The organism is Mycobacterium sp. 050134 (assembly GCF_036409085.1).
Taxonomy (GTDB): Bacteria; Actinomycetota; Actinomycetes; order Mycobacteriales; family Mycobacteriaceae; genus Mycobacterium.
In genome coordinates, this window is the sequence record NZ_JAZGLV010000017.1 from 1 (window position 1) to 55,393 (window position 55,393).

Consider the following 55,393-nt stretch of genomic DNA (forward strand, 5'->3'; position numbering starts at 1 on the left):
CCACCGAGCCACACTGACCGCCAACCGAGCATCCACCGCCGCCAACACCTGCGGGTCCTCGATCAAATCCGTGCGATACACGATCGTTGCGAACAACCGGAAATCGATATCCCCCGCAGCGAACACCGCCCCCACCTTCGGCAACCGCTCCACCATCGCCCGCGCATACCGCAGCCGGCTCACCGCCAACCGCTGCGAGATCCGCAACACCGCAGCCACCTCCGCCCCGACCGCCTCCATCGCGTCGATCACCCACAGCTCCGACTGCGCCGACCAGCGCACCGCGAACAATTCCCCCATCGCCACCAGCTGATCGGCCGCCGCCCGATTCTCCTCGCGCGCCGACACCGACAACCGCTCCAACAACACAGCCGGCCGCGACAACTTCTCATCGAACATGTGTTCGATTGTGTCACGCGGGTCCGACAAGTCGACTGTGATGTCTCGGGACATCGGTGATAGTTCTGCATCAGGACATTGGTGACAGTTGGTGTGTCAGGACTTCGGTGAGGGTTGCGGAGTTTTGGGTTGGGGGCCGCGTGGCCGGCCGTTGCCGACGTATTTGATGCCCGGTGCGGGTCGGGTGTGCTCGGCGAGGACCTCGCCCAGTAGATCAGTGACGATGATCTTGTCGCCGTCGCTGACAACGAGGACCCGCTGGAAGGCGCGTTGCGCATCGACCCGGTAGATGACGGAGTCCAGCCCAATGGTCCCGCCCGTGGTGACCGTTCGGACAACGGTGTTGGCGGGCAGATCGGTAGGTGGCGTGGCTCGCGGGAACTGGTAGCGGCCGGGTAGGGGCTCGCGGTAGGCCGGCCGGTCGGGTTTCGGGCGGGGCGGATCGGCTTTGGGTGTGGCTTCCCACGCGGTCAGCGGGGTGACCCGTGCCGGGCAACCCTTGGTGGGGGCGTTCGGTGTTGTAGATGTGGTCGAAGGCGTCGATCTGGGCTTGGAGTTCGCGCGAGTGATTCCGCGATCGGCTCTTGTCGAGGTAGCGGAACAGGGTTTGGTGGAAGCGTTCGTTCTTGCCCTGGGTGGTCGGCTTGTAGGGCTTGCCGGTGATCGCCTCCACGCCCAGGGCGCCACCGTGGTCGACGAGTTGGCCGAGGTAGCCGCGCCGGAAAGGGTTCAACGCGAGCCCGTTGTCGGACAACAGTCGTTGGGGCACCCCGTGGACGGCGATGGCCTTGTCCACCACCGTGATTGCGTCCTTGGCGGTCTCGCTGGAGGCGACGTGGGACGCGACTGCATAGCGGGAGTGGTCGTCGATGAGCTGGAAGATCACACACCGGCGTCCACCGCTGAGCACGTACTCGGTCGCATCGAGTTGCCAGCACGCATTCGGGGCCGGATAGACGAACCGCCGCCATGCCGAGCGAGGCTTCTTCTTCGGCTCACGACGAGCCACGCCAGCCTCACGGAAGATGCGTGCCAAAGATGCCGTGGACGGGACCGGCTCCAAACCCATCGCGCGCATCTTCTCGTGCACACTGATCGGCCCGTGGTCCAGACCGGAGGACTCCAGAGCGGCCCGCACTGCCACAGCCTGTTCTTTGACCTCATCGCTCAACTTCGACGGGCTCGACTTCGGTCGCCGGGTCCGGGGTTCGAGCACCGCGGCCGGACCGTCGGTCTTCGTACGTTTGCGCAATTCGTAGAACGACTTGCGGGAGATGCCGTGCTCAGCCACAGAACGTCAAGACCGCCCCGCGGGGCGCATCGTCGGGCCACTGCGAGATCGCCAGGCGGACGCGAGGATCGATGGGTTCATTGACAGCCACCACCGAAGCCTTGGGGCAGAAGTGTCACCACCAAGAGCACCCGGACCGCCACCAATGTCCTGATACAGAACTGTCACCGATGTCTTGGGAGATGACAGCCGACAAGCCCGCCTACGGAACGCGCGTGCGGTGCCGCTTGTCGTGCGGGGGCACGCCGTTGACGCCGCCGAGGGACTCCGCGTAAGTGCCGACGGCGAACGCCACCCCGGAACCCATGAGCCCCAGCGTTTCCCGGCTCACGTTGTCGAGGGTGTCCCGGGCGCTCCGATAATTGGGGTCGAACGGGGCCCCCGCCTGACCACCCCACAACCGGGCCTGCACGGTGGTCTTCATCTGCGAGCCACCGGAGGTCATGCCGCCGACCGGCACGCCGGCGACCAGGAACGGGTGGTAGTCGGCCCGAGTGTCCAGCGGCATGTCGGCGGGCCGCTTGCCGGCGAGGTTCAAGAATCCCGCCAGGGTGCGCTCGATGCCGGCCGAGCCGTCGGGGACGTCTCCGAAAGACACCCCGGGGCTGGCCGGACCGGACTGATCGCCGTCGTCGGTGAAGAAGCCCGCGTTCGTCGACCCCAGCATGGTGAAGTTCAGGTACAGCGCGACGTCGTTGAGCTGGCCGGCATCCATACCAAAGACGTAGTCCATCGGCCCACCGAGGCCGGCCCCCCAGAACGCGAACCGAACCGCGTTGTTCACCGGGGCCAGCGGGCCGAGCTGCAGCGCGGTCTCCAGCACCGCGGCCGCCCCGGAACCGTTGTCGTTGATGCCCGGCCCCCCGGGCGGCGCGTCGAGGTGCGCACCGACCACGACCACCTCGTGGGGCGAGCCGGTCTTGGTCTGCGCCAGCACGTTTCGCGACGTGACCACGGCGTTGCGGGCGTCCAGCAGGAGGCGGATCGGGGCGGTCGCACGCACCAGCGCGCTCGCGGCGGACCCACCGGCGACAGCGACGGGCACGGTCAGCTGCTTGAAGTAACCGGGGTTGAACAGCGTCGAGGGCGCCCCCTGGGCCCCGGAGCTGCTGAGCACGATCACTGCCGCGGCACCCTTGGCGATGGCGCTGTTCTGCTTGTCCACCACCGAGCAGCGGGCGTCGTCGACGACGGCGATGGCGCCCTTGGGCAGGGCCGGGTAGTCGGCGGCCGAGCAGCCGGACGGCTGCGCGGGGCGAACGGGCTGACCGGTCAGCCCGCCCGGCGGGGTCTGCACCAGCAGCGATGCCTGGTCGACCTGATAGCCAAGGCCGCCGACGGTCACCGCCGGCTTCCCGGGCGACTCGGCGTAGAGCCGGTCGAACTGCGGGGTGGCCACGTCGAATCCCCTGTCGCGCAACGCCTTCGCGACGTAGTCGACGCTGGCGTCGTAGCCGGGGGTGCCCTCGGCCCGGCTGCCTTTGTTGGCGTTGGCGATGTCCTGTAGCGCGCGCAAGTGGGCGAGCATGCGGTCCGCGCTCATCTTTGCGGCCAAGCCGTGACCGAGATCGGGCGCCGTGGCCGGCGCCGCCACGCGTGAGCCCGACGAGCATCCCGACAGCAAACCGGCCAGCAGGAGCATCGTCGCGCCGAGCCGGCGGATCATGACTTCGTGAGCACGTGTCGCGTGCGGTCCTCCATGACCGGTACCCCGTTGTGCCCGCCCAGGTCCTGCGCATACAGGCCGATGGCGTAGGCGACGCCGCCGCCGTTGATGCCCAGGGCGGTCCGGTCGATGTGGTCGAGCGTGTCGGTCTTCTGGTGGTAGTTGGGGTCGAAGGGCTGGTCGGGCGTGCCGCCCCAGAGCTTGGCCTGGTCGGCGGACATCTTGGCCTCGGCCCCGGAGAACAGCCCGCCGGCCGGGACGCCGGCGAGGGTGAAGCCGTCGTAGTCGGAACGCCCGTCGAACGACGTGTCCTGCGCGGTCTTTCCGGCCGACTTCAGGTAGGCGACCAGCGTGCGCTCGATGCCGGCCGAGCCTTCGGGGACGACGGGCCGGCCGCGGGCGTCCAACGGCAGCGATTGGTCTCCGTCATAGGTGAAGTAACCGGGGTTCGGCGACGCTAGCATGTCGAAGTTCAGATACAGGGCAAGGTCTTTGAGTCCGTTGAGGTCCAGCGACTCGACGTAGTTGCGCGACCCGATGAGCCCGAGTTCCTCCGCGCCCCAGAAGCCGAACCGCACCGCGTTGCGCACCTGCGGCGAGCTGCCGAGCTGGATGGCGGTCTGCAGGATCGCGGCAACACCAGACCCGTTGTCGTTGATGCCCGGCCCCTCCGGAACGCTGTCGAGGTGCGCACCGGCCATCACCACGTCGTGGGACGAGCCGGTCTTGGTCTGCGCGATCACGTTGCGGGCCTTGAAGTTCTGCACGCTCGCGGTCAGCTTGATGGTGGCCGGCCCCGGCTGCGCGCGCAGCTGGACTCCGACCGACCTGGTGACGCTGACCACCGGGATCTTCACCTCGGTGTCCGGCCCCAGGGTGCCGCCCATCTGTTGCTCGTCGACGTTGTCGGCGACGATCATCCCGACGGCGCCGCGCTTGGCCGCGATGTCCTCCTTCTGCGAGAACGGGCAACTGCCCCGGTCGACCAGCACCACCGAACCCTGCACCGGCAGCCCGTCGTAGTCGGTCGCCGCGCACCCGGGGCTGTCGCCCGTGGGCGCGGCGACCAGCGGGCCGCTCACCCCGTCCGGCGGGGTGCCGAGGCTGAAGTCCAACGCGCGCGCCTCGACGGGCCTGCCGCCGACGGTCACCGCCGGCTTGTCGCCGTGGAAGACGCGCGCGGAGAACTCCGGCGTTTGCACGTCAAAACCGCTGTGACGCAAGGTATCCACCACATAGTCGACGCTGGCTTCGTAGCCGGGGGTGCCCACCGCGCGGGTGCCGTTGTTGGCGTTGGCGATGTCCTGCAGCTTGGAGAGGTGCACCATCATCGCGTCGGCGGTGACCTTGCCGCGCAGGGTGTCGGCGAACTCGGCCGCTGCGGGGTTGGGCGCTCCGGCCGAGGGATTAGCCGACTTGTGGAAGCAACCGGCCGCGACCGCGGTCAGGGCGACCGTGACGAGCACCGCCAAGACCGTCGACGATTTGTTCAGCATTGAGCCCCAGGTTAGACCGCGGTGCGTGGGTCGCGCCGATCGACACGTTCAGACATGCAGCGCGCTGAACGGGACGAAGGGGAGGTTTCGCACGACGAACCAGATCACCACAAGGCCCAGCACCACGGCTGCGGACCAGCGCTGGTGCTGCCAGCCCCGTATCCGCCTGCCGGTGACCCGGCCGTAGGTCCACGCCAGGTACGCCCAGACCAACAGCACCAGCGCCGCCAGACCGAGCGCATTGAATCTGGCGGCCGCAGCCAGGTTGCCGTGCATGAGCGAATACAGCATGCGCATGCTGCCGCAGCCGGGGCAGTCGATGCCCAGCAGGGCCTTGGTGGGGCAGACCGGCAGCGGGCCGTTCGGGGTGGTCGGATCGCCCACCCAGACGGCCGCGCAGACCAGCGTGGTCGACGCGGCCACCGCCAGGGGCGCAGCCAAACTCAGCCGCGCGAAGCCCTGGCGGGTGACCGTCACGACGCCGACTTTAGAACATCGCGGCAAGCATCGCCGCGTTCGTGTTGTCTCCGTTGTAGGCACCCGTCGCCGCCAGGATCACGTTGATGACGATCACGATCAGGCCGACGATGACCGACCACATCACCCACTTCTTGGCGCTGTCCGCCGACGCCTGCGCCTCGGCGTAACGGCCCTGCGCCCAAAGCCCGTTGACCTGACTGGACTTGACGATCGCCACGATCCCGAAGGGCAGACAGCAGAAGAGGGTCACCAGAATGGACCACACCAGGTAGTTATTCGGCGCCTGCCCGGCCGGCTGCTGCGGCGGATATCCCGGGGGCGGAGGGGGCGGCTGCGTCATGGATTCTCCAGATCACGAGAAGTTAGCTGGCGTGAAGCGTGCTTACCATACCCGAGCGGCGTCGCGCCGTCATCACCAAACAACAAATCCAGTTCCGGCCGAACCGTAAACGGCACCGCGCGGCGTGGGGAAAATCGGGCGCACACCCGAAAATGGTTGCACGGCACGGAAATTATGTGCCGACGCCAAATTCGTGCCCTAACAGACAATATCCGGCGGAATGTGTTTGCACGGCACCCGAATACCCCTACGATCGGTATTCAGCGACCACCGCCAAGGAGTCAAGGGATGCCTCATCACACCACCGCACGGATGGCGGCGGCGGCCGCCGCGCTCGCGGGCACGCTCACCGCCGCCCCGGCAAGCGCTGATCCCCCGGACACCGGTAACCCGTCGGACGTCAACGCGCTTGCCGCCTCGTTGTCGAAGGGCTACGACCTGAAGAACTGCAGCCCACAGACCATCACGGGCGGCGAACTCGCCTCGCTTCAGTGCGGACAGAGCCCCGACCCGAACGGGCCCGCCCAGGCGAGGTATCTGCTGTTCGGCAACGGCACCGACTTGGCCGGCTCGTTCACCAAGAGCATCAAGGAGGATGTCCTGACCGGCTGCGGGGGCACCTCCTCCTCGCCCACCACCTGGCACCAGGGTTCCGCCGCGGTGGCGGGGCAGGTGGCGTGCGGGACTTATCAGAATGCCGCAGAGATCATCTGGACCACCGAGGCCAAGAACGTGTTGAGTTATATCCGCGGCGCCAACGGCGACGCCGCGGCGCTCTACGAGTGGTGGAAGGCCAACGGTTGACGGTGCCGTTTGGCCGTAAAATATTGCGTTCAGAGAAAGTCGATCGACTCCTTGGGTATCGTGCGGCGCGGCGCTGCGGTGTTTGCTCAGGTGTTCACATTTTCGTTTTGCTGAAACTACCGACTGCGGCCTAATGTCGAAATACACTCACGCAGATCAGTGCGGCCGCACCTCGGTGCAACGACATAAGGAGTTCAGCATGTCCCCTCTGAGCAAGGCGCTGCGGACGGCGACCATCGCGGCACTGCTGGGCGGTTTCGCCGTAGCCGGGACGGCCACGGCTGCCGCCGATCCCGGCAACACGGGCAACCCGAACGACCTGAACACCCTGGCGGGCAACGTGTCGAAGGGCTACGGCCTGAACAACTGCAAACCGCAGACGTTGACGGAGACCGGTGAGCTGGCCGAGCTCCTTTGCGGTCAGAGCCCCGACTCGAACGGGCCGGCCGCCGGCCTCTACGCCCTCTTCGACAACGGCACGAACCTGGCCGCGGCGTTCAGCTCCACGATCAAGGACGTGTCCATGGCGGCCTGCGGGGACGCGGGTCAGTCGCCGACCACCTGGCACCAGGGCAGCTCGGCGAGCGCCGGCCAGGTGGCCTGCGGCACCTACAAGAACTCCGCGACCATCACCTGGACCACCGACGCCAAGAACGTGCTGGGCCACGTCACCTCGAACAACAACGACGTCAACGGCCTCTACCAGTGGTGGCGCGCGAACGGCTGACGTTCACGTTCATAGCTGTGCCGCAATAAGTTTCGCCACCCCCGCATCCCGGGGCCGGCGGCCATCGAACTACCCAGCGCGACATGACGTTTCATGGTGGTGTTAGCGCGGCGGGGAGGATGCCTGGGCCCAGAACCGCTTGGGGATGCGGCCAGCGCGGCGGGCCAGGTGGCCGGCGGTGATGGCCGCGGCCATCGCCGCGGCCATCGCCGCCGGATCGGCGGCCCGCGTCACCGCGCTCGCCAACAGCACGGCGTCGCAACCCAATTCCATCGCCAGCGCGGCGTCGCTGGCCGTCCCGATGCCCGCGTCGAGCACCACCGGGACACCCGCCCCCGCGACGATCATCTCGATGTTGTGCGGGTTGGTGATGCCCAGGCCGGTACCGATCGGCGAGCCCAGCGGCATGACGGCGGCGCACCCGGCGTCCTCGAGCCGGCGGGCCAGCACCGGGTCGTCGTTGGTGTACGGCAACACGACGAACCCGTCGTCGACCAATTGCTCGGCCGCCTTGAGTAATTCGACGGCATCGGGCAGCAGTGTGCGCTCGTCGGCGATCACCTCGAGCTTGACCCAGTCGGTGTTCAGCGCCTCGCGGGCGAGCCGGGCGGTGAGCACCGCCTCGGCCGCGCTGCGGCACCCGGCCGTGTTGGGCAGCGGCATGATGCTCAACTTGTTGAGCAGGTCCAGCAATCCGGTCCCGCCCTCGGCGTCGACCCGGCGGATCGCCACGGTGGTCAGTTCGGTGCCGGACGCGATCAGCGCCTCCTCGAGCACGGCAAGGTTGGTCGCTCCCCCGGTGCCCATGATGAGCCGCGACGCGAAGCTGCGGTCGGCGATGGTGAGGGTCGAGTCAGCCACCTTGCACCGCCGTCACAACCTCGAGGCGCGCACCGTCGCTTAGCGTGGTGCCCCATTGCGACCGCGGCAGCACCGACAGGTCGATGGCCACCGCGACGCCCCGGTCGGGGTAGCCCAGCGAGTCCAGCAATGCGGCGACGGTGGTCTGCTCGTCGACCTCGACCGGCTGTTCGTTGACCATGACGATCATGACGGCGCTCCGACCGGGACCAGTTGACAGACAATTTGTTCCGCGGTCCACGGCGCCAGCAGAAACCCGGACCGGCCGTGGCCGGCGGCCACCAGGGTTCGCCCGTCGAGGCGCTGCACGATGGGCAGGTTGTCGGGCGTCATCGGGCGCAGCCCGGCGGCGCACTCGGCCAACTCGTACTCGCCGAGCGCCGGCAGCACCGCGCAGGCGTCGTCCAGCAGGTCCCGCACCCCGGAAACGACCGGAGCGGTGTCGCGCCCGTGCTCGTACTGGGTGGCACCGACCACCACCCCGTCGGCGCGCGGCACCAGGTACACCTGCCGGCCGTGCACGCGGGCCCGAATCACCCGCTGCGGCAGCGGCGTACACCCCTTCCGCCAGCGCAGGCGCAGCACCTCACCCTTCACGGGGCGCACCGGCAGGCCGGGCCACAGCCTGGGCGCGTCGATGCCGTTGGCGATTACCACCGCGTCGCCCTCGACGCGGGACAACTCATCGACGGGCCCGCCCCACCGAACGCCGAGGCGCTCGCAGTCCGCGGCCAGCGCATCGACCACCGCGCGATTGTCGACCGCCAACTCCGTCGGCGCCCGAAAACCATGCCGGATGCCCTGCGCGAGCTGCGGTTCGACGTCGCGCGCGGCCGACTCCCAGATCACCGGGTGGCCCTGCTCCGACAGCCACTCCGCGACCGTGCGCAGGTCCGCGACGTCGGCCCGGTCGACGGCCACCACCAATGATTCGCGGGCGGTGACCACCTCCGGCGGCAACCCGTCGAGGAACCCGCCCTCGCGCCACAGCCGCAACGACTCCAGCCCCAGGTGCAGCAGGCGCTCCTCGCCCGGCCAGCCCTCGCTGTGCGGTGCCAGCATGCCGCCGGCGACCCAGGAGGCGCCGCGTTGACCCGTGCTGTGCACCTGCACCGTCCATCCGGCCTGCGCGGCACGCCGCGCCACCGACAACCCGATGACGCCGCCTCCGATGACGGCCAAAGAACCCGTGGGCATTCCCTGTCCTCCCTTCGCCGGCATGATCCGGATCAGGTGTGACGGTAAGGGCAGGTCCAGTCGCACTGGCTGTGCCCACTCTCAGCCCCGCAGGTGGTGCTCCCCGGGACTCCCGTGTCTAGTAATTCTGCCGTCTACGCTAGCGCGCTAGCGTCGCAGTGTGCATCCACGTCTCACCCGGCTCGCCTCAGCGCGCCTTTATCTGTGTACCGACGCGCGCCGCGAACGCGGCGACCTGGCCCAGTTCGCCGACGCCGCGCTGGCCGGCGGGGTGGACATCATCCAGCTGCGCGACAAAGGATCGCCGGGCGAAGAGCGGTTCGGACCGCTCGAGGCGCGCGAGGAGCTGGCGGCGTGCGAGATCCTGGCCGACGCCGCGCGCCGGCACGGCGCGCTGTTCGCGGTCAACGACCGGGCCGACATCGCCCGCGCGGCGGGTGCCGACGTCCTGCACCTCGGCCAGGGCGACCTGCCCCAGGCCGTTGCGCGCGAATTCGTCGGCCCCCACACCGTGATCGGCCTGTCCAGCCACGACGCCGACCAGGCACGTTCCGCCGCGGCCGGCGGCGCCGACTACTTCTGCGTCGGCCCGTGCTGGCCCACGCCGACCAAGCCGGGTCGCGAGGCGCCGGGCCTGTCGCTCGTGCGGGCCGCCGCCCTGCTGACGGGCGCCAAGCCGTGGTTCGCCATCGGCGGCATCGACGCGCGGCGCCTGCCCGAGGTGCTTGACGCCGGTGCGCGCCGGATCGTGGTGGTCCGGGCCATCACCGCGGCCGAGGACCCCCGGGCCGCCGCGCGGGAGCTCAGCTCGGCGCTTGCAGCAGCGAGCTGATCCGGTGACTCAGGTGCGACGGGGCCTCGTCGGCCCGAAGCGGGTCGCCCGGCATGCACCAGACGAACACCCCCGCGTCCAGCTCGACCGTGCGCGGCAGGTGCCGCCGGCGCTCGTCGCCGTGGCCGAGCGGCACCCGCGCCGGCGCGGTGCGCAGGCGGTGCCAGCTGGCGGCGAAACCGGGATGCAGCGGCAGGGCCGCCACCTCGTCCTCGGGCACCCAGCGCATCTCGGCGCTTTCTCCGTTGGGCACGGTGTCGAGCAACTCGCCCGCGTCGGCGACGACGGTCGTGTAGGTCCAGCGGGCGCCGCCGATTCCGGGGATCTCGGCCGTGACCACCGCCGCGCGGACGGCCACCAGCGCGGTGACGAGGCCGGCCTCCTCGTACGCCTCGCGGACCGCCGTCTCCTCGGGGGTCTCGTGGCTATCCCGGGCGCCGCCCGGCAGGCCCCACGTCCCGCCCTGGTGACTCCACACCGCGCGGTGCTGCAGCAGGACCGCGGGAGTGCCGTCGGTAAGCGGCGCGCGCAGCAGGAGACCGGCCGCGCCGTACCGGCCCCAATAGTGGGCGCCGCGCTCGGATATCACCCATCCGTCACCGTCGCCCTGCACGAGATCAAGGATATGCGCGCCCGCAACCTTGCAGCCGGGTATCAATTGCGTCGGCCTCCCCCCATCCGCCGCAAATCCTCTTAAGATTCGCTTATAGAGGTCGGTGCAGCGAAATCGAGTGGCCGAAAGATGAGGGCTGATCAGACGTGACGGTTGAGCTGGCGCATCCGTCGACCGAGCCCCCGGGTTTGCGGTCGCCCGCCGAACCGGCGCACCCGCGCTGGTGGTTCATCTCCACGACCCCCGGGCGCATCCTGACCATCGGGATCATCCTCGCGGCCCTCGGCGCCGCCACCGCCTTCGCCACGTCGACGACCATCAACCACCGGCAGCAGGTGCTGACCACGGTGCTCAACCACACCGAGCCGCTGTCGTTCGCCGCCGGGCGGCTATACACGACGCTGTCGGTGGCCGACGCCGCGGCGGCGACCGCGTTCATCGCCGAGGCCGAGCCGCGTCCGGTCCGGGAGCGCTACGAGCAGGCGATCACCGACGCGTCGGTCGCGGTGACCAGGGCGTCCAGCGGTCTGACGGACGAGCCGCTGGTGGAGTTACTGGGCCGGATCAACGCCGAGCTGGCCGTCTACACCGGGCTCATCGAAATCGCGCGCACCAACAACCGCGAGGGCAACCCCGTCGGGTCGTCGTACCTGTCGGAGGCGTCCGGGCTGATGCAGTCGACGATCCTGCCCGACGCGGCGCGGCTCTACTCCGAGACGTCCAAGCGGGTGGACAGCGAGACCACCGCGTCCACCCAGATCCCGCTGCCGGTGATCCTGGTCGTCGTCACCACCGCGCTGTTCGGTGCGTTCGCGCACCGCTGGTTGGCCCAGCGCACCCGGCGCCGCATCAACCCGGGGCTGGTCGTCGGCGGCCTGGCTATTCTCGTGATGGTGGTATGGGTCGGGACCGCATTGACCATCTCTACGACGGCGAGTCGTAGTGCGAAGGACACCGCCGCGGAGTCCCTCAAGACCGTCACGAACGTGGCGATCACCGCGCAGCAGGCCCGGGCCGACGAGACGTTGTCGCTGATCCGCCGCGGTGACGAGGAGCGGCGCAAGCAGTCGTTCTACCGGCGCATCGACTCGATGCACTCTCAGCTCGACCAGTACATGGCGCGCAGCGACGCCGTCGACAAGCCCGACCTGGAGGGCGCGGATCAGCTGTTGCTGCGCTGGCGGCAGGCCAACGACCGGATCAACTCCTACATCTCGGTGGGCAACTACCGGGCGGCCACCCAGGTCGCCCTGGGCAGCGGCGAAGACGACTCCACCCCGGCGTTCGACAAGCTCGAGGACCAGCTGGTCAAGGCCATGGACCAGAGCCGCACGCACCTGCGCAACGACGTCCTCAACGCGCGCAGCGGGCTGTCCGGCGCGCAGGTCGGGGGCGTGGTGCTCAGCCTCGGCGCGGCGATCGCCGTCGCCCTAGGGCTGTGGCCGCGGCTGAAGGAATACCGGTGATGAAACGCCTCGCCGCCGGGCTCGCCACGCTGAGCGTGCTGGCCGGCTGCGCCCACCCGGAATCGCTGACGGTCGCGACGGTGCCGACCTTGCCGCCGCCCACACCGGTCGGCATGGAGCAGATGGCGCCGGAGCCGCCGCTGCCCGCGGACGACGGCTCCCAGGACTGCGACCTCACCGCCAGCCTGCGACCCTTTCAGACCAAGGCGGAGGCGGACGCGGCCGTCGCCGACATCCGCGCGCGGGGCCGGCTGATCGTCGGGCTGGACATCGGCAGCAACCTGTTCAGCTTCCGCGACCCGATCACCGGGGAGATCACGGGGTTCGACGTCGACGTCGCCGGCGAGATCGCGCGCGACATCTTCGGGGCCCCGTCGCACGTGGAGTACCGCATCCTGTCGTCCGACGAGCGGGTCACCGCGCTGCAGCGCTCGGAGGTCGACGTCGTCGTCAAGACCATGACCATCACCTGCGAACGGCGCAAGCAGGTGAACTTCTCGACCGTCTACCTCGACGCCAACCAGCGCATCCTCGCGCCGCGCGACTCGCCGATCGTCAAGGTGGGAGACCTGTCCGGCAAGCGGGTGTGCGTGGCGAAGGGCACCACCTCGCTGCACCGGATCCGCCAGATCGACCCGGCCCCGGTGATCGTGTCGGTGGTGAACTGGGCCGACTGCCTGGTGGCCATGCAGCAGCGCGAGATCGACGCCGTGAGCACCGACGACTCGATCCTGGCCGGCCTGGTCGAGGAGGACCCCTACTTGCACATCGTCGGGCCGAACATGGCCACGCAGCCGTACGGCATCGGCGTCAACCTGAACAACACCGGGCTGGTCCGCTTCGTCAACGGCACGCTCGAACGCATCCGCCGCGACGGCACGTGGAACACGTTGTACCGCAAGTGGTTGACGGTCCTCGGGCCCGCGCCCGCCCCGCCCGCGCCGAGGTATCTGGACTGATGGCCGAGCCCAGGAAGTCCGACGAGGCGGAGGAGGGGGTGCCCGGCGCCCAGCCCGCCCCGGAGACTCAGGAGGCGTCGGACGCGTCGGAGGGGCGGCCGCAGGCCACGCAGGCCCTGTTCCGGCCCGACTTCGACGACGATGACGACGATTTCCCGCTCCTCTCGGTCAGCGGCCCGGACTCCGAACCACTGGAGCGGGTGACGGTCGCGACGAGGAGGCTGCCCCCGGTCCGGCACCTCGGCGGTGGACTGGTCCAGATTCCCCGCGTGCGGGACATCGACCCGCTCGAGGCCCTGATGACCAATCCGGTGGTGCCGGAGTCCAAGCGGTTCTGCTGGAACTGCGGGAAGCCGGTCGGCCGGTCCAACTCCGAGGAGAAGGGCGCGTCGGAGGGCTGGTGCCCGGCATGTGGGAGCGCGTACTCGTTTCTGCCGCAACTGAATCCGGGCGACACCGTCGCCGGTCAGTACGAGGTGAAGGGCTGCATCGCGCACGGCGGCCTGGGCTGGGTTTATCTGGCCGTCGACCACAACGTCAACGACCGCCCGGTGGTGCTCAAGGGCCTGGTGCACTCCGGGGACGCCGAGGCGCAGGCCATCGCGATGGCCGAGCGTCAGTTCCTCGCCGAGGTTGTGCACCCGCAGATCGTGCAGATCTTCAACTTCGTCGAGCACACCGACCGGCACGGCAACCCCGTCGGCTACATCGTCATGGAGTACATCGGCGGCCAGTCGCTCAGGCGGGGCTCCAAGGATGAGAAGCTGCCGGTCGCCGAGGCCATCGCCTACCTGCTGGAAATCCTTCCCGCCCTGGGGTATTTGCATTCCATCGGCCTGGTCTACAACGACCTCAAGCCCGAGAACATCATGCTCACCGAAGAGCAGCTGAAGCTGATCGACCTGGGCGCGGTGTCTCGGATCAATTCGTTCGGCTACCTGTACGGCACGCCGGGCTTCCAGGCGCACGAGATCGTGCGGACCGGACCGACGGTGGCCACCGACATCTATACGGTCGGGCGCACGCTCGCGGCGCTCACCTTGAACATGCCCACGCGCAACGGGCGCTACGTCGACGGGCTGCCCGAAGACGATCCGGTGCTGAAGACCTACGACTCGTTCCGGCGGTTGCTGCGCCGCGCCACCGACCCCGACCCGCGGCGCCGGTTTGCGAGCACCGACGAGATGTCGGCCCAGTTGATGGGCGTGCTGCGGGAGGTCGTCGCCCACGACACCGGGGTGCCGCGGGGCGGGCTGTCGAACGTCTTCAGCCCCAGCCGGTCGACGTTCGGGGTGGACCTGCTGGTCGCGCACACCGACGTGTACCTGGATGGCCAGGTGCACTCGGAGAAGTTGACCGCCCGCGAGATCGTCACCGCGCTGTCGGTGCCGCTGGTGAACCAGGCCGACGTCGCCGCCCCGGTGCTGCAGGCGACGGTGCTGTCCCAGCCGGTGCAGACGCTGGACTCGCTGCGCGCGGCCCGCCACGGCACCCTCGACGCCGACGGGGTGGAGCTGTCCGAGTCGGTGGAGCTGCCGCTGATGGAGGTGCGCGCGCTGCTCGACCTGGGCGACGTCGCCAAGGCCACCCGCAAGCTCGACGACCTCGCCGAGCGGGTCGGCTGGCAGTGGCGGCTGGTCTGGTATCGCGCCGTCGGCGAGCTGCTCACCGGTGACTACGACTCCGCCACCGAACATTTCACCGAAGTGCTGGACACCTTCCCGGGCGAACTGGCGCCCAAGCTGGCCCTGGCCGCGACGGCCGAGCTCGCCGGCAACACCGACGAACACAACTTTTACCAGACGGTGTGGCGGACCAACGACGGGGTGATCTCGGCGGCGTTCGGCCTGGCCAGATCGCTGTCGGCGCAGGGCGATCGGGCCGGCGCGGTGCGCACGCTCGACGAAGTGCCGCCCACGTCAAGGCATTTCACCACGGCGAGGCTGACGAGTGCGGTGACCTTGCTCTCGGGCCGGTCGTCCAGCGAGATCACCGAGGAGCAGATCCGCGACGCCGCCCGCCGCGTGGAGGCGCTGCCGCCCACCGAGCCGCGGGTGCTGCAGATCCGCGCGCTGGTGCTCGGCGCCGCGATGGACTGGCTCGACAACAACGAGGCGAGCACCAACCACATCCTCGGTTTCCCGTTCACCGAACACGGGCTGCGGCTCGGCGTCGAGGCGTCACTGCGCAACCTGGCCCGCGTCGCACCCACGCAACGGCATCGCTATGCGCTGGTGGACATGGCTAACCGGGTGCGGCCGACGAGCACTTTCTAACGCCTTGTGCGTCTGGTGTGAGACCCGACGACATCGACTGTGCAACCAGAGCGTCGACTGTGCAACCGGAGCGCGCAAACCGGCGAAAACCCCGCCTCCAGTTCACAATCAACGCCTTGGTTGCACACTCGACCGCCGAATAGCCAACGCCTCCCGCACCCGGCGGACGATATCGACGGGGTGATCCTCGGCGACGACGCGGACGATCAGCCAGCCCATCCGCTCGAGCGTCTCGGCACGCCGAACGTCCTTGACGTACTGGCGGCGGTCCGTCCGATGATGGTCGCCGTCGCACTCGACGGCGACCATGGTTTCCGCCCAGCCCAGGTCGAGGTACGCGATCGGGAGCCCGTCGACGCCGAGCACGGGTATCTGCGTCTGGGGGCGCGGCAGGCCCGCGTCGATCAGCAGCAGACGCAGGTAGCTCTCCCTGGGTGACTGGGATCCGGGGTCGACGAGCTCCAGCGCGGTCTCCAGTCGCCGCAGTCCCGGCGACCGCGGGTGGGCCTTGGCGATCGCCAACACGTCGTCGGCCTTGAAACCCGTTGCCCGCGCCAGCGCATCGAGCCTCACCACGGACGACCGGATGGCCCCGCGCCGGCCGATGTCGAAGGCGGTGCGCTCGGGCGTGGTGACGGCCAGCCCACCGAGCTGCTGAGTCTCCCCATCCGACAGCGCGTAGCGCCGCGTGAGGACGCCGCACGGCGGGTGCGAGTTGGCGCACACCAGCTCGATCGGGATGCCGTCGGGAATCCACCGCGAGCCGTGCAGAGCCGCGGCGGCCGCCCCGACGATCGTCGCCGTCCGCCTCGACCACAACCACGCCGCGGCGATGCGCAGTTCGAGCGAGGGCTCGACGCCCCTGGCGAGGTAGACGTTTGGCAGCACGGCGCGATAGCGCGTTCTCAGCTGGTGCGTCGTCACCGCCCCGGCCGCCAGGGCCTCGCTGCCGATGAACGGATCTCCCATGCGGGAAACGCTCGCACGTGACCGGCACACCGAGTGTGCGCCCATCCACAGCGAAAACATAGCCAGATGCCGCACAGTTGTCCCATGCCTGGCCAGTCCGCCACCTGGGTCGCCACCGCCGGTGCGCTGCGGCGCGCCGGGTTCGGCGCCACCGGACCCGAGGTCGACGCGGCCGTCACCCGCGGCTGGCCGGCCCAGGTCGACGTCATCCTGGCCGCGAAGGCCGCTACCGACCCGGGAGCCGTCGCCACCCCGATGCCCGCGTTGGATGCGCCGCCGCAGCCGGGCAAGGGTGCCACGCCCGCCGCCCGCAAGCAGTACAACCAGCAGGTTTCCGAGCAGCAGGACCTGCTCTCCGACTGGTGGCTGCGCCGCATGGCCGCGGTGGAACAGCCGGTGCACGAGAAACTGACGTTGTTGTGGCACAACCACTTCGCTACCTCGGCGCAGAAAGTCCGGGTCGCCGCGCACATGGCCACCCAGAACGAAAAGCTCCGCACCGGCGCGCTGGGCGACTTTCGCGCCTTGGCGTACGCGATGCTCACCGACGCCGCGATGCTGCGCTGGCTGGACGGGCAGAGCAGCACCGCCAAGGCACCCAACGAGAACCTGGCGCGCGAGTTCATGGAGCTGTTCGCCCTCGGCCACGGCAACGGCTACACCGAGGACGACGTCCGCGCCGGTGCCCGGGCACTCACCGGATGGGTGATCGGCGCCGACGGCCGCACCTCGCTGGCCGCCAAACGCCACGACGCGGGCGCCAAGACGCTGTTCGGCCGGACCGCCAACTTCGACGCAGCCGGGTTCTGCGACGCGGTGCTGGCCCAGCCGAAGTCCCCCGAATACGTCGCGGGCCGCCTTTGGCAACAATTGGCTTCCGATGACCCGCCGTCACCGGCGGCGCTGCCCCGGCTGGTCGCCGCGTACGGACCGGACCGCGACCTGCGGGCGCTGACCCGCGCGATCCTCACCGACGACGAGTTCATCCGCCCGGACGGGGCCGCCGCCGCGGGCAGGGTGAACACGCCGGTCGAATGGCTGGTCGGCGTCGTCCGCGCGCTGCGGGTGCCGCTGCGCCGGCCCGCGGACCGCAAGTTCGCCGACGCGACACTGCACGCGCTCGGGCAGCGTCCGTTCTACCCGCCAAGCGTCGGCGGGTGGCCCCGTGGGCCGGTGTGGCTGTCCACCGCCAGCGCCGGGGCGCGGCTGCGGGCCGCGACCCGCCTGGCGCATCTCGGCGACCTGTCCGACATCGAGGGCACCGCCCCGGGCGACCGGGTCGACGCGGTGGGCTACGTGATCGGTGTCGGCGCCTGGACGGACCGCAGCGCGCAAGCCCTGCGGCCCCTGGTGGGCACGCCGCCGCTGCTGGTCGCCGCCGCTGTCAACACTCCCGAATACCTGACGTCCTGAGCGAGAATTCCCATGCCCCAACTCAATCGCCGCCGCTTCCTGATCGCCAGCGCGGGCGTCGGCGCGGCCGGCCTACTGTCGACGGCCGTGGCGGTCGACTGGCACGACCTGATCCGCGCCGCCTCGGAGAATCCGCTGCCCGAGGGCGCCGGGGTCCTGGTGCTCGTCACGCTCTACGGCGGCAACGACGGGATCAACACCGTGATTCCTTACGCGGACAACGCCTATCACGACGCCCGGCCCGAGCTCGCGTACGCCCCGGGCGATGTCATCCACCTCGACCAGCAGCTGGGCCTCAACCCCGCCCTCAAGGGCCTGGGCCAGCTGTGGAACGACCGGCACCTCGCGGTGGTGCGAGGGGTGGGCTATCCGCGCCCCGACCACAGCCACTTTCGGTCCATGGACATCTGGCAGACGGCCTCGCCGGCCGAGCCCGTCCCGACGGGCTGGATTGGCCGCTGGCTCGACGCCACGGGCGACGACCCCCTGCGCGCGGTGAACGTCGGCCCCGTCCTGCCGCCCCTCGCTGTCGGCGAAAAACAAACCGGGGCAGCCCTTTCCACCAACGGGGCGCCGGACGGTCAGGCGGCCCGGCTCGACGCCATCATGGCGACTCTGGGCGCCGACGACCCCGACGACACCCCGGCCATGGCCGCGGTCTGCAAGGCCTACCGCGCCGCGCGCACTGCCGATAACGCGTTCAAGACGGTGAAACCCGCTGCCGGTGCGCATAATCCGCTCGCAGCCCAGCTCGGCCTGGTGGCCAGTGCGGTGAAGGCCCGCGTCCCCACCCGGGTGTACACCGTGCAGCTCGGCGGTTTCGACACCCACGCGGACGAGCGCGGCACCCAGCAGCGCCTGCTGCAGACGTTCGACGCGGCGGTGACGCCGTTCCTGCGGGACATGGCGGGTGATCGCTTCGGGCGCAACGTCGTCCTGATGGCCTACTCGGAGTTCGGCCGCCGGGTTCGGGCCAACGCCTCGCAGGGAACCGATCACGGCACGGCTGGCCCGGTGTTCGTCGCGGGCGCGCCGGTCAAGGGCGGCTTTTACGGTGCCGAACCCAGCCTGACCGACCTGGACAACGGAGATCTCAAGTACACCACCGACTTCCGTGACGTCTATGCCGAGCTGCTCACCCACACCGTCGGGACGGACCCGACGCCGTCCGTCGGCACCGGCCGCACCGCCCTGGGCTTCTTATGAGCCCGCCAGCAGGGCCGCGCAGTCGCGGGCGATGGCCAGCTCCTCGTCCGTCGGGATGACGAGCACGGCGATCGGCGAGTCGTCGGCGGATATGCGCCGCGCCCCGCCGCCCTCGGCGAGGTTGCGGCCCTCGTCCAGCACGATGCCCAGCCCCTCCAGGCCGGCCAGGGCGTCGCGGCGCACCGCCGGATCGTTCTCGCCAATGCCCGCGGTGAAGGTGATGGCGTCGGCGCGCCCCAGCACCGCCAGATAGGCGCCGACGTACTTGCGCAGCCGGTGGACAAACACGTCGTACGCCAAGCGCGCTGACTCGTCGCCCGATTCGATCATCGCGCGCAGCCGGCGGAAGTCGCGTTCGCCGGCCAGACCCCAGACGCCCGACTCGTTGTTGAGCATCGACTCGATCTTGTCGACGCTCATGTTCGCGCTCCGCCAAAGGTAGCTGATGACCCCGGGGTCGATGTCACCGCTCCGCGTGCCCATCACCAGCCCCTCCAGCGGGGTCAGGCCCATCGAGGTGTCGACCGGCCGGCCAGCGGCGATGGCCGAGGCCGAGGCGCCGTTGCCCAGGTGCAGCACGATCTGCCGCAGGTCGCCCGGCGGCCGGCCCAGGAAGTCGGCGGCCTGCTCGCTGACGTACTGGTGCGAGGTGCCGTGAAACCCGTAGCGGCGGATCTTCCACCGCTCGGCCAGCTCCCGGTTCATCGCGTACGTCGCGGCCGCGGCCGGCAGGTCGTGGAAGAAGGCGGTGTCGAACACGGCGATGTGCGCGACGTCCGGCAGCAGCTTGCGTGCCACCTTGATGCCCTGCACCGCGGGCGGATTGTGCAGCGGCGCAAGCGCGGACAGCGTCTCGAGTTTGGCGATCCGGGCGTCGTCCAACAACGTCGGGCGGTAAAAGTCCCTGCCCCCGTGCACCACCCGGTGCCCGACAGCCAGCAGCCCGCACGACTGAAGATCCACCCCCGCCTCGCACAGCTGCGCGAACGCCAGTCGCAGCGCCTCCTCGTGGTCGGCGACCCGTGACGACGGCTCGCCGATCTGCTGGATGCCGCCACCCGCCCGCGCCGTGCCGGACTGCACGTCGATCAGCTGATATTTCAGGGACGACGAGCCCGAATTGATCACCAGCACCGGCGGAGTCATGACTGCGCCGGCTGCTGCGCCTGGATCGCGGTGATGGCGATCGTGTTGACGATGTCGTCGACCAGCGCGCCGCGCGACAGATCGTTCACCGGCCGGCGCAGCCCCTGCAGCACCGGTCCGATGGCGATCGCGCCGGCGCTGCGCTGGACCGCCTTGTAGGTGTTGTTGCCGGTGTTGAGGTCGGGGAAGATCAGCACGGTGGCGCGGCCGGCCACCGGCGAGTCGCGCAGTTTGGTGGCCGCGACGGACGGCTCGATCGCGGCGTCGTATTGGATCGGGCCTTCGACCAGCAGTTGGGGGTCGCGCTGGCGCACCAATTCCGTTGCCCTCCTGACCTTGTCGACATCCGCGCCGGTGCCGGAATCTCCGGTCGAGTACGACAGCATGGCCACCCGCGGCTCGATCCCGAATCGCGCCGCGGTGCGCGCCGAGCTGATCGCGATGTCGGCGAGCTGTTCCGGCGTCGGGTTGGGGATGATCGCGCAGTCACCGTACGCCAGCACCCGGTCGGGCAGGCACATCAAGAAGATGCTCGAGACGGTGGAGACGTCGGGAACCGTCTTGATGATCTCGAACGCCGGCCGCACGGTGTGCGCGGTGGTGTGCGCGGCGCCGGACACCATGCCGTCGACCATGTCGTTATACACCAGCATTGTGCCGAAATACGTTGCATCTCGCATGATCTCGCGAGCATGCTCGACGGTGACGCCCTTCGCCTTGCGTAGTTCGGCGTATTGCTCGGCGAACCGCCCCCGCAGCTCGCTGGCGAGCGGGTCGATGAGCCTCGCGCCTTGCAGGTCCACACCGAGTTCCCCGCAGCGCTGCCGGATTCGGGCCTCGTCGCCCAGGATCGTCAGGTCGGCGACGCGGCGCTGCAGCACGCGCCCGGCCGACTTGAGGATGCGGTCGTCGTCCCCCTCGGGCAGGACGATGCGCTTGCGGTCCGATCGGGCCTGCAGCGTCAGCCGGTGGATGAACATCTGCGGCGTGGTCACCGAGGGAATCGGAATCGCGAGCTGCGCCAACAACTCCGAGACGTCGACATGGTGGTCCATCAGCGCGAGCGCGGTGTCGATCTTGCGTTGCGACGTCGCGGTCACGCGGCCGCGGGCCGCGGCGGCCGCACCGGCGGTGTCGTAGGTGCCCAGCGCGGTCGCGACTATCGGCAGCCGCAGGCGCAGGCCGGCCACCAGGGCCGCAATGGACGGGTGCAGCTCGAAGCCCCCGTTCAGCACGAGGCATGACAACGACGGAAAGCCTTCGGCCGCATGGGCGCTCGCGACCGCCAGCACCACGTCGGAGCGATCTCCGGGTGTGATGACCGCCATGCCGTCGGCCAGCCGCTCCAGAACGTGGTCGGCGGTCATCCCGGCGACCAGTATCCCGGTGACCTCCCGCTCGCGCAGCGACGCCTCGCCGCTGACCGGCGTGCCCTGCAGCGCCCGCTCCAGTTCGGCGACCGTCGGCGCCGAGAGTAGCGGCTCCTCGGGCAGCACGTACCTGCGTTGCGGAAGCCCGCTCAGCGCCTCGGCCAGCTCTTTGCGGATGTCGTCCAGATCGCCGGGCGCGCACCGGTTGGCCACCACTGCCGCGGTATGGGCCCGCTGGGCGGATATCTCGGCGAGACACACTTCGACGACGCGGGCGACCTCCTCCGGCGTGCGACCCTTCCCGCTGACCGTGAGCAGCACCGGCGCGCCGAGGTTGACCGCGATGCGGGCGTTGACCGAGAGCTCCGCCGGCCGGGCGACGTCGGTGTAGTCGCTGCCGACGATCACCACGACGTCGCAGGCGTCCGCCATCGCGTGGTAGGAGTCGACGATGCTGGCGATCGCGGCGTCACTGTCGGCGTACAGCTGCTGGTAGGTGACACCGAGGCACTGCTCGTAGGGCAGGCCCGCGGTTGTGTGGCCCAGCAGCAGCTCCAGGATGTAATCGCGCTCGCCTGCACGGGCGGCACGCGTAATGGGCCGGAACACACCGACTTTGGCGACGGTCGCGGTCAGCTTGTGCAAGAGGCCGAGCGCGATCGTCGACTTGCCGGTCTCCGCCTCGGGGGCGGCAATGTAGATCGCCGTCGCGGAACCGGGGGCCACTCGTGCGCCTCTCAGGCCAGCCGCCGCAGCCGCGGCGCCAGGTCCTTTTCAAAGAGCTCCAGGAACCGGCGCTGATCGTGGCCGGGCGCGTGGAACACCAGGTGGTTGAGGCCCCAGTCGACGTAGTCCTTGACCTTCTCGACCGCCTCGTCGGGGTCCGAGGCCACGATCCAACGCTTGGCCACCTGCTCGATCGGCAGCTCGTCGGCCGCCTTCTCCATTTCGAGCGGGTCGTGAATGCTGGTCTTCTGTTCGGCGGTCAACGACAGCGGCGCCCAGAAGCGGGTGTTCTCCAGCGCCAGCTCCGGGTCGGTGTCGTAGGAGATCTTGATCTCGATCATCCGGTCGATGTCTTCCGCGTTCTTGCCCGCCGCCTCCGCGCCCTCCTTCATGGCGGGGATGAGCTTGTCCTTGTAGAGCTCCTCGCCCTTGCCGGAGGTGCAGATGAATCCGTCACCCGCGCGGCCGGCGTACTTGGCGACCTGCGGTCCCCCGGCGGCAATGTAGATCGGGATGCCACCCTCGGGCACGTCGTAGATCGAGGCGCCCTTGGTGTGGTAGTACTCGCCCTCGAAATCCACCCGGTCGCCCAGCCACAGCTCGCGCATCAGTCGCACCGATTCGCGCAGGCGGGCGTAGCGCTCTTTGAACTCCGGCCATTCGCCCTCGTAGCCCGTGGCGATCTCGTTGAGCGACTCCCCGGTGCCCACGCCCAGGAAGATCCGGCCCGGATACAGGCACCCCATGGTCGCGAACGCCTGCGCGATGACGGCGGGGTTGTACCGGAACGTCGGAGTCAGCACGGACGTGCCCAGCTGCAACCGCCGCGTGCGCTCGCCGACGGCGGTCATCCACGCCAGCGAGAAGGGCGCGTGCCCGCCCTCGTGCCGCCAGGGCTGGAAATGGTCGCTGACGGTGGCGCTGTCCATTCCGTGTCCCTCGGCGGCAACGGCCAGCTCAACGAGTTCACGCGGCGCGAATTGTTCGGCGGACGCTTTGTATCCCAGTTTCAACTCAGCCACGAGTTATTTCTACTCCTCCGGCCGGAGCCCTACACTCGCGGTCGCGACCCGCCGCGATCGCTCCCCACCTCACCGTCGCGACCCGCCACGCCCGGCTCCGCCGCGCTCGCGATCGCTCCTACACTCGCGGGCATGGGACCCACCCCGACCCTCATCCAGGTCACCGACGCGGTGCACCTCGCCGTAGGCCACGCCGTCAACTGGACGCTGGTCGCCGACGACACCGGCGTCATGCTGATCGACGCCGGCTACCCCGGCGACCGCGAGGACGTCCTGGACTCGCTGAGGAAACTCGGCTACCAGCCCAGCGACGTCCGCGCCATCCTGCTGACGCACGCACACATCGACCACCTAGGCTCGGCGATCTGGTTCGCCCGCGAGCACGGCACCGACGTCTACTGCCACGCCGACGAAGTCGGTCACGCCAAGCGCGAGTATCTGGAGCAGGTCTCGCCCGTCGGTGTGGCGCTGCGCGTTTGGCGTCCGCGCTGGGCGGTGTGGACCGTGCACGTCGCGCGCAGCGGCGGCCTGATCCGCGACGGCATCCCCACCACGCGGCCGCTGACCGCCGAGATCGCCGCCGGCCTGCCCGGCCGGCCCATGGCCGTGCCCACGCCTGGGCACACCGGCGGGCACTGCTCGTACGTGGTCGACGGTGTGCTGGTCAGCGGCGACGCGCTGATCACCGGTCACCCGCTGCTGCGCCGCGGCGGCCCCCAGCTGCTGCCCGCGATGTTCAGCCACAGCCAGCAGGCCTGCCTGCGCAGCCTGAACGCGCTGGCCCTCCTGGACACCGAGGTCTTGTTGCCCGGCCACGGCGACGTCTGGCGCGGCCCGATCCGCGAGGCAACGGAGGCCGCCATCGCGCTGGCCGGGTGCGCGTGACGCGGACGCCCGTCGGCGGCCCCCTCGATCGAAAACGCCGATGACCGTTGCCAAGTCAATCGCGTTATTCGCGCTGGCGGCGGTCCTCGAGATCGGCGGGGCGTGGCTGGTGTGGCAGGGCGTCCGCGAACACCGCGGCTGGGTGTGGGTGGGGCCGGGGATCGTCGCGCTGGGCGCCTACGGCTTCGTCGCCACCCTGCAGCCCGACGCACACTTCGGGCGGATCCTCGCCGCCTACGGCGGCGCGTTCGTCGCGGGCTCGTTGCTATGGGGGGTGGTTTTCGACGGCTTCCGGCCCGATCGCTGGGACGTCCTCGGGGCCGCGGTCTGCCTGCTGGGGGTGGCGGTGATCATGTACGCCCCACGCGGTCACTGAGGCTTTGACGCCAGCCACTTTTCGAACGCGATCGGCCGGAACGGGCCCCAGTCGGGGATCGGATCGGCGGGCACGCGGGTGTATCCGGTCGCGTCGTATAGCGCCGCAGCCTCCGGTTGGCGGTTGCCGGTGATCAGATACAGCCTGCGGTATCCGCGCGCGGCGGCCTCGGCCTCGAGCGCGGCCAGCAGCGCCCTGGCGTACCCGCGGCGGCGATGCGCGCGGTCGGTCCAGATCCGCTTGAGTTCCGCGGTTTCGGCGTCATAGCGCAGGAAAGCGCCACCGGTCACCGGCACGTCCGCCACGACGCCGATCAGCAGCCCGCCGCCAGGCGGCGCCAATTCCGCCCTGGACACCGGAAGCCAGGCCAGGTGAGCGCTCGCGGTGCCGCCGTATCGCTCGGCGTACTCGATGGCCAGCTCGGCCAGCAACGGCTGCGCCAGCGGATCGTCATGGGTGGCCGACATGAAGCGCAGCCGGTCAAGGGTCACGCCACGATTCAACGCCCGCGGCGCCGGCGCATTCCGGCAAGGGCGCCCAACCCGCCTCCCCGGCGGCCATCCGCCGGTGCAGTCGCGCCAGAGGTCGCGGCGCCCACCAGTTCAGCGCGCCGAAGAGATGCATGAAGGCCGGCACCAGCAGCATCCGCACGAGCGTGGCGTCCGCCAGCACCGCGAGGGTCAGGCCCACCCCGAACATCCGCATGAACGACACCCCGGCGGACAGCAGGGCAGCGAACGAGATCGACATCAACAACGCCGCCGCGGTGATCACCCGCCCCGTGCGCGCCAGGCCCAGCGCGATGCTCTCGTCGTTGTCGCTCCCCGTCGCGGCTTCCAGCCAGTATTCGCGGATCCGGGCGAGTAGGAAGACCTCGTAGTCCATCGACAGCCCGAACGCGATGCAGAACATCAGCACCGGGATGTTGATGACCAAAGTGCCGTTGGGCGTGGTGCCCAGCGCCCCGAGATGCCCGTCCTGGAAGATCCACACCAGCGCGCCGAACGCCGCCGTTAGCGACAGGATGTTGAGCAGCACCGCCTTGATAGGCAGGATCACGCTGCCGGTCAGGGAGAACAACAACACCAGCGTGACCGTCACGATGCAGCCGAAGACCAGCGGCAACCGAGACACGATCCCGTTGATGCAGTCGCGGTTCGTCTGGGCCAGCCCTGTCATCAGGACGCGCTGGCCGCCGGGCGGCGGGATCGCGTGCAGGCGGGCCAACTGATCCTCGGACGCCCGGGAGTACAGCGGCGCCGTGCTGTCCACCGTCAGATAAGCGCTGCCGTCGGCCATTCCGGCGGGCGCCGACGGCGGCCCCAGGCGTTGCCCCGCGACGAAATTCCCGGTCGGCGACGACACCGCCGTCACGCCGGGCACTCGAGACAACCGCGCCGCGTAGTCGCCGAGGTCCGCCGCCGCCATTTCGCCGATGCGCGGAACGACGATCGTCACCCTGGTCTGTGAGTCTTTCGCGAAGTCGGAGCGGACCCGCTCGCTCACCGCTCGCGCCGACGTGGATGCCGGCAATACCCTGTCGTCGGGGTTGCCCCACCGCACGCCGAGGAACGGCGCCCCCAGCAGCAAGAGCAGTCCGACGACGGCCAGGCCCGTCGGGATGGCGTGGCGCATGGCCAGCCTCGCAATGCGGTACCAGAAGGTGTGCTCGACGCCGGGCGGCCGCACGGGACGGCGGCGGAGGCGCCGCACGTGCAGCGCGTCCAGCCGGTCGCCCAGGATCGCGATCATGGCCGGTGCGAGCACCACGGCGGCGAGCGCGGCAAAACCCACCACAGCGACCCCGGCGTAGGCGAAGGACCTTAGGAAGGGCATCGGGAACAACACCAGTCCGGACAGGGAAAGCGCGACCGTCAGCGCCGAAAACAGCACGGTGCGTCCGGCTTTCGTCATCGTCGCCACGAGAGCATCGGCACCGCACCGGCCGCCGCCCAACTCCTCGCGATAGCGGTTGATGATCAACAGCGTGTAGTCGATCGCCAGCGCCAATCCCAACGCGGCGGCCACATTCAACGCGAACACGGACACGTTCGTGACATACGAGAGCGCGCGCAACAGGGCGAGCGAGCCCAGGATCGCGAATCCGCCGACGGCCATGGGCACCGCCGCGGCGAGCATCCCGCCGAAAACCCACACCAGCGCAGCGAAACTCACCGGTACCGCGATGGCTTCCATTCGCACCAGGTCTTTTTCGGTCTGGTGGTTGATGTCCGCATAGAGCATGGCGGTGCCGCCCGCCCGCACGGTGACGCCGTCGCGGTCCCGTGCGAGCCGGTCGGCCAGCGCCTGCGCATGCCTGGGGGCGTCGTTCTCGCCGCCGTTGAGCGCGGCGACGATTATCGACGACTTCCGATTTGCACTCACCAGACCCGGATCGGGCTGCGGGGAGTCCCACGGGGACACCACCAGCGCCACGGACGGCGACTGTCGCAGTTCTCGAACGATGTCGGTGCCCACCGATCGCGCCGCCTCGCCGCTATCCGAGCTCACCAGGAACACCAGGTCCAGGCCGCCCTGATGGAACTTGTCCGCGAGAAGCGCAGAGGCCTGGGCGGACTCGGACGTTGGATCCAGGAAACCGCCCCCCGAGAGACTCTGGACGGCGGGGATGCCGAACACGGCGGCGGCGCCCATGACGAGGATCGCGGCGGCGATGACCCGCCTCGGCGTGGCGAGCGCCATCCGGGCCAACGCAGCCAGCATGAGCGGTCCTCCGAGATGGCACCCAGGTAATTCAGTAAATTAAACATTAACTTACTGAAGTTACTCGCGCTACACCTTCACCGCGGTGACATAACCGGGGACGACCGCCAGCTCGTCGGGGCCGCCCCGCCACAACCCGGGTACACCCATCTCGGTGAGCAGATCGACGACGTTCCGCTCGGCCGTCTCCCAGCCGCGGGACGCGAGATCGTCCGGCACGTAGCGGTATTCACCGGGGTAAGTCAGGCTGGCCAGGTCGACGTCGAGCCCGTGGCGGCGCCAGGCGTCGACGAAGGCCCGCCCCGCGTCCAGCTGCCTGGGGGTCCAGGTGGGCATGTGGTCGGCGGCGAATCGGCTGCCGGAGCAGCTCGACTCGCTCACCGCTCTCACCAGCCGGTTTTGCGCGTCCGGCGGCAGGTAACCCACGAGCAGCTGTTCGGCGACCCACGCCGTGGGTTGGGCGGCATCGAACCCGACCCGCCGCAGCGCCGCCGGCCAATCCCGGCGAAGGTCGACCCCGACCGCGCACCGGTTCGCCGCCGGCGTCGCCCCCAGTTGACGGAGCCACTCCGACTTGAAATCCAGCACCTGGGGCCGGTCGATCTCGTACACCGTCGTCCCCGGCGGCCACCACAACCGGTGCGGCCGGGTGTCCAGGCCGGACGCCAGGATCACCACCTGACGAATGCCCGCCCGCGCGGCGTCGGCCAGGAAGCCGTCCAGGTAGCGGGTGTACGCGGCGAGGATGTCCATGAGCCCGGCCGTGACCGGGTTGGCGGGTTCGCCCGCTTCGCCCCGCCGGTCCTCGATGAGCCCGGCGAAGTACGGCACCCCGGCGGCGCGTACCAACGGTTCGGCGAACGGATCGTCCAGCAACCCCTTGTCGGTGGCCACGGCCCTGGCCGCCGCGCCGAACGTGGCGGTCACACCGACCCCGGTGGCGGGGTCCCAGCTGCCGCCGGCCGGTGCCATCGCTCGTCAGGAACCGGCCCGGCGGCGCAGGGCCAGGCCGGCGAGCGCCCGCCAGCCCAGCAGCAACACCGCGGTCACCGACGCCGCCACGACCACGAAACTGGCCGCCACGCCCGCCGAACTCGCTTTGCGTAGCAGCATGCCTACCACCACGGTGCACAGCCAGACCACCACCCCGGTGGGCGCCACCGCGGTGGGCCGCTGCCAGGCGCGGGACGCCAGCCATCCCACGACGGTCCCGGACAGGAACGGCCACGCCGTCGCCGCGACGCCCGGCACGCTGAGCCCTTCGGCGTGGCTGCGGCGGCCGACCGCGCAGAACACCAGCACACAGACGACGTCCACGGCGAGCCAGGCCGGCCTCGGGTGCCTCCGCATGCAGCGAGAGTACCGGCCGGGTCGGCCGGTTGACCCCGCCGCGGCGGTGAACCTAGATGCGTCGGCAACGAACGACCATTCACGGGGCAGGGTCGCCGGGGTCACCGGGGCGGGATCGGGGATCGGCAGGGCGATCGCGCTGGGGTTCGCCGACAGGGGAGTCGAGGAGGTCGCCGCCCCGGTGCTGGTCCTCGCCTCCGACGCCGCGTCGTTCATCACCGGTCAGGTGATCAGCGTGAGCGGCGGCCTCACGATGGCCGGTTAGTGGCAGGCTGGCAGCCATGAGCACTGACGCACCCCCCGCCTTCGACCGCAACGACCCCCTGGGCCTCGACGCGTCGCTCTCGGACGACGAACGCGCGGTGCGGGACACCGTTCGGAAGTTCTGCGCCGAGCACGTCACCCCGTACGTCGCCGAGTGGTTCGAGATCGGCGACCTGCCGGTCCGCGAGCTCGCCAAGCAGTTCGGGCAACTGGGCCTGCTCGGCATGCACCTGCACGGCTACGGCTGCGGCGGGGCGTCGGCCGTGCACTACGGCCTGGCCTGCACCGAGCTGGAGGCCGCCGACTCCGGCGTGCGGTCGATGGTCTCGGTGCAGGGATCGCTGGCGATGTTCGCCATCTGGCGGTTCGGTTCCGAGGAACAGAAGCAGCGGTGGCTGCCCGGCATGGCCGCGGGCGAGCTGCTCGGCTGTTTCGGCCTGACCGAACCCGACGCCGGCTCCGACCCCGCCGCGATGAAAACCCGTGCCCGGCGCGACGGCTCGGACTGGGTGATCACCGGCCGCAAGATGTGGATCACCAACGGATCGGTCGCCGACGTCGCGGTCGTGTGGGCGGCCACCGACGACGGCATCCGCGGCTTCGTCGTGCCCACCGACGCCACGGGGTTCACCGCCAACACCATCCACCACAAGCTCTCCCTGCGGGCGTCGATCACCAGCGAGCTGGTGCTCGACGACGTGCGGCTGCCCGGCGACGCGATGCTGCCGGACGCGAAGGGCCTCCGGGGGCCGCTCTCCTGCCTGTCGGAGGCGCGGTACGGCATCATCTGGGGCTCGATGGGCGCGGCACGCTCGGCCTGGCAGGCCGCGCTCGACTACGCCACCCAGCGCACGCAATTCGGCCGGCCGATCGCCGGATTCCAGCTGACCCAGGCCAAGCTCGTCGACATGGCCGTCGAGCTGCACAAAGGGCAACTGCTGGCGCTGCACCTCGGTCGCCTCAAGGACGGCCCGGGCCTGCGTCCCGAACAGGTGAGCTTCGGCAAGCTCAACAACACCCGCGAGGCGCTCGAGATCTGCCGCACCGCCCGAACCATCTTGGGCGGCAACGGGATATCGCTGGAGTACCCGGTGATCCGGCACATGGTAAACCTGGAATCCGTGCTGACCTATGAGGGCACCCCCGAGATGCACCAGCTCGTCCTCGGCCAGGCGATCACCGGTAGCGACGCCTTCCGCTGAGGAGTCCGAAGTGGCCTTGCGACTGGAATACACCGCCGAGCGTGACGGCCGGTGGGACCGCGCGCGGTGATCGAGGTCGGCGTCGCCGGCGGGGCGTTCCGCGACGTCGACGTGGACGCCACGATGTTCGACATCGTGCTGCTCGCCCACGGGTGGGCACTCAAGCACTGGCATTTCGTCGGCGCACACCGTCGACGATTACGTCGCGCTGCAGACCCGCTACGTGCTCAATTCGCTGGTTGCCGACGGCCATCGCGCCGGGTATGCATACCTGCTGGGAGGTAGACCATGAGATCAGTGAGATCAGTGAGATCCGCCGCGCACCGCGTCGTCGTTCTCGTGGCCGTTCTGGTCGCCGGGGCCACCGTGGCGATCCCCGCCGCGGGCGCCGACCCCGTCACGTTGCCCGCGATGACGACTGGCGCCGGCGGCCCGATCATCGGCGGCGGCAACAACTCCGGCATCGCCCAGCAGCTGACCGGCCTGGGCAGAGCCGACGTGCAGGAGGTGGACGGCTCCGACGCCGCGCAATTCATCACGGCCGCCGCGGCGGTGGCCAACCCGCAGCTGGCCGCGCCGTTCGGGTTGCTCAAGCGGGCGCTGGCGTGCCAGACCAACAACGCCGGTTTCGGTGCGCGCGCCTACCGCCGCAACGATGGGTTGTGGGGCGGCGCGATGCTGGTCGCGGCCAAGACCGCCACCCCGAACGTCGACGCCTTGGCCGGCTGCGCCAGGACCAACTGGCGCAGGCCCAGCGCAGGCTCGGACACCGCGATGTGCAACAGCGGCTGGACCACCCCCAACTCGTACTCCAGTCGTCAGGGCGGCGAGGCCTACTACATCCTGCTCGCCGGCACCGCCGACGACTTCTGCACCGCGCTCAACGGCAAGTACAAGACCAACGCCGGCACCTGGCCGTTCTAGGCCGGCCCGCCGGGCCCGGATTCTTCTCCGGCGCCGCGGCGTTTGCTTTCCGCCATCTGGCGCCGGATCTCGGCCTGTTCGCGCGCGCCGCCGGCGCGGGCCCGCTCCGCCCCCTCTTCGGCCCGCCGCAGCCGATCACGTTCGCGCTGCGCGACGGCGCCCTCGCGCTCGTCCGCCCTCGCCTCCCGCACATCCGCCGCTTGCTCGCGCTCGTCGGCGATCCGGTCCCGCTCGTCGGCGATCCGGTCCCGCTCCTCGGCGAGCAACTCCCGCTTTTCCAGGGCCCGCTCCCGCTCCTCCAGCCCGTCCGGCCCAGCGTCATCCGTCACGAAGCCCCCTCCGTTGAGGCCGCTCCTTCGCGGTGCGGATCACCGGCATGCTCATGGGTCGTCTCCATCGGTAGGTGTGGTCGAGCGGTGCCATTCGACCACGCCGCGGCCGGGCGTCGGTAGGGACGAAACTCCTCACCTGAGGTGAACCCGCGACGTTCCCGCGCCGCAGCCGTACGGTGTTAGATGCGCCGCCGGAACTGTGAGACGCAGAAGGGACAGCTATGTCGCGTCATCGCGTGGTCATCATCGGAAGCGGGTTCGGGGGGCTGAACGCGGCCAAGTCGTTGAAGCGCACGGACGTCGACGTCACCCTGATCTCCCGGACCACCACCCACCTCTTCCAGCCGTTGCTCTACCAGGTGGCCACCGGGATCCTGTCCGAGGGCGACATCGCGCCGACCACCCGGCTGATCCTGCGCCGGCAGAAGAACGTGCGGGTGCTGTGGGGCGAGGTCAGCGAGATCGACCTGACCGCCAAGACCGTCACCTCCCACCTGATGGGCATGCAGACGGTGACGCCCTTCGACAGCTTGATCCTGGCGGCGGGCGCGCAGCAGTCCTACTTCGGCCACGACGAGTACGCCGCCTTCGCGCCGGGCATGAAGAGCGTCGACGACGCGCTGGAGCTGCGGGCCCGCATCCTCGGCGCGTTCGAGGCCGCCGAGGTCGCCACCGACCCGGACGAGCGGCACCGCCGTCTGACCTTCGTCGTGGTGGGCGCCGGTCCGACCGGTGTCGAGCTGGCCGGCGAGATCGTCCAGCTGGCCGAGCGCACGCTGGCCGGGGCGTTCCGGACGATCACGCCCAGCGAATGCCGGGTCATCCTGCTCGACGCGGCGCCCGCCGTGCTGCCGCCGATGGGCGAGAACCTGGGCCTCAAGGCGAAACGGCGGCTGGAGAAGATGGACGTCGAGATCCAGCTCAACGCCATGGTGACCGCGGTCGACTACCTGGGCATCACGGTGAAGGAAAAGGACGGTAGCGAGCGCCGCATCGAGTGCGCGTGCAAGGTGTGGGCCGCCGGCGTGCAGGCCAGCGGCCTGGGCAAGATGGTCGCCGATCAGTCCGACGGGACCCAGACCGATCGCGCCGGGCGGGTGATCGTCGAGCCCGACCTCACCGTCAAGGGCCACCCCTACGTGTTCGTCGTCGGCGACCTCATGTCGGTGCCCGGCGTGCCGGGAATGGCCCAGGGCGCGATCCAGGGCGCGCGCTACGCCACGACGCAGATCAAGAACGCGGTGAAGGGCCACGACGACCCGGCCACCCGCGAGCCGTTCAAATACTTCGACAAGGGCAGCATGGCCCTGATCTCGCGCTACAGCGCCGTGGCGAAGGTCGGCAAGCTGGAGTTCGGCGGCTTCATCGCCTGGCTGGCGTGGCTGCTGCTGCACCTCTACTACCTGATCGGCCACCGCAACCGCATCGCCGCCATGTTCGCCTGGGGCATCTCATTTTTGGGTCGGACCCGCGGCCAGATGGCCATCACCAGCCAGATGATGTACGCGCGACCCGTGGTGGACTGGGTGGAACGGCAGGCGCAGGAGGGCACGCTGGCGGCCGTCGAACGTATCGAAGCGGCCGAGAAGCAGGCCGGCTAGCCCAAAGCCTGGTCGATGTCCGCGATCAGGTCGTCGGTGCCCTCCAGGCCCACCGAGATGCGAACCACGTTGTCGCCGAGCCCGATCGCCGCGCGCCCCTCCGGTCCCATCGCCCGGTGTGTGGTGGTCGCGGGATGCGTGACGAGCGATTTGGCGTCGCCGAGGTTGTTGGAGATGTCGATCAGGCGCAGCTTGTCCAGCACGTCGAAAGCCCGCCCCTTGGCGGCGCTTTCGGGGCAGTCGAGCCCGAAGGTGATCACCGTCCCGCCCCCCGACATCTGCCGCCTGGCCAGGTCGTATTGCGGGTGGGACGGCAGGTACGGGTAGCGCACCCAGCCAACCGCCGGGTGGCCCTCCAGGAATTCGGCGATCCGGTGGGCCGAGGAGTTGCAGTGGTCAACCCGGATCGCCAGCGTCTCGAGCCCTTTCAGTAACACCCAGGCATTGAAGGCGCTCAGCGCCGGCCCCGTGTGCCGCATCAGCTTCTGCACCGGGCCGTCAATGTACTCCTTGTCGCCGAGAATGGCGCCGCCGAGCACCCGGCCCTGGCCGTCGATGTGCTTGGTGCCCGAGTACACCACCACGTCAACCCCGAGCGGGAGGCCCCGCTGCAGCAGCGGCGTGGCGAAGACGTTGTCCAGCACCACCTTTGCGCCGGCGGCGTGCGACATCTCGGTGACCGCGGCGATGTCGACCAACGACTGCATCGGGTTCGACGGCGTCTCGAAGAACACTGCCCGGGTGGGCCTGGAGGAGTTGGAAAGCGCCGCCTCCCACTGCGCGAGGTCGTCGCCGTCGACGAAGACGGTCTCCACGCCCCAGCGCGGCAGGATCTCGTTGCACACCACGAAGCAGGATCCGAACAGGCTGCGCGCGGCGACCAGCCGGTCGCCGGCGGCCAGCAGCGCGCCCAGCGCGGTGAAGACCGCCGCCATGCCGCTCGCGGTGGCGAACGCCGCGGGCGCGCCCTCGATGAGGCGCAGCCGTTCCTCGAACATCGTCACGGTCGGATTGCCGTAGCGCGAGTAGACGTATCGATCCAGCTCGCCGGTGAACGCCCGCTCCGCCGTCGCCGCCGACTCGTAGACATACCCCGAGGTCAAGAACATCGCCTCGGCGGTCTCTTCGAACTCCGAGCGCAACAGCCCCCCGCGCACCCCGATGGTGGCCTGGCTGACGCCGTCGGGCAGCGCCCTGGGGGTCCGGACCGAGCGGTCCGTCATCCCTGTCTCATCCCTGTCTCCATGGTAAACCGATTGCGCGCCAACCCGTTTCACCGCGGTGCCCGTGCGCGTCGAGATGACCCTCGAAGCCGTCGAGCACGTTGAACGCCGGGGTGATGCCGAGCTGCGTCGCGACCTCGGCGGCGCCGATGGACCGGTTACCCGAGCGACACAGGAAGATCACCGGCCGCTCCGAATCCGGCGCCGCGGGCGGGACCTGGTTCTTGAGTTCGTCGGCGAACCGCTCGTTGTACGCGCCGTTGCCGGTGTTCCACTCGATGAACACCACGTCGCGGCCGAGGCTGGACAGGTCGGGCACCCCGACGAACCGCCACTCGGCGTCGGTGCGGACGTCGACCAGCACGGCGTTCGGGTTGTCGCTGAGTAGCTTCCACGCCTGCAGCGGCGTGATGTCTCCCGCGTAGCTCATCCGCGAAAGTCTGGCACATTCAGCGCCGCCGCGGCCTGTCGGGCGCGGTCGCGCGCGGCCCCCACCTCCGGCGCGGTGGCCAGTGCGACGCCCAGCTTGCCGGACGAGGGGCCGAACAGGCGCAGGTCGGTTTCGGGCACGGCCAGCGCCGCGGCGAGAGCGGCGGCGGGCGGTGGCCCGCCGGATGCCGCGACGATCGCGCGGGCTGCCCCGGGGGAGATCATCATGGTGTCCGCCGGCAGCCCCAGGATGGCGCGGGCCTGGAGCTCGAACGCCGACAGCCGCTGGCTGCGCACGGTCACCCAGGCGCTCCCCCGCGGGCGCGCGCTGACGTCGGCGAAGTACACCTCGTCGCCGTTGACCATCAGCTCGACGCCGAAGACCCCGCGGCCACCGAGCGCCTTGACGATCCGGGCTGCGATCGAGCGGGCCGAATCCATCGCGGCCGCGCTCATCTGCTGCGGCTGCCACGATTCCGGTGCGTCCCCGTCGTCGTGGCCGATCGGCGAACAGAAGTCGATCACCGGGCCGTGCGGGCCCTCGGTGCGCACCAACAGCAGGGTGACGGCGAACTCCACCTCCACCACCGTCTCGGCCAGCACCCGGCGCGTGCCCGCCCGCTGCCAGGCGGCCGGGATGTCCCCCGGACCGGCGACCACCGACCGCCCCGGGCCGGCCGCCGGCCGGACCAGCAGCGGGTAACCGGCGTGGCTGCCGACCGCCTCCAACTCGTCGGCCGAACCGACGAACCAGAACGGCGCGGTGGGCAGGCCCAACTCGTCGGCGGCCAGCCGGCGCAGGCCTTCCCGGTCGCCGGTGAGCCGCACGCTGCGGGCGTTCGGGACCAGTTCCGCGGGCCCTCTCGCCAGCCGTTCCAGGGCGTCGACGGCCACCGCGCGGGTGGCGGTCACGACGTAGTGCGGGTGCACGTGCTGCACCGCCCGGGTCAGTTCGTCGCCGTCGGTCAGCGGTACCACCAGGGCCTCGTCGGCGACCCGGTGCGCGGGGGCGCCGGGGCGCTCCTCGGCGGCGATCACCGTCGCGCCGAGGCGCCGCAGCGCGATCGCCAGCTCCCGGCTCAGCTCGCCGCCGCCGCCGAGCAGCATCACCCGGGGCCCGCCGGCCGCGGGTTGCGGTTGGTCGGCGGGGAGCTCGTGCTGTGGTTCGCTGGGGCCGTCGGTCACGAGCTCAAGGATAGGTCGGCGCCAGGCGGGTCAGGGCTGACCGGGCAGCAGCCGCACCATCAGGCCGTGCCCCTCGGCCAGCACGGTGTTGTCGGCGTCGAGGAGTTCGGCGGCGACGAACGCCTTGCGGCCCTCGGTGCGGGTCACGCGGCCCCGCACCGACAACGGCGCGTCGATGGGGGTGACCTTGCGGTAGTCGACGTGTAGGAACGCCGTGCGGCTGATCGGCCGGCCGGCGGCGTGCGAGATCATCCCGAACATGTGGTCGAACAGCAGCGGCAGCACGCCGCCGTGCACGGCGTGGTTGCCCCCGACATGGAACCGGCTGAAACTGCCCGTCATTTCCACACCGTCGGGCGCGTGGCGCGTCAGCGTCCACGGCGGCAGCATCAGGCTGCCCATGCCCGGCAGATCGGGCGTCCGCCCCGCCGGCGCCTTGCCCTCCTCCGCCTCGAACGGGCCGAGCAGCTCGACGAGGTCCGCGACCCGCCCGGCCGCGTCCTCCCAGACGTCGTCCCCGGGGTCGGCGGACACGGCGAGGTCCTGCAGCCGGCGCATGGCGGTCACGAACCGCCCGAAGCCCGGACCGGGGCTGGCCGGGCCGTACTCCGGGAATCCGCCGTGCCGCTCGTAGTCGGGGTCGACTTCCTGGGGATCGCCCTCGGGATCCGAGTCGGTCACGCGCGCACCGCCAGGACGTCGCGGCGCACGATCGTCTGCTCGCGCCCGGGGCCCACCCCGATGCACGAGACATGCGCCCCGGCAAGCTCTTCCAGCCGCAACACGTAGTCGCGGGCCTTGGCGGGCAGGTCGCCGAACTCGCGCGCGGCGGAGATGTCCTCCCACCAGCCGGGCAGTTCCTCGTAGACGGGTTCGGCCCGGGACAGGTCGCTCTGGGTCATCGGCATGTCGTTGGTGCGCTGGCCGTCGATGCGGTACCCCACGCAGATCGGCACCGTCTCGAGGCTGGAAAGCACGTCGAGCTTGGTCAGGAAGTAGTCGGTGATGCCGTTGACGCGGGTGGCGTAGCGGGCGATGACGGCGTCGAACCAACCGCAGCGGCGCCGCCGCCCGGTGGTGACGCCGAACTCGCCGCCCGTCTTGGACAGGTACTCGCCGTTCTCGTCGAACAGCTCGGTGGGGAACGGCCCCGAGCCCACGCGGGTGGTGTAGGCCTTGAGGATCCCGAGCACGGTGGTGATGCGGGTGGGGCCGATCCCCGACCCGACGGCCGCGCCCCCGGCCGTCGGATTCGACGAGGTCACATACGGATACGTGCCGTGGTCGACGTCGAGGAGGGTGCCCTGGGAGCCTTCCAGCAGGACCGTCTCGCCCACCTCGAGGGCGGAGTTGAGCAGCAGCCGGGTGTCGCGGATGCGGTGCCGGAAACCCTCCGCCTGCTCCAGCAGGGCGTCGACGACCTGGTGCGGGTCCAGCGCCTTGCGGTTGTAGATCTTGACCAGGATCTGGTTCTTCAGTTCCAGGGCCGCCTCGACCTTGTGGGTGAGCTGCTCGGGGTCGAGCACGTCGGCGACCCGGATCCCCATGCGGGCGATCTTGTCCTGGTAGCACGGGCCGATGCCGCGGCCCGTGGTGCCGATCTTCTTGCTGCCCATGTAGCGCTCGGTGACCTTATCGATGGCCACGTGGTAGGGCAACAGCAGGTGCGCGTCGGCCGAGATCAGCAGCTTGGTGGTGTCCACGCCGCGGTCCTCGAGGCCCTTGAGCTCGTCGAGCAGCACCCCGGGGTCCACCACGACGCCGTTGCCGATGACGTTGGTGACACCGCGGGTCAGCACCCCGGACGGGATCAGGTGCAGCGCGAAGTTCTCGCCCGTCGGCAAGACGACGGTGTGGCCGGCGTTGTTGCCGCCCTGGTAGCGCACCACCCACTGCACCCGGCCGCCGAGCAAGTCAGTGGCCTTACCTTTGCCCTCGTCGCCCCACTGGGCGCCGATGAGGACGATTGCCGGCATGACGTACTCCCGCCTAATCCCACGTGTTAAAGCCTGCTAATTGTGGTCCAGCCGGTGACCCACCCTAGCCTGGCGACGATGCGGGCCGCCGCGGCCCGCTGTGGGGGCCCCTCCCGCTTGCGGGGGAGAGCCGGGCAATTCAGCTTAGGCCAGGAGGTTGCGAGGAACGCATGGAAACCGGCCGGGACACTCCAAGCGGCGCGGTGCTGCTGTTCGGCGGGCGGCGGCCGCCGGCCCCGTTGCGCGGCCTGCCGACCCTTGCGGGCGACGTCGAGGCCGCGATCGGCCCGTATCGGCGACTGGTGGTGGTCGGCGGCGACGCCGACCTGGCCGCGGTGCTCACCCATCTGCTGCGCGCCGGCCGGCTCGACATCGAGGTGGGCTTCGCGCCGCCGCGGCGCACCCGCGCAACCCGGATCTATCGGCTCCCCGCGGGGCGCCGAGCGGCGAGGCGGGCCCTGCGCGGCTCGGCCCGCCGGGTGACCCTGGTGCGCGACGAGACAGGCTCGGTGATCGTTGGACGCGCGCGCTGGCTGCCCGCCGGCGACGGGCGCCTGCACGGCGAGGCGGTCGTCGACGACGCCGTGCTGTTCGACGGCGACGTCGGCGCGGTGTCCATCGAGCCGACGCGGGCCGTGCCGGGCCTGCGGGCGAGGGTTTCCGGCGCGCGCCGCCCCTGGGTCGCCGGCCGCGCCGCCCAGCTCGGCAGCACCGGTGTCACCGTGGTGCGCGACGGGGTCGCCGCGCCGCGCCCGGCCCGCCGTTCGACGTTCTACCGCAACGTCGAAGGCTGGCTGCTGGTCCGATAGTTTCGACCGGTGAACCCGCCCGCCCGGCGCGACTCGACGCGCCCCAGCCCCGTCTTCCTCGCCCTGGTGGCCACGTCGGCCCTCGGTGGCGTGCTGGCCTGGCTCGCCGGCTCGAGCGTCCGGCCGCTGTCGTACGTCGGGGTGTTCGTCTTCGTGATCGCCGGCTGGATGGTGTCGCTGTGCCTACACGAATTCGGGCACGCCGTGACCGCCTGGCGGTTCGGCGACCACGACGCCGCCGTCCGCGGCTACCTCACCCTGGACCCGCGGCGCTACAGCCATCCCGCGCTCTCGCTCGTCCTGCCGATGGTGATCATCGCGCTGGGCGGGATCGGCCTGCCCGGCGCCGCGGTGTACGTGCGGACCTGGTTCATGCCGCCCGCGCGCCGCACCCTGGTCAGCCTGGCGGGCCCGGCGGCGAACCTGGCGCTGGCGGTGTTGCTGCTGGTGGCGACCCGGCTGTTCTACGACCCGAATCACGCCGTGCTGTGGGCCGGCATGGCGTTCCTGGGGTTCCTTCAACTCACCGCGCTGGTGCTAAACCTGCTGCCGATTCCCGGCCTGGACGGGTACGACGCCCTGGAGCCGCACCTGAGCCCCGAGACGCAGCGCGCGGTGGCGCCTGCCAAGCAGTGGGGCTTCTTCCTGCTGCTCTTCCTGCTGCTGGCGGCCAACCAGTGGTTCTTCGGGCTCGTGCTGTGGCTCTTCGACTTCTTCGGGGTACCGCCCGTACTGGTGTCGTGGGGCAACCAGCTGACCCGGTTCTGGAGCCGCTGGGTCTGAAGCTTGCCATATATGCGCAGCCGCGCATATATTTCACGCCATGGGCGCCGGCCACAACCACACCCCCGCCGAGACCGACGCGTCGCGGATGATCCCCCGCATGATGGCGGCCGCCGCGATCCTGGCGGCCTTCTTCGTCGTGGAACTCACCACGTCGCTGCTGATCAACTCGATCGCGCTGCTGGCCGACGCCGGCCACATGCTGACCGACGTGGTGGCCGTGTTCATGGGGCTGGCCGCCGTCAGCCTGGCACGGCGCGGCAGTTCCTCGCCCGCACGCACCTACGGCTGGCATCGCGCCGAGGTGTTCACGGCCGTCGCCAACGCCGGACTGCTCGTCGGGGTCTCGCTGTTCATCCTCTGGGAGGCGGTCCAGCGGCTCAAGGACACCCCGGCCATCCCCGGCGTGCCGATGATCGTGGTGGCGGTGGCCGGCCTGGTCGCCAACCTCGTGGTGGCGCTGCTGCTGCGCTCCCACTCGTCGCAGAGCCTGGCCGTCAAGGGCGCCTACATGGAGGTGGTCGCCGACAGCGTCGGCAGCGTGGGCGTGCTGATCGCCGGCGTCGTCACCGTGACTACGCGCTGGCCGTACGCCGACGTGGTGGTCGCCGTGCTGGTCGCCCTCTGGGTGCTGCCGCGGGCCATCGCGCTGGCCCGTGACGCGCTGCGCATCCTCTCGGAGTCGTCGCCAGCCCACATCGACGTTGACGAGTTGCGTTCGGCGCTGGGCGCCGTCGACGGGGTGACCGAGGTGCACGACCTGCACGTGTGGACGCTGTCCCCCGGCAAGGACATGTGCACCGCGCACCTGATGAGTGCCGGGGACTCGTCCCGGGTGCTACACGACGCCCGCGCGGTGCTGGCGGCCCGCGGTCTGGACCACGCGACCGTCCAGATCGAGGGCCCCGGCGACGCGGACTGTTCGGAGACCTTCTAGAAGCCGAACGCCGCGCGCGCCCCGGGGTCGCAATCGTCGAGCAGGTCCAGGCAGCGCAGGTACTCGTCGGTCTCGCCGATCGCGTCGGCGGCCCGCGCCAGCGCCGCCACGCACCGCAGGAAGCCCCGGTTGGGTTCGTGGGCGTACGGCACCGGACCGAAGCCCTTCCAGCCGTTGCGCCGCAGCTGGTCCAGGCCGCGGTGGTAGCCCGTGCGGGCGTACGCATAGGCGGCGACCGCTTGGTCCTCGGCCAGAGCCCCCTCGGCCAGCGCCGCCCAGGCCACCGAGGCCGACGGATGCGCGCCGGCGACGATGGTCGGGTTTTCGCCGGCGAGCAGCTCCGCCTCGGCGTCGGTATCGCCCGGCAGCAGAATCGGATCGGGTCCCAGCAGGTCTCCCATCGGCGTCATGGTTTCCATTGTGCAGCCACGCCGTTTGAGCCGCGGCCAGCACCCCAACACCGACCGTGGGTCGCTAAGCTGCCATCCATGCCGAATGCACCCGAGCCCGATCGCGGTGCCATGCCGAAGCGGCCGGGGTTCGACCCACGCGACGCGCGGGGCGCGACCGGCGGCGAGCCGCCGGCGGACGCCGGCGGCGACGCGATCGAGGGCTACCCGCTGATCCCGAACGACACCGAGACCGAGACCGTGGTGATCAACAGACCCGACCCGGGCGGCGATTCCGAGGCGCAAGGCGACGGTCAGCAGCCCGAACGGCGCTTCACCGCACCGGGATTCGACGCGCGGGAGACCGCGATCATCGCGACCGGCTCCGAACCCGCCACCGAGGTGTTCGCGTCCCCGCCGGGGGCGGAGCCCACCGCGCAGCTCGGCGTGCCGGCGAAAGCCGCCGTGCCGCAATCGATTCCACCCCGCCTCGGGGCGAAGCTACAGACGTCCCGACAATTCAACTGGGGCTGGGTGCTGGCCATTGTGGTGATCGTGCTGGCGCTGGTGGCGATCGCCATCCTGGGCACCGTGCTGCTGCTCCGCACCGAGCACACGAGCGTGTCGCAGGAGGATCAGGTGCGGCACACCATCTCGCAGTACGACGTCGCCGTGCAGCGCGGCGACCTGGCGGCGCTGCGCGCCATGACCTGCGGCGCCGCCCGCGACGGATACGTGGATTACGACGAGCACAGCTGGGACGAGACGTACCGCCGGGTGTCGGCGGCCAGGCAGTATCCGGTGATCGCCAGCATCGACCAGGTCGTCGTCAACGGCCAGCACGCCGAGGCGAACGTGACCACCTTCATGGCGTACGACCCGCAGGTCCGCTCCACCCGCAGCCTGGACCTGCAGTTCCGCGACGATCAGTGGAAGGTCTGCCAGTCCCCCAGCGGCTAGGCTTTTGCGCCTTGCGCCGAGCGCCTTGGGCCTTGCGCCGAGCGCCTTGTGCCTTGCGCCGAGCGCCCCGCCAGCCGGGCACTCGGTACCGAGCGCCCCGCCAGCCGGGCACTCGCGGCGAAATCGCAACTACGCGCCCAGCGACTTGCCCGCGCAGTGCAGGTCATTGCAGGCCTCGACGACGCGCTCGCTCATCGAGGCCTCGGCCTTTTTCAGGTAGCTGCGCGGGTCGTAGGCCTTCTTGTTGCCCACCTCGCCATCGACCTTGAGCACCCCGTCGTAGTTGGCGAACATGTGGCCGGCGACGGGGCGGGTAAACGCGTACTGGGTGTCGGTGTCGACGTTCATCTTCACCACGCCGTAGCGCAGCGCCTCCTCGATCTCCGACTTCAGCGAGCCCGAGCCGCCGTGGAACACGAAGTCGAAGGGCTTCGCGCCGTCCGGCAATCCGAGTTTGGCGGCCGCGACCCGCTGGCCCTGGTCGAGGATGTCGGGGCGCAGCTTGACGTTGCCGGGCTTGTAGACGCCGTGCACGTTGCCGAACGTCGCCGCCAGCAGGTATTGGCCATGCTCGCCGTGGCCGAGCGCGTCGATCGTCTTCTCGAAGTCCTCCGGGGTGGTGTACAGCTTGTCATCGATCGCGCCCTCGACGCCGTCCTCCTCGCCGCCGACGACGCCGATCTCCACCTCGAGGATGATCTTGGCGGCGGCCGCGGCCTTGAGCAGCTCCTGGGCGATCGAAAGGTTCTCCTCGATCGGCACGGCGGAGCCGTCCCACATGTGCGATCCGAACAGGGGATCGCCGCCCGCGCTGACGCGTTCGGCCGAGATCGCCAGCAGCGGCCGCACGTAGGTGTCCAGCTTGTCCTTCGGGCAGTGGTCGGTGTGCAGCGCGACGTTGATCGGGTACCGGGCGGCGATACTGCGGGTGAACTCGGCCAGCGCCACCGCGCCGGCCACCATGTCCTTCACACCGAGGCCCGAGGCGAATTCGGCGCCCCCGGTGGAGAACTGGATGATGCCGTCGCTGCCCGCGTCGGCGAACCCCTTGATGGCGGCGTTGACGGTCTCCGACGACGTGCAGTTGATCGCCGGGAAGGCGTACGAGCTCTCCTTGGCGCGTCGGAGCATCTCCGCGTACACCTCGGGCGTGGCGATGGGCATGACACTCCTCCTGACGACTTGGTCCGTCCAGTATCGCAACACCGGTATGTTGAAGCATCGTGAGCACTACGGTGACGGCCCTGCCCGACATCTTCGACCCGATGTACTGGCTAGGCGCCGGCGGCGTCTTCGGGTCCGCCGTGCTGCCGGGGATCCTCATCATCGTCTTCATCGAGACGGGGCTGCTGTTCCCGCTGTTGCCGGGCGAATCGCTGTTGTTCACCGGCGGCCTGCTGGCCGCGCACCCGAACCCCCCGGCCAGCATCTGGGTGCTGGCGCCCGCCGTCGCGGTGGTGGCGATCCTGGGCGACCAGACCGGGTACTTCATCGGGCGGCGCATCGGGCCGGCGCTGTTCAAGAAGGAAGACTCGCGGTTCTTCAAGCAGCACTACGTGACCGAATCGCACGCGTTCTTCGAGAAGTACGGGCCGTGGGCGGTCATCCTCGCGCGCTTCGCCCCGTTCGTGCGCACCTTCGTGCCCGTCGTCGCCGGGGTGTCCTACATGCGCTACCCGGTGTTCCTGGGCTTCGACATCGTCGGCGGCACGATCTGGGGCGGCGGCGTGACGCTGGCGGGCTACTTCCTGGGCAACGTGCCGTTCGTGCACCACAATCTGCAGAAGATCCTGCTGGCCATCCTGCTGGTGTCCCTGATGCCGGCGTTCGTCGCGGCCTGGCGGGGGTACCGGGGGCGCCGCCGCGGCGCGAAAGACTCAGGACACCCGGCTCCTGCGGTACGCAATGAAACCGTCTAACAGCTCCGGACGGTCGACCGAACTCTGCTGCACGGCCTCAGCCGGCACGGCGCCGAGCAGGATGCGCTTGATCGGGACCTCCAGCCGTTTGCCGGTCAGCGTCCGCGGGATGCCCGGGACGGCCAGGATGTCATCGGGCACGTGCCGCGGCGAGGCGTGCCGGCGGATCTCCCCGACGATCCTCGACCGCAGGTCGTCGTCGAGGGCGGCATCGTCGGCGAGGTGCACGAACAGCGGCATCCAGTAGCCGCCGTCGTCCTGCTCGACGCCGACCACCAGGCAGTCCCGGATCTCGGGCAGGCGCTCCACGGCGGTGTAGATCTCGGCGCTGCCCATCCGGACGCCCATCCGGTTCAGCGTGGCGTCCGAGCGGCCGTGCACGACGACGGATCCCCGGTCGGTGATGGTGATCCAGTCCCCGTGGCACCACACGCCCGGGTACTTCTCGAAGTACGCGGCGCGGTAGCGGCTGCCGTCGTCGTCGTTCCAGAAGAAGACCGGCATCGACGGCATGGGCTGGGTCACCACCAGCTCGCCCTCCTCGCCGACGACGGGGTGGTCGCGGCCGGTCCAGGCCTCGATAGCCACGCCCAGGCAGATGCACGACAGCTCGCCGGCGGTGATCGGCAGGATCGGGCAGCCGCCCATGAAGGCCGTGCAGACGTCGGTGCCGCCGCTCATCGAGATCACCGGCACCGGCCGGCCCAGCCCCTCCTGCACCCACCGGAAGCCGGCCGCCGGCAGCGGCGAGCCCGTCGACCCGACCGCGCGCAGCGCGTCGAGGGCGTACGAGGCGCCCGGCCTGAGTTCCTCCTTGGCGCAGGCCAGCAGGTAGCCTGCCCCGGCGCCGAGCACGTTGACCCCGGCGTCGGCGGCGACCCGCCAGAGGCCGTCGGTCGACGGGTGGGTCGGGCTGCCGTCGTAGAGGACGATCGTGGCGTCGACCAGCAGCCCCGACAGCAGCAGGTTCCACATCATCCAGCTGGTGGTCGAGTACCACAGGAAGCGGTCGCCGGGGTGCAGGTCCAGCTGCAGGCTGAGGTACTTCAGGTGCTCGACGACGATGCCGCCGTGGCCGTGCACGATGCCCTTCGGCTTGCCGGTGGTTCCCGACGAAAACATGACCCACAGCGGGTGGGCGAACGGGACGGGGGTGATCTCGAGGGGCGCGTCCGTACCCGCCACCTCCGCCCACTCGACGGTGCCGTCGACTGGGTCGAGGCCGAGCCGGGGCACCACCACGGTGGCCCGCAGCGTGGGCATCGCCTCGCGGATGGTGGCCAGCTCGGCGCGCCGGTCGATGTGCTTGCCGCCGTAGACCGAACCGTCGCTGGCCACCAGCACCGCCGGCTCCAGCTGGCCCAGCCGGGCGATGACGCCGTCGACGGACACGTCTTGGTTGCACACCGCCCAGGTGGCGCCCACGCTGGCGGCGGCCAGCGCCGCGACGGCGGCCTCCCCGACGTTGGGCAGGTACCCGACCACCGAGTCGCCGGGCTGGACGCCGAGGCCCCGCAGATAGGCGGCGAACGCCGCGGTTTCCCGCTGCAGCCGCGCCCACGGCCACTCGCGGGAGCCGTCCTCGCCGGCGACGATCAGCGCCGGGCGCTCGCCGGTCGCGTGCCGGAACACCTCGCCCGCGTAGTTCAGCGTGGCGCCGGGGAACCACTCGGCGCCCGGCATGGTCCGGTCGCCCAGCACCGCGCGCGGCGGGGTGTCGGCCTGGATGTCGAAGAACTGCCAGACGGCGTCCCAGAACCAGTCGACGTCCTCGACGGACTTGCGCAGCAGCTCGTGGTAGTCGCCGTACTCGCCGCGGTCGGTCTCCTCCAGCCACGCCATGAAGCGGGTGAGGTTGGCGTCGGCCAGCGCCGCCTCGTCGGGTGCCCAGTCGCCGGACGCGGTCATGCCGCGCTGCCTGCCGTCACGGCGGTGACGTTACAGGCGGCCTCCATCAGCATCCAGCCCGAAAGCTGCACCGACAGGTCGCGTTCGGCGATCTCGGACGCGTTGACCGCGCCCTCGACGAACTGTGCCTCCTGGCCGACCCCGGTCGGCAGCTCCGCGTCGCGGTCCCAGGAGGCGCCGAACAGCGGCAGCCCCTCCACCGTCTGCCGGTAGTCCCACGCCGACCGCGCCGACGACAGCACGATGTCACGCGCGGTGTCGCGCGCGACGGCGTCGTCGGCGGACTCCCCCGGCAGGTCGGTGGCGACCAGCGCGAGGTAGCGGGCCGTGATGCCGGCGAACAGCCCGCCGTCGCCGCCGCCGCTGCCCTTGAGCACGCCCGACGGCGCCATGTGTTCCTTCACCGCCGCGACCAGTCGGTGCACCCGCGCCGCATGCCGATCGTCGTGGGTGCGTGCCGCGAGTTCGGTCTCCAGGCCGAGCACCACGCCCTGGCAGTAGGTGTATTGAGCGCGGACCAGCGAGCCGGCCTTGACGCCGTCGAACACCAGGTGCGTCTCCGGGTCGATCAGGGTCCGGTCGATCCAGTCGGCCATCTGCTGGGCGCGCCGCATCCGGTTGCCGTACCGGGCCAGGAAGATCCCGGCGGGGCCGTTGGCGGGGGCGTTGAAGAACTGGTCCTGCTTGCGCCACGGGATGCCGCCGCCGTCCTCGGGCACCCAGGCGTTGACGAACTGGTCGGCGAGTTTGGGCAGGGCGCGGTGCCGCTCGACGCCGGCGATCCGGGCGGCGCGCTCCAGCGCCAGCGCCAGCCACGCCATGTCGTCGTAATAGTTGTTGGTCCAGCGGAAGTTGTTGCGCAGGCGATGGGTGCGGACCTGACGGTTGATCCGGGTGCGCCGGTCCGGCTGCGGGTCGCGCTGCTGCGCGTCGACCAGGCAGTCCAGCAGGTGCGCCTGCCACCAGTAGTGCCAGGTGCCGAACCGCCGGTCCCGCCGCGTGGCCGGCCAGGCCACCACGCCGAGCTGGGTTCCGGGCAGGCCCCACAGGCGCTTGAGGTGTCGCCGCGTGACGGCGGCTTCCGAGGTGGCCGCCCGGTTGACCCATAGCTGATCCATACCTGCGATCCTGCCTGAACGCGCGCCGGCCGCCGGCCGTGGATGCTGGAGTGATGACGGAGTTGACGGTCAACGGGCGCCGCCACCAGGTGGACGCCGAGGACGACACGCCGCTGCTGTACGTGCTGCGGAACCACCTGGGGTTGAAGGGGACGCGGTTCGGCTGCGGAATCGGGCTGTGCGGCGCGTGTTTCGTGCTCGCCGACGGCCGGCCCATCTACTCGTGCGACACGCCGCTGTGGTCGGTCGGCGACAGGTCGATCGAGACGATCGAAGGGCTGGGCGCCGACGGGGAACCGCACCCGGTGGCGCGCGCCCTGGCCGAGCGGCAGGCCGCGCAGTGCGGCTACTGCATGTCGGGGATCGTGGTGGCCGCGGCGGCCCTGCTAGCCGAAAATCCCGATCCGACCGACGCCGAGGTGCGCGCGGCGCTGGACCCCAACCTGTGCCGGTGCGGGTCGCACAACCGGGTGGTGGCGGCCGTGCTGGCCGCGGCGGCGGAGCTGCGGGGTGCGACCGATGGCCGCGGCTGAGGTGTCGCCGTCGCTGGCGGACAACCCCGTCCTGGGCGGCTGGGTGCGGATCGGGTCGGACGGTGTGGTCGAGGTGCGGTCCGGCAAGGTGGAGCTGGGCCAGGGCGTGCTGACGGCGCTGGCGCAGATCGCCGCCGAGGAGCTCGACGTCGACCTCTCGCGGATCCGCATGGTGGCCGCCGCAACCGATGTCAGCCCGGACGAGGGGTTCACCGCCGGCAGCCGGTCGATCCAGCACTCCGGGGCGGCGCTGCGCCAGGTGTGCGCCGAGGCGCGGGCGATCTACCTGGAGGCCGCGGCGGCCAAGCTGGCGGTCGGGGTCGACGAGCTCGGCGTGCTCGACGGCCAGATCACCGGCCCGGACGGGGTGGCGACCAGCTATTGGGAGCTGGCCGACGATTCGCTGCTGGACCGGGAGGTCACCGGCGAGGTCGCGCCCAAGCCGGAGGCGGGCTACGCGATCGTCGGCACCGACGCCGCGCGCCTCGACCTCCCCGACAAGCTGGCCGGCCGCCCGCGCTACGTGCACGACCTGGTGCTCGACGGGCAGCGCTACGGCCGCGTCGTCCGCCCGCCGTCGCGCGGGGCGACGCTGCGCGGGGTGGACACCGGGCCGGCGCGCGCGCTGCCGGGGGTGGTCGCCGTCGTGCGCGACGGCGATTTCCTCGGCGTGGTGGCCGAGCGGGAGGAGGTGGCGCTGCGCGCCGCCGACCGGCTGCGCGCCGACGCCCGCTGGGACGAGCGGCCGGCGCTGCCCGACGAGGACGACCTGCCCGGCTTCCTGATGTCGGCGCGCGCCGAAACGGCGGTGCTGGCGTCCAAGGAAGACCCCGCGGCCGCCGGGCCGGCCCGCGTGGCGCGGTCACACGCGGCGCGCTACCACCGGCCGTACCTGGCGCACGCCTCGATCGGCCCGTCGTCGGCCGCGGCGCTCGCGCACCCCGATGGGCGTCTGGAGGTCTGGTCACAGACCCAGGGGGTCTACCAGCTGCGGCACGATCTCGCCGCGGCGTTCGGCCTGGCGCCCGTTCGGGTGGTGGTTCGCCACGTCGAAGGCGCCGGCTGTTACGGCCACAACGGGGCCGACGACGCCGCCATGGACGCCGCCGTGCTGGCGCGAGCGGTGCCGGGGGCACCCGTGCACGTGGTGTGGTCGCGCGCCGACGAGCTGGCGTGGGCGCCGTTCGGTCCGGCCGCCGTCGTCGAGATCGGCGCCGACTGCGGGGACGACGGCGGCGTGCTGGCCTGGCGCCACGAGATCTGGAGCAACAGCTACATGGGCCGCCCCGGGACCACCGCGACGAACGCGCTGCTGGCGGCCAGCCACCGCGCGGGCGGCGAGCCGATCCGCGCCGGCGGCGAGCCCCCGCTCGATTGGGGTGGCGGAACCGCGCGAAACGCCTTGCCTGGCTACGACTTTCCGGCCCACCGGGTGACCAATCACCTGCTGAGCGAGATGCCGCTGCGGACCTCGGCCCTGCGGTCGCTGGGCGCGTTCGTCAACGTGTTCGCCGCCGAGTCGTTCATGGACGAGCTCGCCGCGGCCGCCGACCGTGACCCTGTCGAATTCCGGCTGGCGCACCTGTCCGATCCGCGCGGGCGGGCCGTGCTCAACGCCGCGGCGGCGCGGGCCGGCTGGGAATCCTGGGCGCGCCGCGATTCGGTCGGGCGCGGCATCGGGTACGCCCGCTACAAGAACGCGTCGGCGTACTGCGCGGTGGTGGCCGAGGTCGAGGCGACCGACGCCGTGCGGGTGCGCCGGCTGACGATTGCGGTGGACGCCGGAATGCTGATCAACCCGAACGGCGCGACCAACCAGATCGAGGGCGGCGCCGTGCAGGCCACCAGCTGGACGCTCAAGGAGCGGGTCCGGTTCGACCGGTTCAACGTGACCAGCGACACCTGGGACACCTACCCGATCCTGCGGTTCTCCGAGGTGCCCGCCGTCGACGTCGAATTCCTTGCCGGGCAGGGCGATCCCCCGCTCGGGGTGGGTGAGTGCGCGCAGGGGCCGACGGCCGCGGCAATCGCCAACGCGGTGTACGACGCGCTGGGCGTCCGGGTGCGTTCGCTGCCACTGACACCCGATCAGCTCGTCGCCGCGATGCCGGACTAGCGTTGGACTAGCGTCGCGAGTGAATACGTCGAACGTGGGGAAAAGTACACACCGCCGTCACTTTTCGTCCATACGACCCATGCTCGGAGACAGGTGCGGGGGCTGCACCCGAATTCCCGGCGCAGGACACTAGTTCACCGCAGCTGCGGCAGGCCCAGGTTGCGGCTGATGGTCAGCGTCGGCGGTGCGCACCGCCGACGCCACCCGGGCGGTCTGCAGGCGGCCGGCGGGACCGGTCACCGACAACGCGGCCACGGCGCGGTGCCCGTCGCGGCCGACGTAGCTTTCCACCACGATCGGCGCCGCCACACAGACCACCCCGGGGAGCCACTCCTCGCGGTCGTAGGCGACGCCGGCGTCCCTGATCCTGGCCAGCTCGCGCAGAAACTGGGTGGGATCGGTGATCGTGGTGCCGGTGTGCCCGGTCATCGGCTCGGCCAGCGTCGGCGCGGCGGCCGATTCGTGGCTGAAGGCCAACAGCACCTTGCCCAGGCCGGTGCAGTACGCCGGAAGCCACGAGCCGATGGAGGTGGCCGCGGCCGCGGTGCGCCGGCCGGTGAGCTTCTCGATGCACAGCACGTCGGTGCCGTCGAGCACGCCGAGGTGCACGGTCTCGCCGGTCGCGGTCACCAGGTCGGCCATGAACGGCCGTGCGCAGTTGCGCAGCCGACGCGACGCCGGGACGTGCTGGCCGAGCTCGAAAAGGCGCAGACCCAAGCGGTATCCGTAGGCGCCCCGCTCCAGCATCCGGTGGGCCACCAAGTCGGCGGCCAGCCGGTGCGCGGTCGCCTTCTTCAGCCCGGTCAGCCTCACCAACTCCGACAGGCCCACCTCGCCGGGCGAATTGGCGATGGCGTCGATGATCATCAGCAACCGATCACTGACCGTCCGCTGTTCGCCGGCCTCTTCCGCGCTCAGCCGCATCTGCGCAGGATACCCGCGTCACAAGCCTTTTCGGGCCAGCCATTGCAGCACGACATCGGCCACGCCCTTCCACCCGTTGTCGATGGTCAGCGAATGCCCGCGGCCCTTGAAGAGGTGTAAATCGGTGTCCGAGTGGGCCTTCGCGTAGAGCCGATGGGTGGCCTTGGTGACCTTCAGCGGGACCACGTGGTCGTCGGTGCCCGACGTCAGCAGCAGCGGGCCGCGGTTGGTGTTGTGGACGTCGACCTTGGCCGGTGAGTGGCGGGAGAAGTTGGCGGCGGCGCCCTGGAAGAGCGGCCGACCCGGGCCGGGGATGCTCACGGCGGCGTGGAGCGCGTCGGATTCTTGGCGGCTCAGCGTGTTCCCGAACGCGTAGTGGAACTGCTTGGGGTTCAACGCCACCGTCTTGTGCCGGGTGCGCGGGTGGCCGAGGATCGGGAACCCCGAGCGCACCTGCGCCAGCGGCACCACCTTGACGCCCTTGATGGGTGCCGGGTCGATCGCGGCCGCGGCGGCGGCGAGGCCGGAGTCGAGCAGCAGCTGCGCGATCAGGCCACCGAAAGAGTGCCCGACGACGATCGGCCTCGGCTCGGAGGAGTGGATGAGTCCGGCGTAGTGCTGCACGATCTCGCCGATCCCGACGTCGTTCAATGCCGCGGCGTTGCGGCGGGTCTCGGCCACTGTTGGGCCGTCACCGGGCCATCCGGGCGCCGAAGCGGAATAGCCGCAGCTCTCGAAGAGCTCCAGCCACGGGCCCCAGGCCGCCGAGTGGATCCACAGTCCGTGGATGAAGACGACCGGGTGGTGCTTGCGTGGTGCTGCCATGTTGTGTCCTCCGGTATTTCGAACCGCCAGCGGTTCCGTAGGCACCAGCGTTACGGTCCGCGGGCCGGGTTGCACCGCATCGGTTCGTCCAGTGGACCGCCGTTTGTCCGGTCAGCTGGCCGCCAACGCGTCCAGCAGTGCGCGCAGGCCGGTCAGGTTGTGTGCGGGCAGGAAAAGGTCGCAGTACGGCAGGGCGGCGGCCATCGAACCCGCCAGCGGCTGGTAGTCACCCTGCGCCGCACGGGGATTGAGCCAGACCACCAGCGCGGCGCGACGGCGCAGCCGGGCCATGGCGCGGGCGAGCACGTCGGGCGGGTCGGCGTCCCAGCCGTCGGAGGCGATGATCACCACCGCGCCGCGCAGCGCGTTACCGTGCGGCGGCGCCAACAGGGCGCCGACGCTGCGGCCGATGAACGTGCCCCCGTACCGGTCGGCGACGGTCGCGTCGGCCTTGGCCAGCGCCACCTCGGCCGAGCGATGCGACAGCACGGCCGTGAGCCGGGTCAGCGACGTCGAGAACGCGAACACCTCGGGGCGGGTCGCGGCCCGGCGGAGCGCCAGGGCCCGCATCAAGTGCAGATACACCGCGGCGTACGGCTGCATCGAGCGGCTCACGTCGCACGCCAACACCACCAGTCGGGACCGGGTCCGCGGCCGGGTGCGCGCCAGCGTAACCGTCTCGAATCCGGTTGCGCGCGAAGCATTCATGGTGGCCCGCAGGTCGATCCGCTTGCCGCCGGCGCTCGGCTCGAACCGCATGCTGCGGCGCCGGGGCCAGCGCGCGGCGGTGGCCTCCAACCACGAGCCCAGCAGGCGCAGGTCGTCCGCGTCGAAGCGGTCGAACGGCTGGTCGGCGAGCGCGGCCAGGCGGCTGGGCAGGGCGGCGGGGATGTGCAGGTCGGGGACTTCGGCATCGTCGCGCGCGGCGCCGCCGCGGGTGGCCCACGGCACGGCGCCGGTGGGCGGGCCGCCCGCCCGGCGGACGGTGCCGGCGGCGTGTGTGGCCTTCCCCGCACGGGGGAGCGGCGGCTCGGGCCCCCGCGCGCCGTCGGGCCGGGCGCTGCCGAACACGGCCGCGAAGACGGCGTCGAAGGCGGCGAGGTCCTCCCCGCGGTTGACCAGGGTCAGCCGCGCGGCCCAATACAGCGTCGGGGCGGTGTCCGGCGCCAGGCGCCGCAGCGCCTCGACGAAACCGGCCGGGCCGTCGGCGGATACGTGCACCCCGGCGCCGCGCAGGCGCGCGACCAGCGCGGCCGCGAACGCCGCGAGGTCGGTGCCCCGAAACAGGGTGCCCATGCGGCGCTAACGCCGCCGGCGCAGCACCCAGATCAGCACCAGCGCGGCGAGCACCGCCACCGCCACCGCGCCGTACTTCTTGAGCTGGTCGCCGCCGGCGAGCTGGAGCAGGTCGATGGGCTCGGGCTCGGCGCGGGCCGGGGCGGGTTCCGGGACCCGCCCGATCTCCGCGGGACCCTCCGGCGTGGCAGGCGCCGCGACGCTCTGGCCGGCCAGCTCCGCCTCCAGCGACTCCACGAACTGGCCCAGCAGCTTCTCCGACACCTGCTGCAGCATCCCGCTGCCGAACTGGGCCAGCTTGCCGACGATCTTCAGGTCGGTGTCGACGGTGACGCTGGTGCGTTCGCCGTCCTCGTGCAGCTGCGCGGTGACCGTGGCGGCCGCGTTCCCGGTCCCCCGCGTCTCCTTGCCCTTGCCGTCGATCACGGCGCGGTACTGGGTCGAGTCCTGCTCGACGAAGCGCACCTTGCCGCTGAACTCGCTGGTGACCGGCCCGACCTTGACCTTGACCTTGCCGAGGTAGTCCTCGCCCTCGTGGCCGGTCAGTGCGGCCCCCGGCATCAGCGGGATCACCTGCTCCAGGTCGCACAGCACGGCCCACGCCTTGTCGATGGGCGCGCTGACGGTGAACTGGTTGGCGATCTTCATGCTGCGGTCCTCTCAGGTGCGGCTGTACTCAACAAAGGCGTCGCGAACGAGCGTACGGTCGTCGGGCGTCTTGGCCAGGGCCGCCAGGCTGGTCAGGGCCCGTTGCGGATCCACCAGATCGGCGACACCCAGCGCCACCAGGGCGGCGACCCAGTCGATCGTCTCAGCGACGCCGGGCGGCTTGTCCAGGTCGAGATCGCGTGCGCGGCCGACGAACTGGGTGGCGCGCTCGATCAGCGGGGCGGTCGCGCCGGGCACGGTGCGCCGGACGATCGCGGCGGCCCGGGACGGCTCCGGGTAGTCGATCCAGTGGTACAGGCAGCGACGGCGCAGCGCGTCGTGCAGGTCGCGGCTGCGGTTGGAGGTGAGGACCGCGATCGGCGGCCGCTCGGCGACGAAGGTACCCAGCTCGGGGACGGTGACCGCGGCCTCGCCGAGGAATTCGAGCAGCAGCGCCTCGAATTCGTCGTCGGCGCGGTCGATCTCGTCGATCAGCAGCACCGGCGGCGCGGGGCCGCGGTGCCGCACGCAGCGCAGGATGGGCCGGTCCGCCAGGTACGCCTCGGTGTAGAGGTCGGCCTCCCGGATGCCGGTCGCCTGCGCCTCGGCGAGCCGGATGGACAGCAGCTGGCGCTGATAGTTCCAGTCGTACAGCGCCTCGCTCGCGGTCAGGCCTTCGTAGCACTGCAGGCGGATCAGCGTCGTGCCCAGAACGGCGGCAAGGGTTTTCGCGGCCGTCGTCTTGCCGACCCCGGGCTCACCCTCCAGGAGCAATGGTTTGCCCAGCGCGACCGCCAGGTAGATGGCCGACGCGGTCCCGGTGTCGAGCAGGTAGTCGCGCGCGTCGAACCGGGCGATCACGTCGTCGGGCCCGGTGAACGCTACCGGTGTCATGCGCCAGCTTTCGCGGCGAAGGCCGCGCGGCATCCCGAACCGCAGAACCAGTGGTCAACGCCGGCCAGCCGCAGGTGCTCGGTGTCCGGGCGGATGGGCACCGCCATGCCGCAGATCGGGTCGACGGCCTCGGCCGGGGCGTCCCTGATCCCGACGGGCCGGCCCAGCTCACCGGCGCGGATGCCGGCGACGAGTTCGGCGGCGATCGAGACCGCGATCTCCGCCGGGGTCTTGGCGCCGATGTCCAGCCCGACCGGGGTGTGCACCCGGTCCCGCTCGGCGTCGGACAGGCCCAGCGGGTCGAGGATCGACGCGCCCCGCACCCTGCTGGCCACCAGGCCGATGTAGCCGACGCCGGCATCGAGTGCCGCGCGGACCGTTTCGGCCTCCGGCCCGCCGTGGCTGGCGATCACCACCGCGGTGGCGGCACCCGCCTCCGAGCCGGTCCGCACGTCGTAGCCGAGCACCCCGCACAGCCGGGCCAGGGCGTCGGCGATGGGCGTCGCGCCGTGAATTTCGATCAGCGGGGCGGGTAGCTGCGGCGTCAGGAAGATCTCCAGCGACCCGCCCGACAGGCACGGGTTGACCACCACGCAGGCGCCGGGGGCCTCCGGGAAGTGCACGTCGCCGTCGGGCAGCACCCGCAGCAGCACGCTCTGGCCCGCCTGCAGCGCGCCCAGCGCCGCCTTGCGGACGGAGTTCTGCGCGCACTGGCCGCCGACGAAGCCCTCGATCGTGCCGTCCGGCAACAGGATCGCCTCGTCGCCCGGGTTCGCCGAGGTGGGCGGCTGGGCGCGCACCACGGTCGCGCGCACGAAGGGTGTGCGCGCGGCCAGCAGCTGCTGGGCCCGTTCGCTGACCGTGCTCAAATCGGGGGCCTCGCCCTGCCCTGCATGGCCTCCCACACGCGCGACGGGGTCAGCGGCATGTCGGCGTGGCGAACGCCGAACGGCGCCAACGCATCCACCACCGCGTTCACCACGGCGGGCGGGGAGCCGACGGTGGCCGATTCGCCGATGCCCTTGGCGCCGATCGGGTGATGCGGTGACGGCGTGACGGTGTGTCCGGTCTCGAGGTGCGGCACCTCCATCGCCGTCGGGATCAGGTAGTCCATCAGCGACCCGCCCAGGCAGTTGCCGTCGGCGTCGAAGGCGATCCATTCCATCAGCGCCATGCCGATGCCGTCGACGATGCCGCCGTGGACCTGGCCCTCGATGATCATCGGGTTGATCCGGGTGCCGCAGTCGTCGACGGCCAGGAATCGCCGCACTTTCACCACCGCGGTGCCCGGATCGACGTCCACCACACAGAAATACGCGCCGTACGGGTAGGTCAGGTTCTCCGGGTTGTAGCAGACCTCGGCGTCCAGCCCGCCCTCGATGCCCTCGGGCAGATCGCCGGCCCCGTGGGCGCGCATGGCGATCTCCTGAATCGTCACCGACGCCGACGGGTCGCCCTTGACGTGGAACGAACCCTTCTCCCATTCCAGGTCGGCCACCGACACCTCGAGCATGCCCGACGCGATGATCTTCGCCTTGTCCCGCACCTTGCGGGCGACCAGCGCCGCCGCGCCGCCGGAGACCGGCGTCGACCGACTGCCGTAG

The 55,393-nt window shown here is 70.6% G+C and carries 54 protein-coding genes and 3 pseudogenes (1 of these 57 cut by a window edge); 22 read left to right on the forward strand and 35 right to left on the reverse strand.

Going from position 1 to position 55,393, the window contains the following annotated elements; all coding sequences use genetic code 11:
* From SKC42_RS19745 to SKC42_RS19770, 6 genes and pseudogenes are all read right to left on the reverse strand, one after another.
* Window positions 1-399 (reverse strand): DUF222 domain-containing protein (locus SKC42_RS19745; RefSeq protein ID WP_330965966.1); only part of this gene is annotated, 399 nt, incomplete at its 3' end.
* Window positions 400-495: 96 nt separating this feature from the next.
* A pseudogene (locus tag SKC42_RS19750) lies at window positions 496-1,784 on the reverse strand (integrase core domain-containing protein).
* A gap of 108 nt (window positions 1,785-1,892) precedes the next feature.
* Window positions 1,893-3,356: a M28 family peptidase gene (locus SKC42_RS19755; protein WP_330965967.1), complete on the reverse strand. Its 1,464-nt coding sequence runs from the start codon at window positions 3,354-3,356 to the stop codon at window positions 1,893-1,895.
* Window positions 3,353-4,852, reverse strand: coding sequence for a M28 family metallopeptidase (locus SKC42_RS19760; protein ID WP_330965968.1), 1,500 nt, complete (start codon window positions 4,850-4,852; stop codon window positions 3,353-3,355). The genes SKC42_RS19755 and SKC42_RS19760 overlap by 4 nt, the downstream gene beginning before the upstream one ends.
* A 48-nt stretch (window positions 4,853-4,900) precedes the next feature.
* The gene (locus tag SKC42_RS19765; protein ID WP_330965969.1) at window positions 4,901-5,329 is read right to left on the reverse strand and encodes a DUF2752 domain-containing protein; all 429 of its coding nucleotides are present in this window, start codon (window positions 5,327-5,329) and stop codon (window positions 4,901-4,903) included.
* 10 nt (window positions 5,330-5,339) lie between these two features.
* A complete protein-coding gene (locus tag SKC42_RS19770) occupies window positions 5,340-5,672 on the reverse strand; it encodes a CD225/dispanin family protein (protein WP_330965970.1) in 333 nt (110 codons plus the stop codon).
* A gap of 288 nt (window positions 5,673-5,960) precedes the next feature.
* On the opposite strand from SKC42_RS19770, the gene SKC42_RS19775 reads away from it, so the two are divergent.
* Window positions 5,961-6,476, forward strand: a complete 516-nt coding sequence (locus SKC42_RS19775; RefSeq protein WP_442932201.1) for a serine/threonine protein kinase — start codon at window positions 5,961-5,963, stop codon at window positions 6,474-6,476.
* A gap of 199 nt (window positions 6,477-6,675) precedes the next feature.
* Window positions 6,676-7,203 (forward strand): serine/threonine protein kinase, encoded by a 528-nt coding sequence (locus SKC42_RS19780; protein ID WP_330965971.1) that lies wholly within the window; start codon window positions 6,676-6,678, stop codon window positions 7,201-7,203.
* 102 nt (window positions 7,204-7,305) lie between these two features.
* On the opposite strand, the gene SKC42_RS19785 is transcribed toward SKC42_RS19780, so the two are convergent.
* Genes SKC42_RS19785 through thiO form a run of 3 tightly spaced genes read right to left on the reverse strand, consistent with a single transcriptional unit; the run spans window position 7,306 to window position 9,261 of the window.
* The gene (locus tag SKC42_RS19785) at window positions 7,306-8,064 is read right to left on the reverse strand and encodes a thiazole synthase (RefSeq protein ID WP_330965972.1); all 759 of its coding nucleotides are present in this window, start codon (window positions 8,062-8,064) and stop codon (window positions 7,306-7,308) included.
* Window positions 8,057-8,254: a sulfur carrier protein ThiS gene (gene thiS, locus SKC42_RS19790; RefSeq protein WP_330965973.1), complete on the reverse strand. Its 198-nt coding sequence runs from the start codon at window positions 8,252-8,254 to the stop codon at window positions 8,057-8,059. Before thiS ends, SKC42_RS19785 begins: the two co-directional genes overlap by 8 nt.
* A complete protein-coding gene (gene thiO / locus SKC42_RS19795) occupies window positions 8,251-9,261 on the reverse strand; it encodes a glycine oxidase ThiO (RefSeq protein ID WP_330965974.1) in 1,011 nt (336 codons plus the stop codon). Before thiO ends, thiS begins: the two co-directional genes overlap by 4 nt.
* 160 nt (window positions 9,262-9,421) lie before the next feature.
* Between thiO and thiE the strand changes: the two genes are divergently transcribed.
* On the forward strand, window positions 9,422-10,093 hold the full coding sequence (gene thiE / locus SKC42_RS19800) for a thiamine phosphate synthase (protein ID WP_330965975.1): 672 nt from the start codon (window positions 9,422-9,424) through the stop codon (window positions 10,091-10,093).
* Here thiE and SKC42_RS19805 read toward each other — a convergent pair.
* Window positions 10,065-10,706, reverse strand: a complete 642-nt coding sequence (locus tag SKC42_RS19805) for an NUDIX hydrolase (protein ID WP_330965976.1) — start codon at window positions 10,704-10,706, stop codon at window positions 10,065-10,067. The genes thiE and SKC42_RS19805 overlap by 29 nt on opposite strands.
* Window positions 10,707-10,852: 146 nt before the next feature.
* Here SKC42_RS19805 and glnX point away from each other — a divergent pair, with 146 nt between their 5' ends.
* From glnX to SKC42_RS19820, 3 genes are read left to right on the forward strand one after another with little or no spacing between them, the layout of a single operon-like run.
* Complete coding sequence (glnX, locus tag SKC42_RS19810) at window positions 10,853-12,172, forward strand: protein kinase G-activating protein GlnX (protein WP_330965977.1); 1,320 nt, start codon at window positions 10,853-10,855, stop codon at window positions 12,170-12,172.
* Window positions 12,172-13,131, forward strand: coding sequence for a glutamate ABC transporter substrate-binding protein (locus SKC42_RS19815; RefSeq protein ID WP_330965978.1), 960 nt, complete (start codon window positions 12,172-12,174; stop codon window positions 13,129-13,131). The genes glnX and SKC42_RS19815 overlap by 1 nt, the downstream gene beginning before the upstream one ends.
* Window positions 13,131-15,407, forward strand: coding sequence for a serine/threonine-protein kinase PknG (locus SKC42_RS19820; RefSeq protein ID WP_330965979.1), 2,277 nt, complete (start codon window positions 13,131-13,133; stop codon window positions 15,405-15,407). The genes SKC42_RS19815 and SKC42_RS19820 overlap by 1 nt, the downstream gene beginning before the upstream one ends.
* Before the next feature lie 108 nt (window positions 15,408-15,515).
* Here SKC42_RS19820 and SKC42_RS19825 read toward each other — a convergent pair whose 3' ends face one another.
* Window positions 15,516-16,376: a hypothetical protein gene (locus SKC42_RS19825; protein ID WP_330965980.1), complete on the reverse strand. Its 861-nt coding sequence runs from the start codon at window positions 16,374-16,376 to the stop codon at window positions 15,516-15,518.
* A gap of 84 nt (window positions 16,377-16,460) precedes the next feature.
* Between SKC42_RS19825 and SKC42_RS19830 the strand changes: the two genes are divergently transcribed.
* Together SKC42_RS19830 and SKC42_RS19835 are read left to right on the forward strand one after the other, a co-directional pair.
* Complete coding sequence (locus tag SKC42_RS19830) at window positions 16,461-17,789, forward strand: DUF1800 domain-containing protein (RefSeq protein ID WP_330965981.1); 1,329 nt, start codon at window positions 16,461-16,463, stop codon at window positions 17,787-17,789.
* Between the two features lie 12 nt (window positions 17,790-17,801).
* The gene (locus SKC42_RS19835; protein WP_330965982.1) at window positions 17,802-18,995 is read left to right on the forward strand and encodes a DUF1501 domain-containing protein; all 1,194 of its coding nucleotides are present in this window, start codon (window positions 17,802-17,804) and stop codon (window positions 18,993-18,995) included.
* On the opposite strand, the gene SKC42_RS19840 is transcribed toward SKC42_RS19835, so the two are convergent.
* Genes SKC42_RS19840 through fgd form a run of 3 tightly spaced genes read right to left on the reverse strand, consistent with a single transcriptional unit; the run spans window position 18,990 to window position 23,259 of the window.
* A complete protein-coding gene (locus SKC42_RS19840; RefSeq protein ID WP_330965983.1) occupies window positions 18,990-20,141 on the reverse strand; it encodes an acetate kinase in 1,152 nt (383 codons plus the stop codon). The genes SKC42_RS19835 and SKC42_RS19840 overlap by 6 nt on opposite strands.
* Window positions 20,138-22,237, reverse strand: a complete 2,100-nt coding sequence (gene pta / locus SKC42_RS19845; protein WP_330965984.1) for a phosphate acetyltransferase — start codon at window positions 22,235-22,237, stop codon at window positions 20,138-20,140. Before pta ends, SKC42_RS19840 begins: the two co-directional genes overlap by 4 nt.
* 11 nt (window positions 22,238-22,248) lie before the next feature.
* Window positions 22,249-23,259: a glucose-6-phosphate dehydrogenase (coenzyme-F420) gene (fgd, locus tag SKC42_RS19850; protein WP_330965985.1), complete on the reverse strand. Its 1,011-nt coding sequence runs from the start codon at window positions 23,257-23,259 to the stop codon at window positions 22,249-22,251.
* Between the two features lie 132 nt (window positions 23,260-23,391).
* Between fgd and SKC42_RS19855 the strand changes: the two genes are divergently transcribed.
* Window positions 23,392-24,144 (forward strand): MBL fold metallo-hydrolase, encoded by a 753-nt coding sequence (locus tag SKC42_RS19855; protein ID WP_330965986.1) that lies wholly within the window; start codon window positions 23,392-23,394, stop codon window positions 24,142-24,144.
* Between the two features lie 40 nt (window positions 24,145-24,184).
* A complete protein-coding gene (locus SKC42_RS19860) occupies window positions 24,185-24,520 on the forward strand; it encodes a YnfA family protein (protein ID WP_330965987.1) in 336 nt (111 codons plus the stop codon).
* On the opposite strand, the gene SKC42_RS19865 is transcribed toward SKC42_RS19860, so the two are convergent.
* From SKC42_RS19865 to SKC42_RS19880, 4 genes are all read right to left on the reverse strand, one after another.
* Window positions 24,514-24,987 (reverse strand): GNAT family N-acetyltransferase, encoded by a 474-nt coding sequence (locus SKC42_RS19865; protein WP_330966060.1) that lies wholly within the window; start codon window positions 24,985-24,987, stop codon window positions 24,514-24,516. The two genes, SKC42_RS19860 and SKC42_RS19865, sit on opposite strands and share 7 nt — an antisense overlap.
* A 13-nt stretch (window positions 24,988-25,000) precedes the next feature.
* Window positions 25,001-27,244, reverse strand: a complete 2,244-nt coding sequence (locus tag SKC42_RS19870; protein ID WP_330965988.1) for an MMPL family transporter — start codon at window positions 27,242-27,244, stop codon at window positions 25,001-25,003.
* 69 nt (window positions 27,245-27,313) lie between these two features.
* Entirely contained in the window at window positions 27,314-28,216 is a 903-nt protein-coding gene (locus tag SKC42_RS19875; RefSeq protein WP_330965989.1) for a class I SAM-dependent methyltransferase, read from the reverse strand.
* A 6-nt stretch (window positions 28,217-28,222) separates the two neighbouring features.
* Complete coding sequence (locus SKC42_RS19880; protein ID WP_330965990.1) at window positions 28,223-28,594, reverse strand: DUF3054 domain-containing protein; 372 nt, start codon at window positions 28,592-28,594, stop codon at window positions 28,223-28,225.
* Window positions 28,595-28,757: 163 nt separating this feature from the next.
* Between SKC42_RS19880 and SKC42_RS19885 the strand changes: the two are divergent.
* The 4 genes and pseudogenes from SKC42_RS19885 to SKC42_RS19900 all read left to right on the forward strand — a co-directional run.
* A pseudogene (locus SKC42_RS19885) lies at window positions 28,758-28,859 on the forward strand (SDR family oxidoreductase); the annotation flags it as partial.
* 16 nt (window positions 28,860-28,875) lie between these two features.
* Window positions 28,876-30,060, forward strand: coding sequence for an acyl-CoA dehydrogenase family protein (locus tag SKC42_RS19890; protein ID WP_330965991.1), 1,185 nt, complete (start codon window positions 28,876-28,878; stop codon window positions 30,058-30,060).
* Between the two features lie 60 nt (window positions 30,061-30,120).
* Window positions 30,121-30,352, forward strand: a pseudogene (locus tag SKC42_RS19895) (TetR/AcrR family transcriptional regulator); the annotation flags it as partial.
* Window positions 30,349-30,984: a hypothetical protein gene (locus SKC42_RS19900; protein ID WP_442932202.1), complete on the forward strand. Its 636-nt coding sequence runs from the start codon at window positions 30,349-30,351 to the stop codon at window positions 30,982-30,984. The pseudogene SKC42_RS19895 and the gene SKC42_RS19900, both read left to right, overlap by 4 nt.
* Here the strand turns inward: SKC42_RS19900 and SKC42_RS19905 are convergent.
* Entirely contained in the window at window positions 30,981-31,313 is a 333-nt protein-coding gene (locus SKC42_RS19905; RefSeq protein WP_330965992.1) for a hypothetical protein, read from the reverse strand. The genes SKC42_RS19900 and SKC42_RS19905 overlap by 4 nt on opposite strands.
* A gap of 224 nt (window positions 31,314-31,537) precedes the next feature.
* Here SKC42_RS19905 and SKC42_RS19910 point away from each other — a divergent pair, with 224 nt between their 5' ends.
* On the forward strand, window positions 31,538-32,917 hold the full coding sequence (locus SKC42_RS19910; protein WP_330965993.1) for an NAD(P)/FAD-dependent oxidoreductase: 1,380 nt from the start codon (window positions 31,538-31,540) through the stop codon (window positions 32,915-32,917).
* On the opposite strand, the gene SKC42_RS19915 is transcribed toward SKC42_RS19910, so the two are convergent.
* Genes SKC42_RS19915 through SKC42_RS19935 form a run of 5 tightly spaced genes read right to left on the reverse strand, consistent with a single transcriptional unit; the run spans window position 32,914 to window position 37,730 of the window.
* Window positions 32,914-34,140 carry an O-succinylhomoserine sulfhydrylase gene (locus SKC42_RS19915; RefSeq protein WP_330965994.1) on the reverse strand — a complete coding sequence of 409 codons (1,227 nt, stop codon included), beginning with the start codon at window positions 34,138-34,140 and terminating at the stop codon, window positions 32,914-32,916. The two genes, SKC42_RS19910 and SKC42_RS19915, sit on opposite strands and share 4 nt — an antisense overlap.
* Before the next feature lie 7 nt (window positions 34,141-34,147).
* Window positions 34,148-34,570 (reverse strand): rhodanese-like domain-containing protein, encoded by a 423-nt coding sequence (locus SKC42_RS19920; protein WP_330965995.1) that lies wholly within the window; start codon window positions 34,568-34,570, stop codon window positions 34,148-34,150.
* Window positions 34,567-35,754: a formate-dependent phosphoribosylglycinamide formyltransferase gene (gene purT, locus SKC42_RS19925; protein WP_330965996.1), complete on the reverse strand. Its 1,188-nt coding sequence runs from the start codon at window positions 35,752-35,754 to the stop codon at window positions 34,567-34,569. Before purT ends, SKC42_RS19920 begins: the two co-directional genes overlap by 4 nt.
* Window positions 35,755-35,784: 30 nt before the next feature.
* On the reverse strand, window positions 35,785-36,435 hold the full coding sequence (locus SKC42_RS19930) for a PaaI family thioesterase (RefSeq protein WP_330965997.1): 651 nt from the start codon (window positions 36,433-36,435) through the stop codon (window positions 35,785-35,787).
* Window positions 36,432-37,730 (reverse strand): adenylosuccinate synthase, encoded by a 1,299-nt coding sequence (locus tag SKC42_RS19935; RefSeq protein ID WP_330965998.1) that lies wholly within the window; start codon window positions 37,728-37,730, stop codon window positions 36,432-36,434. The genes SKC42_RS19930 and SKC42_RS19935 overlap by 4 nt, the downstream gene beginning before the upstream one ends.
* Window positions 37,731-37,900: 170 nt before the next feature.
* Here SKC42_RS19935 and SKC42_RS19940 point away from each other — a divergent pair, with 170 nt between their 5' ends.
* From SKC42_RS19940 to SKC42_RS19950, 3 genes are read left to right on the forward strand one after another with little or no spacing between them, the layout of a single operon-like run.
* Window positions 37,901-38,539, forward strand: coding sequence for a peptidase M50 (locus SKC42_RS19940; protein ID WP_330965999.1), 639 nt, complete (start codon window positions 37,901-37,903; stop codon window positions 38,537-38,539).
* A 9-nt stretch (window positions 38,540-38,548) separates the two neighbouring features.
* A complete protein-coding gene (locus SKC42_RS19945) occupies window positions 38,549-39,322 on the forward strand; it encodes a site-2 protease family protein (protein ID WP_330966000.1) in 774 nt (257 codons plus the stop codon).
* 40 nt (window positions 39,323-39,362) lie between these two features.
* On the forward strand, window positions 39,363-40,259 hold the full coding sequence (locus SKC42_RS19950; RefSeq protein WP_330966001.1) for a cation diffusion facilitator family transporter: 897 nt from the start codon (window positions 39,363-39,365) through the stop codon (window positions 40,257-40,259).
* Here the strand turns inward: SKC42_RS19950 and SKC42_RS19955 are convergent.
* Window positions 40,256-40,669 carry a DUF3151 domain-containing protein gene (locus tag SKC42_RS19955; protein WP_330966002.1) on the reverse strand — a complete coding sequence of 138 codons (414 nt, stop codon included), beginning with the start codon at window positions 40,667-40,669 and terminating at the stop codon, window positions 40,256-40,258. The genes SKC42_RS19950 and SKC42_RS19955 overlap by 4 nt on opposite strands.
* A 78-nt stretch (window positions 40,670-40,747) precedes the next feature.
* On the opposite strand from SKC42_RS19955, the gene SKC42_RS19960 reads away from it, so the two are divergent.
* Window positions 40,748-41,608: an Rv0361 family membrane protein gene (locus SKC42_RS19960; RefSeq protein ID WP_330966003.1), complete on the forward strand. Its 861-nt coding sequence runs from the start codon at window positions 40,748-40,750 to the stop codon at window positions 41,606-41,608.
* Between the two features lie 129 nt (window positions 41,609-41,737).
* On the opposite strand, the gene fbaA is transcribed toward SKC42_RS19960, so the two are convergent.
* Complete coding sequence (gene fbaA, locus SKC42_RS19965; protein WP_330966004.1) at window positions 41,738-42,772, reverse strand: class II fructose-bisphosphate aldolase; 1,035 nt, start codon at window positions 42,770-42,772, stop codon at window positions 41,738-41,740.
* A gap of 59 nt (window positions 42,773-42,831) precedes the next feature.
* Between fbaA and SKC42_RS19970 the strand changes: the two genes are divergently transcribed.
* Complete coding sequence (locus SKC42_RS19970; RefSeq protein WP_330966005.1) at window positions 42,832-43,527, forward strand: DedA family protein; 696 nt, start codon at window positions 42,832-42,834, stop codon at window positions 43,525-43,527.
* Here the strand turns inward: SKC42_RS19970 and SKC42_RS19975 are convergent.
* Window positions 43,486-45,435 carry an acetoacetate--CoA ligase gene (locus SKC42_RS19975; protein WP_330966006.1) on the reverse strand — a complete coding sequence of 650 codons (1,950 nt, stop codon included), beginning with the start codon at window positions 45,433-45,435 and terminating at the stop codon, window positions 43,486-43,488. The genes SKC42_RS19970 and SKC42_RS19975 overlap by 42 nt on opposite strands.
* Window positions 45,432-46,553 (reverse strand): glycoside hydrolase family 76 protein, encoded by a 1,122-nt coding sequence (locus SKC42_RS19980; RefSeq protein WP_330966007.1) that lies wholly within the window; start codon window positions 46,551-46,553, stop codon window positions 45,432-45,434. Before SKC42_RS19980 ends, SKC42_RS19975 begins: the two co-directional genes overlap by 4 nt.
* Window positions 46,554-46,606: 53 nt before the next feature.
* On the opposite strand from SKC42_RS19980, the gene SKC42_RS19985 reads away from it, so the two are divergent.
* Together SKC42_RS19985 and SKC42_RS19990 are read left to right on the forward strand one after the other, a co-directional pair.
* Window positions 46,607-47,086 (forward strand): (2Fe-2S)-binding protein, encoded by a 480-nt coding sequence (locus SKC42_RS19985; protein WP_330966008.1) that lies wholly within the window; start codon window positions 46,607-46,609, stop codon window positions 47,084-47,086.
* A complete protein-coding gene (locus SKC42_RS19990; protein ID WP_330966009.1) occupies window positions 47,073-49,202 on the forward strand; it encodes a xanthine dehydrogenase family protein molybdopterin-binding subunit in 2,130 nt (709 codons plus the stop codon). Before SKC42_RS19985 ends, SKC42_RS19990 begins: the two co-directional genes overlap by 14 nt.
* A gap of 129 nt (window positions 49,203-49,331) precedes the next feature.
* On the opposite strand, the gene SKC42_RS19995 is transcribed toward SKC42_RS19990, so the two are convergent.
* From SKC42_RS19995 to SKC42_RS20025, 7 genes are all read right to left on the reverse strand, one after another.
* Window positions 49,332-50,126: an IclR family transcriptional regulator gene (locus SKC42_RS19995; RefSeq protein ID WP_330966010.1), complete on the reverse strand. Its 795-nt coding sequence runs from the start codon at window positions 50,124-50,126 to the stop codon at window positions 49,332-49,334.
* Window positions 50,127-50,144: 18 nt separating this feature from the next.
* Window positions 50,145-50,951, reverse strand: a complete 807-nt coding sequence (locus tag SKC42_RS20000; protein WP_330966011.1) for an alpha/beta hydrolase — start codon at window positions 50,949-50,951, stop codon at window positions 50,145-50,147.
* Window positions 50,952-51,062: 111 nt separating this feature from the next.
* Window positions 51,063-52,247 carry a vWA domain-containing protein gene (locus SKC42_RS20005; RefSeq protein WP_330966012.1) on the reverse strand — a complete coding sequence of 395 codons (1,185 nt, stop codon included), beginning with the start codon at window positions 52,245-52,247 and terminating at the stop codon, window positions 51,063-51,065.
* Between the two features lie 6 nt (window positions 52,248-52,253).
* Complete coding sequence (locus SKC42_RS20010; RefSeq protein WP_330966013.1) at window positions 52,254-52,895, reverse strand: SRPBCC family protein; 642 nt, start codon at window positions 52,893-52,895, stop codon at window positions 52,254-52,256.
* A 12-nt stretch (window positions 52,896-52,907) separates the two neighbouring features.
* Window positions 52,908-53,789: an AAA family ATPase gene (locus SKC42_RS20015; RefSeq protein ID WP_330966014.1), complete on the reverse strand. Its 882-nt coding sequence runs from the start codon at window positions 53,787-53,789 to the stop codon at window positions 52,908-52,910.
* Window positions 53,786-54,658 carry an XdhC family protein gene (locus tag SKC42_RS20020; protein WP_330966015.1) on the reverse strand — a complete coding sequence of 291 codons (873 nt, stop codon included), beginning with the start codon at window positions 54,656-54,658 and terminating at the stop codon, window positions 53,786-53,788. Before SKC42_RS20020 ends, SKC42_RS20015 begins: the two co-directional genes overlap by 4 nt.
* Window positions 54,655-55,393: the 3' portion of an aerobic carbon-monoxide dehydrogenase large subunit gene (locus SKC42_RS20025; RefSeq protein ID WP_330966016.1), read on the reverse strand. It continues 1,661 nt past the right edge of the window; the window shows 739 of its 2,400 coding nt (coding positions 1,662-2,400); its start codon lies off the right edge, out of view — the gene reads right to left on this strand; it ends in the stop codon at window positions 54,655-54,657. The genes SKC42_RS20020 and SKC42_RS20025 overlap by 4 nt, the downstream gene beginning before the upstream one ends.

Excerpts from the sequence above, each read along its gene's own strand:
- SKC42_RS19755 (WP_330965967.1), bottom strand. The coding sequence starts at position 3,356 with ATGATCCGCCGGCTCGGCGCGACGATGCTCCTGCTGGCCGGTTTGCTG.
- SKC42_RS19760 (WP_330965968.1), bottom strand. The coding sequence starts at position 4,852 with ATGCTGAACAAATCGTCGACGGTCTTGGCGGTGCTCGTCACGGTCGCC.
- SKC42_RS19770 (WP_330965970.1), bottom strand. The coding sequence starts at position 5,672 with ATGACGCAGCCGCCCCCTCCGCCCCCGGGATATCCGCCGCAGCAGCCG.
- SKC42_RS19775 (WP_442932201.1), top strand. The coding sequence starts at position 5,961 with ATGCCTCATCACACCACCGCACGGATGGCGGCGGCGGCCGCCGCGCTC.
- SKC42_RS19780 (WP_330965971.1), top strand. The coding sequence starts at position 6,676 with ATGTCCCCTCTGAGCAAGGCGCTGCGGACGGCGACCATCGCGGCACTG.
- thiS (WP_330965973.1), bottom strand. The coding sequence starts at position 8,254 with ATGATCGTCATGGTCAACGAACAGCCGGTCGAGGTCGACGAGCAGACC.
- thiO (WP_330965974.1), bottom strand. The coding sequence starts at position 9,261 with ATGCCCACGGGTTCTTTGGCCGTCATCGGAGGCGGCGTCATCGGGTTG.
- SKC42_RS19815 (WP_330965978.1), top strand. The coding sequence starts at position 12,172 with ATGAAACGCCTCGCCGCCGGGCTCGCCACGCTGAGCGTGCTGGCCGGC.
- SKC42_RS19820 (WP_330965979.1), top strand. The coding sequence starts at position 13,131 with ATGGCCGAGCCCAGGAAGTCCGACGAGGCGGAGGAGGGGGTGCCCGGC.
- SKC42_RS19825 (WP_330965980.1), bottom strand. The coding sequence starts at position 16,376 with ATGGGAGATCCGTTCATCGGCAGCGAGGCCCTGGCGGCCGGGGCGGTG.
- SKC42_RS19830 (WP_330965981.1), top strand. The coding sequence starts at position 16,461 with ATGCCTGGCCAGTCCGCCACCTGGGTCGCCACCGCCGGTGCGCTGCGG.
- SKC42_RS19835 (WP_330965982.1), top strand. The coding sequence starts at position 17,802 with ATGCCCCAACTCAATCGCCGCCGCTTCCTGATCGCCAGCGCGGGCGTC.
- SKC42_RS19840 (WP_330965983.1), bottom strand. The coding sequence starts at position 20,141 with ATGACTCCGCCGGTGCTGGTGATCAATTCGGGCTCGTCGTCCCTGAAA.
- SKC42_RS19855 (WP_330965986.1), top strand. The coding sequence starts at position 23,392 with ATGGGACCCACCCCGACCCTCATCCAGGTCACCGACGCGGTGCACCTC.
- SKC42_RS19860 (WP_330965987.1), top strand. The coding sequence starts at position 24,185 with ATGACCGTTGCCAAGTCAATCGCGTTATTCGCGCTGGCGGCGGTCCTC.
- SKC42_RS19865 (WP_330966060.1), bottom strand. The coding sequence starts at position 24,987 with ATGTCGGCCACCCATGACGATCCGCTGGCGCAGCCGTTGCTGGCCGAG.
- SKC42_RS19870 (WP_330965988.1), bottom strand. The coding sequence starts at position 27,244 with ATGCTGGCTGCGTTGGCCCGGATGGCGCTCGCCACGCCGAGGCGGGTC.
- SKC42_RS19875 (WP_330965989.1), bottom strand. The coding sequence starts at position 28,216 with ATGGCACCGGCCGGCGGCAGCTGGGACCCCGCCACCGGGGTCGGTGTG.
- SKC42_RS19880 (WP_330965990.1), bottom strand. The coding sequence starts at position 28,594 with ATGCGGAGGCACCCGAGGCCGGCCTGGCTCGCCGTGGACGTCGTCTGT.
- SKC42_RS19890 (WP_330965991.1), top strand. The coding sequence starts at position 28,876 with ATGAGCACTGACGCACCCCCCGCCTTCGACCGCAACGACCCCCTGGGC.
- SKC42_RS19900 (WP_442932202.1), top strand. The coding sequence starts at position 30,349 with ATGAGATCAGTGAGATCAGTGAGATCCGCCGCGCACCGCGTCGTCGTT.
- SKC42_RS19910 (WP_330965993.1), top strand. The coding sequence starts at position 31,538 with ATGTCGCGTCATCGCGTGGTCATCATCGGAAGCGGGTTCGGGGGGCTG.
- SKC42_RS19915 (WP_330965994.1), bottom strand. The coding sequence starts at position 34,140 with ATGACGGACCGCTCGGTCCGGACCCCCAGGGCGCTGCCCGACGGCGTC.
- SKC42_RS19920 (WP_330965995.1), bottom strand. The coding sequence starts at position 34,570 with ATGAGCTACGCGGGAGACATCACGCCGCTGCAGGCGTGGAAGCTACTC.
- SKC42_RS19935 (WP_330965998.1), bottom strand. The coding sequence starts at position 37,730 with ATGCCGGCAATCGTCCTCATCGGCGCCCAGTGGGGCGACGAGGGCAAA.
- SKC42_RS19940 (WP_330965999.1), top strand. The coding sequence starts at position 37,901 with ATGGAAACCGGCCGGGACACTCCAAGCGGCGCGGTGCTGCTGTTCGGC.
- SKC42_RS19950 (WP_330966001.1), top strand. The coding sequence starts at position 39,363 with ATGGGCGCCGGCCACAACCACACCCCCGCCGAGACCGACGCGTCGCGG.
- SKC42_RS19955 (WP_330966002.1), bottom strand. The coding sequence starts at position 40,669 with ATGACGCCGATGGGAGACCTGCTGGGACCCGATCCGATTCTGCTGCCG.
- SKC42_RS19960 (WP_330966003.1), top strand. The coding sequence starts at position 40,748 with ATGCCGAATGCACCCGAGCCCGATCGCGGTGCCATGCCGAAGCGGCCG.
- fbaA (WP_330966004.1), bottom strand. The coding sequence starts at position 42,772 with ATGCCCATCGCCACGCCCGAGGTGTACGCGGAGATGCTCCGACGCGCC.
- SKC42_RS19975 (WP_330966006.1), bottom strand. The coding sequence starts at position 45,435 with ATGACCGCGTCCGGCGACTGGGCACCCGACGAGGCGGCGCTGGCCGAC.
- SKC42_RS19980 (WP_330966007.1), bottom strand. The coding sequence starts at position 46,553 with ATGGATCAGCTATGGGTCAACCGGGCGGCCACCTCGGAAGCCGCCGTC.
- SKC42_RS19985 (WP_330966008.1), top strand. The coding sequence starts at position 46,607 with ATGACGGAGTTGACGGTCAACGGGCGCCGCCACCAGGTGGACGCCGAG.
- SKC42_RS19990 (WP_330966009.1), top strand. The coding sequence starts at position 47,073 with ATGGCCGCGGCTGAGGTGTCGCCGTCGCTGGCGGACAACCCCGTCCTG.
- SKC42_RS19995 (WP_330966010.1), bottom strand. The coding sequence starts at position 50,126 with ATGCGGCTGAGCGCGGAAGAGGCCGGCGAACAGCGGACGGTCAGTGAT.
- SKC42_RS20000 (WP_330966011.1), bottom strand. The coding sequence starts at position 50,951 with ATGGCAGCACCACGCAAGCACCACCCGGTCGTCTTCATCCACGGACTG.
- SKC42_RS20005 (WP_330966012.1), bottom strand. The coding sequence starts at position 52,247 with ATGGGCACCCTGTTTCGGGGCACCGACCTCGCGGCGTTCGCGGCCGCG.
- SKC42_RS20010 (WP_330966013.1), bottom strand. The coding sequence starts at position 52,895 with ATGAAGATCGCCAACCAGTTCACCGTCAGCGCGCCCATCGACAAGGCG.
- SKC42_RS20015 (WP_330966014.1), bottom strand. The coding sequence starts at position 53,789 with ATGACACCGGTAGCGTTCACCGGGCCCGACGACGTGATCGCCCGGTTC.